This window comes from Clostridium aminobutyricum, assembly GCF_017255415.1.
GTDB classification, from domain to species: Bacteria; Bacillota; Clostridia; order Peptostreptococcales; family Anaerovoracaceae; genus Aminipila; species Aminipila aminobutyrica.
The window spans coordinates 57,672-102,368 of record NZ_JAFJZZ010000008.1 but is presented as its reverse complement, the minus strand read 5'-3'; the positions used below and the strand labels follow the sequence as shown (position 1 = coordinate 102,368).

Here is a 44,697-nt window from a genome sequence, read left to right as displayed (position 1 = left end):
AGCTTGGGGCAAAAAGGCAACGCCATCGGCTCCGACTCGCTTCGCTCCCTGCTGTCCGTTTTGCCTTGCCAAGCAAGCTTGGGGCAAAAAGGCAACGCCGTATCAATAATTGCATTCATTATATCATTAAACTTTATGATAGAAAAGATTCCTTCCTTTTATCTTTCAGCATACACTTGTGAGCCAAACTTCTTTCATGATATACTGAAAGCACTTGATTAACGTGAAAGGGATGTGTGTTATGAATAAAAAATTACGTGCTAATCTGATGCTCCTTCTGACCGCCTTCATATGGGGCTCTGCGTTCGTCGCCCAAAGCAAAGGCATGGACTATGTAGGACCTTATACCTTTAATTGTGTGCGAAATATCATCGCCAGTGCTTTTCTGATTCCTGTTATTTTCTTATTTGATTATCTGCGTGCTAAGAATACCTCTCCCGAAGCAACAGATATAAAAACAGCGGAAGAGAAAAAAGTTGAAAGAAAAACGCTTATCATAGGGGGAGTTCTTTGCGGAACTGTTCTTTTTGTAGCAAGTTCCTTGCAGCAAATCGGCATTATGTATACCACAGCAGGTAAAGCTGGTTTCATCACCGCTCTTTACATAGTAATCGTACCGATATTGGGACTGTTCTTAGGGAAAAAAGTTCGTCCTATCATTTGGGGTTGTGTCGCAGTCGCAGCAATAGGATTATATTTATTATGCCTCAAAGGTGATTTTAACATAGGCAAAGGAGATTTTCTCGTGTTGCTTTGCGCCTTTGTGTTCTCTCTTCATATCTTGGTTATCGATCACTTCTCACCTAAAACGGATGGGATCAGATTATCGTGTATCCAATTTTTCGTGTGTTTCCTCTTTTCTGCAGTGATGATGTTCCTATCAGAAACACCGGAGATTTCTTCTATTCTTCAATCCGCGATGCCAATCTTGTATACAGGAATTCTATCTTCCGGAGTCGCATACACTCTGCAGATTGTTGCACAAAAAGATACCGACCCAACCGTCGCATCTTTACTGCTTAGTCTTGAGTCGGTATTTGCCGTTCTTGCAGGAATGATCGTTCTCCACGAAATGTTGTCAGGAAGAGAAACCATGGGCTGTTTGCTTATGTTTGCAGCAATCATTGCAGCTCAATTACCCTCCAAATCGAAACCCGCATTAACTGATTAAACCAGACTTCCGCATCCGGGTTAAATAGTCAAAATATGTTAATATAATCCCCAAGGCTGATGGTTTTCGAAAAAACGCTTCCCGTACCTTCATCGCAGTTACATTTTTTCAGATATCGAACCTGGGTCTCTTCCAGGATACCCGCGGCTATTGTTTTTACGCCCATCGCCTTGCCTATTTCCACCATTGCACAGACCATTTTTTCAGGCATGGGTTGTCTCATACAGCTTTTATCGAGTTTTATGCCGTCAACCTTCATTCCTTGAAGCATGTTTACCGCTAAATAGCCGCCGCCGAAATTTCCCATGATGCAAGTACATCCCATGGAATGTATGCAATCTACCAGTTCTTCGATATTGCTGATTTTTTCATAAAAGATTTGCTCTGTAATTTCAAATTCAATAAACTTTCCCGGTATGTCATATCGATTTTTAATCCGCTTAAACTTATCGATAGAATTGGTATAGTTGAAGTTACTCTTATGCAGTTTTATACAAACAGGCATGACGCTCCTGCCCTGATCCAAGTTCATCTTTATTCTCTTGCAAATTTCTTCAAAAATATACGTATCTAAACAAAGAACCAGACCCCTTCTTTCGAAAATATCCATAAACAAACCCGGCTTTAAAATTCCTTTGTCGGGATGCTTCCAAACGACGTACGCATCTCCCCCGCATAAAGCACGGTTTTCTAAATTGTATCTGGGTTCAATGTAAATCTTGAATTCTCCTCCTCTAAAAGCCTTATACATTGTATTTTCCAGCTCTTTTTCAAAGGATATTTTTTCGACCAGCTCCAAGCCGTAAAATGCCCACGCAGCATATTCTGAGAAACGCTTCTTTTCGCTCATTAAGGCCATATTTGCCCGTTCTTTAGCTACCTCCAGATCCATTGTTGCGTCCCGGATGATACAAACTCCAAATTCAACTTTGATATTCGTCCCGATGAGGCATTTGCTGATTTCGGCCAATCGATCCTCGGTTCTTGCTTCCGTCACATATTTTAATAATATCATCATATGGTCCGCATACGTTCTGCACACCAGCTCATCTTCATCAATATATTTGCATATGCCAAGAAACAAGCGCCGAATCACTTCATCCCCCTTCATATATCCGTATTTTTTATTGTAAATATTAAAATTCACTATATTTGTAAGAACAAGGCAGTATGTGCACTCCATTGCCTTTATCGCATTGGTGGCCATTTCATCAAAGTAATTCGCGTTCATGCCTTGAGTGACATTGTCCCGGTATGCTAACTCCTCCAAATTTATCCTTGCTTTTTTTGTATGCTTCATCACATAAATCGTTATCAAGGTCGGCAATAATAAGATAAGAATCCATAAGAAAAGCGATTGGAATATAAAATGAACATTTTTTGCATTTAGAAATTTTTCCGATGACCAAGAGAACAAGTACAGTCCATCTACTCGTAAAGGTGTGTATGCCGCATAGATTCGTTCTCCTCCGTTTGTGAATTTATAAATCCCTGATTTGCCAACTTGCATATTTCCTTTAATGGTATTTATTTTCTCTCCCAGATCATCCCCCTCAACCGGTTTAGACAGACAACTTAGAATATTGGACTCTATTTTGTCAGAAATCACCTTCTTGTTATCCCATAAGATGTTTCCCTCTAAGTCCGACATGACGATTTCTTCATCATAATAATGTCCCCGCATTGATAGCACATTACAAATAGTAGGTAAATCATATAAAGCCATAATGCCGATATATTTTTTACCGCTTAATCTCAATTTGTCAGAGTAAATGCAATAGTTCAAATATCTTGATGTACTTTCCCCTTGGCCGCTCAGCAACACAAATTTTTGTTCTTCGCTGTTTTGTATGAGCTCCTTTACATTTAGACTATGATATAGAGACTTATCGGATGCCACAAGATTTAAGTTTTCATCTATCAGGGCCGCTGCTGTGTAACCATACTTTGCCTTACTTTTCTGCAAATAGTCAAGAGCTTCTTTTTCTGTTACCGTATCTCCGAAATTTATAATGACATCCTCTAATGCCGTAACATCTTTTGCAGAATAATCCAACTGCTGCTCTACCGTTTGACTGGCTATTCTGCAAGTCTCCAGCATGTCAGATTCTGTTTTTTCCTTTTCGTCACTGTAGATATTGTATATGTACCCTGCATAAAATACAGTAAGTACCACCAACATGGCAACTACCGCACCACGAATTTTATTGACAGAGCTTCGCTGCTTTTTTGATAGCTCCTCAAATTTAATATCAAAAGGCTTTGCTGCAGGCTGATATTCAAGTTCTAAAGAGTGTTCCTTTATGTAGGCTAATTGTTCCAGCCTCTTATGGGAAATATCCTCCAAATTGATCTGGATAATGTTGCTGGAAGTGTTTTCAACTACCTTCATCTTGCACTCTAGAATTTTATAATCTTTTCCAACAAATTTTACGCAAAACTCAAAACTCTCCGGTGCCTTTCCTTTTACAAGCATATTTTGAAAATAGCTAATTGAGAAATGCTCTTTGAGTTGTTCAACATCTACTTTTCGAACGCCATATTCTACGAAATATTGAAAATACTGACTTGCTTCATAGGTCCTGCCTTGTTTTCCATCCTTAATTAAAATTACAGACATACTGTCTAAATCTACTTCAAAAGTCAAATAGAGCCTGCTTACCGGTTTCACTTTCATATCATTCCCCATTTCAAAAAACCTGCCGTATTTGCTGAATTTAAATGTCATTTTCGGTCGGATTTTGTAAAATTATGTAGTTTTATGTTAAATTCTTCCATTAATAGTGCATTTTCAATATAGCACTTTATCCAAGGGAAGTCAATGCTTGAGTTCACGGTATTTATTTTTATTCTTTGACTGCAGCTTGAAGAACCGTATTTGCTACTTTCCCGGCTGCCTTACTTCCGCTTCCCCCTCCTTCCACTAGAACCACAAATGCCAATGGATGTTCTGCCTCTTGAAGAAATCCTACAAACCATGCATTATCTTCTTTTGAACCATCTGATTGAGCGGTGCCTGATTTCGCTCCTATGTCAAGGTTTGGAAAGTTACTTTGCCCATAATTGTTGATGACATTGCTGCGCATCATTTCTGCCAGCGTATCTGCTGTTTGAGTATCTAACATGTTTCTCGTATGGTGTTCAATATAAATGCTGGTTCGCACTCCTTTTAAGAAAGAGGTGTGTGAAATAATCTGAGGATTCGCCGCACTGCCGCCATTGGCTATCGCACCTGCATAAACCATCATAGCACAAGGATTCACCAAATCTTTTCCCTGTCCGATGCCGGACCAAGCCAGTTCCCAATCGTCTCCCGTGTTGAAATCAAAAGTAGATACAGCGGTACGAATCCCATTGACGGAATAATTGGTTGTCAAACCGACTTTCTGTGCATACTGTTCCAAGATATCACCGCCTAACTGGACGGAAAGTTGACCGAACGTGCAATTGCAGGAAACATTCAGCGCTTGTTCCAATGTCAAATCACCATGAGCCGAAGGGCAGGTAATCATCTTCCCGTTTATTTCATAACTTCCGCTGCAATGAAACGTTTGCTGCTGTACATTTGGAATCTCATCCAACGCAGCAGCGACTGTCACCAATTTAAAAGTCGAGCCTGGAATAAAGGTCGCAGACAGTAACCGATTCATATAAACGCCCTCATATTTTGAATCCCCTTCTTCTATTTTAGGAGGGTTCTGAGGGTCGTAGCTTGGAGAACTGACCATGCACAAAATTTGACCCGTTTTATAGTTATATACGCCGACGGTGCCCTTGTAGCCAGCCAAGGCTTTATAGGCAGCTTGGCAAACATCTGCATCTAAGGTTAAATATAAATCCCGTCCGCCAGGTAAAATCGGTTTTGCTCCCGTCACTAAATTATATCCCGTCAATTTATCTGCAAATCTTGTTAATGCGCCGGTTCCGATTAAGCCTTGGGGAACTCCTACCGCATGCAGTGTTGCTTTTCGGATATTGGCATTCTTATTATAAACCCATTTTCCATCTTCAACCCCCACCAGCAAATTCCCGTTTCGATCCAAAATTCTTCCGCTTTTCAATACTCCGTCCGTATACAAGTGCCTGTTTCCTGCAAAAGAGACCCAATTTCCTCCGTTTAACATAAACTTTCCGACAAACAGAAGCGTTCCTAAGGATAGGATCCCGGCCAAACAGATACAAACGATTGCCCTTGCTGTTATTTTCTTCATCGCTCTTCCTCCAATTCCTCAAACTTTTTTAAGAAATCTTCGATTTCGTCTTGCTTAGAGGTTTCTTCTGACTTATTAAATCTTCTCAAAAAGTCCTCTATTTGTTTATTTTTTACCTCTTGTTCATCATCGTTTACAGCGTACTCCACCTGTCCTGCGATAGGAATTTCCTGCGTATCCCGTGCACACATCGCTTCGTACTCTTCATTTTTCTTTTGCCTATACTTTATTTTCCGTTTATCAAGCGCGTGCATTTTTCTCACCGCAAAACTGGCTCCTTGTCTGGTGTCCGCTGCTTTCAAGAAAGAAAGCAGGCCCCAAGAGGCAATCATACTGGAACCGCCGCAGGAAACAAATGGGAAAGTCACTCCGGTCAGCGGCAATATATCGACAGAGCCAAATACATTCAGCATCGTTTGGAATACCAGTAAAGAAGTAGCCGCGCATGCAGCAATCGTATAATAAGAAGACCGTCCGTTTTGAGCCACTCTTACGGCGAAAATAGATAGAACAACAATAATAGCGACTGCCAACAAGGCAATAATCAATCCCCATTCTTCACAAAGCATCCCAAAAACCAAGTCGGTATCCGCAGCAGCAACATGATGCAGCCAGCCATTACCGGAGCCTACGCCAATCAGGCCTCCGCTGGCGGAGGCGGACATCGTGCGAACCTGTTGATAGCCTGTCGTGCTGGCATTCTCCCAAGCATGTCCCCATACAGCAAATCTGGCTGCAATATAGGGCTTAAAACTGATCATCAATCCGCCGAAGCCGGCTGCGCCTCCGCAAATTAAAGAAAGGGTGGCAAAATCCCCCGAACGTAAAAAAGCGATGACTAAAAAGACCACGAAAAAGATCGTAGCCGTACCCAAGTCACTCATAAACGCCAACGCAGCAAGGCAGAATCCAGAAAGAAGCATGAAGCCCCATAGATTTCTTTTTACAAAGAGTCGGTCTAATGTAGCGGCACCTGCAAAGATAAAACAAACTTTCGCTAACTCAGAAGGTTGAACGGATATTCCTGCAATGGAAATCCAGTTCTGAGCTCCGTTAATCACCGAACCGAATACGACATTAATCAGCAAGAGTCCTACCGTTAAGCCGGCCATGATATGCCGAGTTCGAACGACTCTGCGTAAATCACGCAAATACCATCCCATCACTAAAAACACAAGCCATCCCAATGTGATTGCAACCGTTTGCTTCACCAACGTATCCGGAGCGGCGGAAGCCGTCACCGCAAGGTTGAGCGTGCAAGCAAAAAAGGCTAATATCTCCGGTTCAAAGCCTGTCGCCCCTGCGACCCAGCTCATTAAGGTATAGCCCCACATCAGTCCGCACAAAGCAGCATAGCAAAGCATGATCGTTTCAGAATAGTCCGGTCTTGTTATAATCAGCTGAATAGCCGTTAATACCTGAAAGAGCGTAAGTGCTGCGAAAGAAGTCCAAGGAGGCATAGGCCTGCTCTGATTCAGTCGGTTTTCTTGCTGCTGTTCTTTTTCCTCTTCCGATATTTCTTCAAAGGTTAGCTGAACCCCGCCAAATTCGAGCGTATCTCCCTCATTCATCACCTCAAAATCATCCACTACTTCTTTATTGCATAAAATTTTGCTTTTCTCAGATAAGCTATGTATTCTCCAGCTTCCGTCTTCCTGCCGTATTAACGCACATTGCGTACGCGATACGGTCGGAAAATTAATTCGTACGTCACAATGCCTTGCCCTTCCGACTGTGCATTCCCAATTCGTAATAGGGAACTTTCCTAATTGTTCCGAAACAAGGCTTCCCCAAACTTCTTCCGGATTTTTTACACGAAGCATATCGCGCAATACAGATAGCAGTATGATTAACGCCAATACAGGCATGACCCACCGCACAATCGCCGAATATACCTGCCCAACGCCGGTAGGATTATCCTTCAGCCACTGAAATGCGTATTGGAACATTTCTGCGGCACGTTGCAGCAATTGAGAACATATATCAAAAAATTGAGGCATGATATCTGAAACATTTTGAAAAAAATCGGTCATACCAAATTCCTTTCCTATTTTTTCTTTATAAATAGTAACAGATAAACAATACCTCACTTACGGTCAAATGTAAATAGAAGCCACCTTTTTTAAAGGATTCTGACTACTAAGTTAAATAGAAAGCAGACAAGTATTCCGGTAATAGTCGGGAGAATAAAAGCCATTGCCGTCCATCGTATACTTTTTGTCTCTTTCATTATAGTCAGCAGCGTCGTTGCACAAGGCCAATGCATCAGTGAAAACATCATGACACTGATTGCCGTTATCCACGTCCAACCGTGTTGAAGCAACAGTTCTTTTAATGCCTCTGTGTTATCCAGTTCAATTAACATACCGCTGCTGGCATAGATCATAATCATAATGGGAACGACAATCTCATTTGCCGGCATCCCTAAAATAAATGCCAATAATATGACACCATCCATCCCTAAATAACTTGCAAAAGGGTCTAAAAAATTCGAGCAAATGAGTAGAAGCGATTGTCCTTCATAAGTAGCATTCGCTAAAAACCATATAAGCAGCCCTGCCGGAGCTGCTACCGTTACTGCTCTTCTCAGCACAAAGATGGTTCTGTCAAAAATAGACCGAACGATTACTTGACCGAATTGCGGTTTTCGGTAAGGAGGCAGTTCTAAAGTAAAAGAAGAAGGTACCCCTACAAGCAGCGTTTTGGATAATATATAGGAAGTTAGGAAAGTCATGACAATTCCCATCAATATGACAACCGTTAAAAGGGAGGCTGCCATCAAACTCCTAAAAAGTCCGCCCAACAGAGAGGACCCCATGATTTCTCCTGAGCCCCCGATGTTTACAATAAAAAACATGGTCAGCAATGCAATAAGCGTGGGGAACCTCCCATTACAAGGCATAAAGTTATTAGTCAACATGGCGATCAATCGTTCTCTAGGCGAATCAATGATGCGGCACCCCATTGTCCCCACTGCATTACAGCCGAAACCCATGCACATGGTTAAGGCCTGTTTCCCGCAAGCACTGCATTTTTTAAAATATTTATCTAAATTAAAGGCTACTCTAGGCAAATAGCCCAAATCTTCTAAAAGCGTAAATAACGGGAAGAATATGGCCATAGGAGGAAGCATAACCGATACAACCCACGCTACGACACGATAAACGCCTAGTATAGCCATTTCATAAACAGCTTTCGGAATAGCTGTTCCTTGGCAAAACTCCAGCATCCGATTTTCCAGATAAAACAAGCCGGAATTAAGCCATTGAGAAGGATAGTTGGCTCCCGTAATCGTAATCCAGAAAACTGCTAATAAAGTGGCTAGCATAATAGGGAATCCGGTAATCTTGTTGGTTAAAAGAGAATCGATCCTGCGGTCACGATCTGAATAACCGCTCCCAAAGATTTCGGCACCATCAATCACTTTGCCCACTTGATCCCAGATGTGTTCCGCTTGTATAGGTACCTCTGCTTTTTTTACTGTCTTGACGCAAGGATCATGATCTTGGACAGGATCACCAATCTTTTCCTTTTTATGCTCCGTCACTACCGCTTCAATAGCTTCCAAAAGCTCTTGGACGCCTTCTCTTTTCGCGGCAGCAGTACCAATCACAGGAACCCCTAGCATTTCTTGAAGCTTTGTCAAATCTACGTGAATGTTTTTTCTTTTTGCCTCGTCAAGCAAATTAACACACACGATGACCTTAGAAGTCACCGCTAACGTTTGTATGACTAAGTTGAGATTTCGTTCCATGCAAGTTGCATCGCATACGATGACCACCGCATCATATGCACCTTCATAAATGAAGTCTCTAGCTACTTCCTCTTCAGCCGATTTAGCATGCAGGGAATAACTGCCCGGCAGATCTACCAATATGTATTCTCTCCCTTTAAAGCAATATTTGCCCTGTGCTGTTTCGACGGTTTTACCCGGCCAGTTCCCCGTATGCTGATGCATTCCTGTTAAAAAATTGAAGATTGTGCTTTTCCCTACGTTGGGGTTTCCGGTCAAGGCGATTACCTTATCCTCCTCGTGTTGCCTCTTTATTTCAAGTTCCACCAGTCAGCCTCCTACATTTTGTTAATATATACTTTTGCGGCATCTTCTGTTCGAAGCGCCATCACTGCTCCGCGGACCAAATACGCGGCCAACTCTCCTCCCGGACTCAACTGAACACATTCTACAGTTGTCCCCTCAATAAGACCTATATCTTGAAGTCTGCGATTCATTCCTTCGGAAGAATCCAAACCATTTACACAACCGAACTGCCCTTTCTTTAAATCACATAAGGCATTTGCTTTTTTTGTTGCATGAAGATTTTCTTTCATTGCTGCACCTCCTATTTCATTTTTATTTTTTACCATTCTTTCTGTTTCATTGGCTAGAATCTATAGTAAAAGCCGCTATTGCTAGCGGCTCTTTCCACATTCCTGATGTAATATGTTATGCAATGACATTAATTTTCGTTCCGTATCTTCCGGTGCTCTTCTTCTGTATGGCAGAAATCATTCCTCCTATTTTTCTTCCTATTTATACAATAATCGCCCATTAACGATACACTTTGAATAGATTTTTTAGATAGAGTCGATTCATCCGGGAGGTCAAAGCGGCAACCGGAATCTTAATGGGACATACTTTTTCGCAGGAGAGAGATTTAGAGCAGTGTCCCTGTCCATTTTTCACATTTTCCTTTATAAATTCCCGTACGTTGCTGCTGTTGCTTTGCTGGGTAGCGACCCGATAGGCGCCGTTCATCGTGGAAGCGCCTACAAATGCATTTTCAATCGAATAGTTCGGACAAACTTCCAAACAGCACCCGCATAGAATACAAGAAGCCGATTCATATTGATGTTCCAGCTCTTTTTGATTTAGGAGTGCATCCGCGCTCAGCCAAACTTTCATTTTTTTCAAATCGTCAAACATCTGAGTACGATCTATACGCAAATCCCGAATAACAGGGAACTTACTGAGGGGCGCCAATTCCAACACGTTGTTTTTATTACCGCACACATCCCCCAGAAAAGTAGAGCAGGCCATTCGAGGCACCCCATTGATAACCATCGCACAGGCTCCGCACAATTTCTGTTTACAGCTGCATTCCCAATCAATCGGTTCCGCTGGTTTCCCGTTCGTATCCTCAAGCGGCTGTCGTGCATTCAATTCCTCTAAAATTCCAGTAACAGGCAAGTCCGCACTTCCTTCAAAAGTGAATTCTTGAATATAGGAATTGGCAGAAGGGCCTTTTTTGCGTCTTATTCTTATCTTGACATCCATCCTACATAGCCCCCTCTCCTATCCTTTTAAAAGAGATCTCTATCGTTCCGTCCTCGAAATAGGCAGCAACTGTTGTTCGCTTATACTGTTCATCATCCCGCTGTGGATAATCCTTTCTCAACTGAGCCCCTCTGCTTTCCTTTCTTTCAAGGGCACTAAGCAGCAACGACTTCCCCAAAACCAACATATTTTCCGCTGCTATTGCTTCACTTGGCTGCAGTTTCCCTAATGCCATGTTCTTTGCTTTCTCTGCCAGCCTATTGATCTCTTTGATTCCTTCCCGCAATTCTCCTTCATTTCTCTCAATACCCATCGCTTTGTTCATAATGTCTCTCATTTCTAGGAGAATCTGATTCGGCACAATCGTTCCCGTCCTAAACTGTTCAACGCGTTGTTGGATTTTCGCCACTTCTCTTTCGGCACATTTGCTCTTATACTGAATCCATTCAGCATTCGTCGTATAGTCCTCTTTTTCAGGGGTGCCTGATACGGCATTTTTCGCTGCAACCATTCCGCCATAGATTGCTCCAAGGGTTGAATTTCCACCTAAGCGGTTCGCTCCATGATACTGACAGGCACATTCTCCCGCTGCATAAAGGCCTTCCACTGAAGACTCATGATTTTTATCCACATAAATTCCACCCATAAAATAATGAATACCCGGATACACCGGAATGTACTCCTTCGTTGGATCGATTTTCAGATAGGTTTTGCATAAGTCACTGATTTCCCTCAATTTCAGCTCAATCTCTTGTTTTGATAAAAAAGAGATATCCAAATAAACTAGATTTTTTCCGTCTATTCCAAGGTTTAAATCATGACAAACCCGATAAATGCCTTTGGACACGACATCTCGAGGCATCAAATTGCCTCCTTCCGGATACCATTCCTCCATAAAATACCAAGGCTTTCCATCCTTATACGTAAACAGACGTCCGCCTTCTCCTCTGGCTGCTTCCGAAATCAGCATGCGCTTGCCCTTTGTCTCCACTGTTGTCGGATGATATTGTATCATTTCACCGTTTCCGAGCTTCACCCCTTGCCGAAAAACAGCTGCCGTAGCACTCCCCTCTGACAGCACGGAGCCCGTCGTATTGCCAAAGACACCATTCATACCTCCTGTAGCGAGGATGAGGGCATCGCCCGTAATAGCGAAAATCTGTCCGGTGATGGTGTTTTCAAAAATGCCGCCAAGACACTTCCCCTGCTCTATGACAGCAGAAAGAAACCGGCTGTTTTCTTTCACCGTAATGGCTCCTCTTGCTTCAAGCTTTCTTACGTGCTGCGCCAGCCCGCACATTAGCTGCTTCCCAATAGCGGACTTGGAAAAAGCGGTTCTCCTCTTTTTCTGTCCGCCAAAATACCGAAGGTTCACATTCCCGCTCTCATCTCTTGAGAATACCACACCCAGTCGGCTTAACTTCTTTATAAGCTCCGGTGCAGCCTTGGTCATCGCTTCGACCGCCTCCGGATCCGCTAATTCACAGCCTGCTTTTAACGTATCCGTTAAGTGTTGCTGCGGTGAATCATCCTGGCCTTTTGTATTTAACGCCGCATTGATTCCTCCCGCAGCCATTACGGATTGTGCCCTCTCAGGAGGTGCCTGTGAAATAAGCATCACTTTAGCACCCAGGTCAGAGGCTTCCATAGCAGCAGACAAACCGGCTAATCCGTTTCCTACAATTATTACTTCTTTCATCACTACGCCTCCTATCCTAAAAAATATCTCCACAGACCGTTCAAAGAGATGCCCACTACAATGAAAAATATCATATAGGATAGATTTTTATAGTTTTTATATTCCGATTCGTTATTAATCATACCCAGCGTAATCGCCGATTTTGGGAAACTCAATAGAAGGTGAGCCCCTGCAACCAATACCAGTAAAACCTGCGTAACAAAGGTACTCTTATCCGGTTCCTTTAATAGATAAGCTCCGTCTTCGTTTATGTAACCATAAGCCGACATATGTAGATAGATTAAAGCGATCATTAAGATGCCTAAAATCCGCTGTATATAAGAACCGGCATTTTGCTTGACATAAGAAAATTGCTTTTTCTTCCCATCTCCCAAGGTAATTAAAAATAAGCTTAAAATGGCATGAAGAATGACACATAATAAGAGTGCATACCCCCAATACGCTCTCGTATGAGAATACGGGAAATATCCTGCTAAAAAAAGGCCCATGCTAATCCCATGAATGCAAAATAACAGGATGGAGGCAAGACCTAAAAATGAATTGATAGTTCTGATCATTGATTTCAACATCCTCCAAAAATCTAGCTTATCTGGTAGGAACAACCTCCATCCAATAGCCATCTGGATCTGCTACAAAATAAATGCCCATCTTTGGATTTTCGAAGCAAATAATCCCCATCTCTTCATGCTTCTTATGAGCCGCCTCAAAATCATCCACTCTAAAACCAATGTGAATTTCGTTATCGCCAAGATCATAGGGTTCTTTTCTGTCTCTCACCCAAGTCAGTTCAATCATGTAAGGGTTTTCATCCGTTCCCATGAAAACTAAAATAAAACTCCCGTCTTCCGCTTCAATCCGCCTCACTTCTTTTAGTCCAAAAGCCTCTTGATAAAACTTTTTGGATTTATCTAAATCTAAAACACTGATACATGTATGATATAAATTAAATTTCATCGGTTCTCCTCCATTTAACATTCAATATTTTTTTACCAATAGGGTTATTATACCATGATTAAAATAGAATTCGCCACAAATAATAGAACTATGGAAGCGAAAAAACATGTAAATTTAGAAAAATTTTTTGTAGAAAATCCTTGGTCCTCCTTCGTTATATTTTGCATTGGTGCAATAGGATACGGAACCATCGAAATACTGTTTCGAGGTTATACACACTGGTCGATGATTCTGACCGGTGGCGCATGCCTTCTTACACTTCATATTTTAGATATACGGTATGACCATGCTCCTCTGGTTTTGAAAGCGATAGGAGGGGCACTTATTATTACAGCTTATGAGTTTGCTGTAGGTATTATCGTGAATCTTCTTTTCCACTTCAACGTATGGGATTATTCGGCTCAACCGTTAGATGTATTAGGGCAAATTTGCGCACTTTTTACTTTTTTATGGTTTCTTCTTTGCTTGGCTCTTTTAGCCTCCGTACGCGTATTGAATAAGATCATATAGCAGGCTCTTTATACCGTTTTTTCCAATACATCAAACACTTCCTCCCGTTTCCTTGCGCATTATTAATATAGCCAAATTCCATTAAATATTGTATACTTATTTACAAGTATTAATAAAGATAGAGCACAAGGAGAACTTTCAATGAATCGTCATTATAAAATGCTGCAAAATGGCAGTGACATAAGAGGTATTGCGTTAACCGGAATAAAAGGCGAGCTTCCCAATCTAGGGCAAGAAGACGCCGAATATTTAAGTGCCGGTTTTTTGCTTTGGTTATCAAAAAAAACAGGCAAAGCTCCTAAGGATTTAACGATCTCCATAGGCTTTGATCCTCGTCTTTCTGCTAAATATCTTTTGCATGGCCTACTGAACGGAATGGTTCCGTATGGCTGTACAATACGAAACTGCGGTTTGGCTTCTACACCGGCTATGTTTATGTCTACCGTATTTCCGGAATTCCGCTGTGACGGAGCAATCATGATTACTGCCAGCCATCTTCCTTTTAATCGAAACGGATTTAAATTTTTCGATGGAGATGGCGGATTAAATAAAAAAGATATCAGTCAAATCATTGCCTATGCCGAATCGGATGAAGAATTGAAGGCTTTGGGTGATAGAGTCGGAGAGGAAAACTTCTCAATGGTTTTGGGACGAAAAACGTACCATTCTGTTCCGACTGATTTGATGAACGTTTACTGTGACTTTCTAAAGGATAAAATTAAAGTTGGTGTCAACCATCCTACTCTTTACAATCGCCCTTTAGAAGGGCTTAAAATTGTAGTCGATGCAGGCAATGGCGGAGGCGGATTTTATGCAACGAAGGTATTGGCTCCTTTAGGGGCGAATATCTCCAACAGCCAATTCCTTGAGCCGGACGGTACGTTTCCGAATCATGCACCGAATCCGGAAGATAAGGATGCCATGCATTCGCTCTGCATGCAGGTTCTAACGACACAATCCGATTTAGGCCTGATATTTGATACAGATGTGGATCGATCCTCTGCTGTAGATAAAAGAGGTCGTGAAATCAGCAGAAATGGTATTGTGGCAATGGCCGCCGCATTAGTAGCAGAAGATTTTCCGGGCACCACTGTTGTAACCGACAGCATCACAAGTGACCAACTCACGGTATTCCTAGAGGAGAAACTAGGGCTTGTTCACAACCGTTTTCAACGAGGTTATAAAAATGTTATCAACGAAGCGATTCGTTTAAATAACGAGGGCATCGATTGCCAACTGGCAATTGAGACTTCAGGTCATGCTGCACTAAAAGAAAACTACTTCCTTGACGATGGAGCCTATCTGGCCACTAAAATTGTCATCAAGGCAGCGAAGCTTCGTTTAGAAGACAAAACCTTAGACAGTATGATTGCAGATTTGGAAGAACCTTTAGAAGCTGTAGAGATTCGTCTGCCGATCGTAGCTGAAGCCTTTTCCGATTATGGAAACCGCGTTCTTGCTGACTTCGAATCTTGGGTTACGGCTGAATCGACTCATCAAGGGATGCGTCTTGTTACTCCGAACTATGAAGGAATACGAATTCAGTTCGATGCAAGCAATGGAGATGGGTGGTGCTTGCTTAGAAAGTCTCTGCATGACCCGATCATGCCGCTAAACATCGAATCCAATTCAAAAGGAGGCTGTAAACTTATAGCGGCAAAATTGAAAGGTTTCCTTGCGAATTATGATCAGTTAAACTTGGCTGCCCTTCTCAAAATGATTGATTAAATAAAACGAATCGTCTTAGTGGCTCATCGTTCACTGAAATTTTGGTGAATTGACTGAGCCACTTTTTTCATGCAAAAACTAGAATTTAGGGTTGATTTTTTGGGCTCTGCATTGTATATTATATTTGTTAGCACTCTGTTGTATTGAGTGCCAAAACGTAACTAAGCTCTAGCGAGCATTAAAATATCACACGAAAGGAAAGAGGGAAAAAGCAAATGGCAAAGAAACAGTTTAAAGCCGAATCAAAGAGATTATTAGACTTAATGATTAATTCAATTTACACTCATAAGGAGATCTTTCTCAGAGAGATTATTTCGAACGCCAGTGATGCCATTGACAAGTTATATTACTTAACACTTACCGAAAATACCGGCATTTCCAGAGAAGATTTCTTTATCCGCATTACATTGGATAAGGATGCGAACACCATCATCATCTCCGACAACGGTATTGGGATGAATAAGGACGAGATGGAGAACAATCTTGGGACCATTGCGAAAAGCGGTTCTCTGCAATTTAAAAATGAAAATGCAGACAAAATGGATGCGAAGGATGCCATTGATATCATCGGTCAATTTGGTGTCGGCTTCTACTCCGCATTTATGGTAAGCTCTAAAATCCAAGTAATCAGTAAGCGTTACGGAGAAGAAACGGCAAACCTTTGGGAATCCACCGGTGCAGACGGCTATTCTATTGCTCCATGCGAGAAAGATAGTGTAGGAACGGAGATCATCCTCTATCTAAAGGACGATACAGAAGATGAAAAATACAGCGATTATCTGAAAGAATATAAAATTAAAGGACTCATCAAAAAGTATTCTGATTATATCCGCTATCCAATTAAAATGAATGTAGAAAAGCACCGTATGAAAGAGGCTACTGAAGAGCAGAAAGCGGATGAAAACTTTACCCCTGAATATGAAAGCTATCGGGAAGATGAAGTTCTAAATAGCATGGTTCCTATTTGGAAGAAGAGCAAGGGCGACATCACAAACGAAGATTACAATCAATTTTATAAGGAAAAGTTCTTTGATTTTGAAGACCCTGCCCGTGTCATTCACACCAACGTAGAAGGGGTATCCACCTACAACTCTTTACTGTATATTCCGGCTCGTGCACCATTTAACTATTACACGAGAGAGTATGAAAAAGGCTTGCAGCTTTATTCCAGCGGAGTCCTTATCATGGATAAGTGTGCCGACCTTCTTCCCGATCACTTCAGCTTCGTAAAGGGATTGGTGGATTCCCAGGATCTTTCCTTGAACATCTCCAGAGAAATGTTGCAGCACGACAGACAGCTAAAGGCGATTGCTGTTCGATTGGAGAAAAAGATTAAATCCGAATTACTGGAAATGCTGAACACCGATCGCGAAAAGTATGAAAAATTCTTCGAGAACTTCGGATTACAGTTGAAATTTGGCGCATACAACGGGTATGGTCAGAACAAAGATGCCGTACAGGAGCTTCTCCTGTTCTATTCTTCGTCCGAAAAGAAGCTGGTAACGCTTTCCGAATATGTTTCCAGAATGAAGGAAGATCAAAAATATATCTACTATGCATGCGGAGAAAGCATCGATAAGCTTGATAAAATGCCTCAGACAGAGCTTCTTAAGGATAAAGGATATGAAATCCTATACTGCACGGATGAGGTGGATGAGTTCGCCATTAAGATGCTAGGCACAATTGAGGAAAAACAATTTAAATCCGTATCCAGTGAAGATTTAGGAATTGAAGAGTCCTCCGAAGAAAAAGAAGCTGCCGAAAAACAAAAAGAAGAGAACAAAGAGTTATTGGAGGCCATGAAGGAAGCTTTAGGCGATAAAGTATCTGAAGTTCGAGTTTCTCAGCGGCTAAAGAGCCACCCTGTTTGCCTTGCCAGCGCAGGTGATCTTTCCATAGAAATGGAAAAGGTACTTAACGCCATGCCAAATGCCAGTGAAAAGATTTCTGCGGAAAAAGTGCTTGAAATCAATGCAAACCATAACGTTTTCCAAGCCTTAAAAGAGGCTTTCGCCGGCGACAAAGAGAAGGTAAAAGTTTACGCAGAATTGCTTTATAATCAGGCCCTTTTAATTGAAGGGCTGTCCATTGAAGATCCGATTGAGTTCTCCAATGCAATTTGCAGCCTGATGTAAAGCATAAAATTGCTTTAACCTAAAGAAATAGATGGAGTTCTCTCCATCTATTTTAATTTCTATGTATTTTATTATTCAACAAACAAGCTATTTAGACCCTCCGCAAGCTCGACCAGATTGTGAATCGTCGCTGACAACTCTTCCATCGCTGCAGATTGCTCTTGTGTGATACCTAATGTTTTATCTGAGTTGTGAATAGTGGTCTCAATTTTCTGCAAAATTTGATTGTTTAGAACATCTATTTGCAATGCAGTTTGTTTGGAATTTTCAGCTAAACTACGAATTTCCTCCGCAACTACCGAGAACACTCTTCCGTCATTGCCTAAACGTGCTGCTTCAATAGAAGCATTTAATCCGATCAGTTTCGTCTTATCCGCAACCTTTGCAATTTCTTTTAAGACGCTGGAAATCTCTTTTGTCACGTTACTTACTTCTGCGATCTCATCACCCAAGTCAGATTGACTCGCGGAGATATTAGCTGCCGATTCTGCAAGCATACCTATGGTGCCTGAAATTTGAATGAAGCTATCTGCTAAAGCCTTTGACAACAGTTCCATTTCGATTCTCTTGTATCCGTTTTCTGCAAGTGTCCCAACCACTACAAACAGCACTTCTGCTGCTGCCGCAATGTTATCTCTAGCTACTATGTCAATTCCTTGAGCTGCATCCCATAAATCTTCGTCTGGAAGATTAAGCTCTTTAGCAACTTTCTTTATATTGCTTTCAATGGGTTTGTTGGATAGGATCTGTCCTCCTAGTACCGTCCCTATATGCTCGCCCTTAATGATAATAGGAGCGGCAAAATCTATCAGTCCTGCATGGCAAGATCCAATATAAGGGCGTCCTAATTTGATGGCTTCTTCCCCCATTTGGTTATGACAGACTGCACAACGGTTATCACCCAATGTGCTGGAGTGAATAAAATCTTTACAAAAACTACGATAATGGCTTGGGCTAGTAACTTCCTCCCCTTTTCGATTAACGGAAACAGCGGCACAATTCATACCGATAGCAAAATTATCTAAGAATTTTTGCAGTACATCTACATCAATAATATCTTCAATCTCCAAACTTTTTAAATCAATGTGTCCGTCCATTATGTTTATCATATCTATTCTCCTCTCGAATGATACTGTGCTAACACCAAAGCTATATTAAAATGAGTAGATACCTTTAATCCCAAATTTTTGTAAATTTTATCTGAATCCAAACAACACCAGCCTTCTTATTTATAAATTAAAATCCGTTTCATTTTTCCATTATACTGCAAAGTTTGTTTTATTTCTATTAAAATTTCAGTAGATCGCTAAAATACGCTATGGAGTTTCCAGCAAATTGATTTTTGTCCAAATAAAAAACCCACAAGCAATCGCTCATGGGTGTTTTTAATCTGTTTTGATTGGTCAGAAAGATTATCTCTTGGAGAACTGTGAGGCTTTTCTTGCCTTCTTTAAACCGTACTTCTTTCTTTCCTTCATTCTTGGATCTCTTGTTAAGAATCCGATAGCCTTAAGAGCAGCTCTGAAAGCTTCTTTATCAGCTACGCAAAGAGCTCTTGAAATACCGTGTCTTAAAGCACCAGCCTGACCTGTAGATCCACCACCCTGTACAGTAGCGATTACGTCAAACTTGCCTTCACAACCAGCAACCGTAAAAGGTCTTCTAACTTCTCTCTTTAAGATTTCCATTCCAAAATAATCGTCCAGCGGCTTCTTGTTAACGATGATATCACCTTTTCCAGGGATTAACCGAACTCTAGCAACTGAAGACTTTCTTCTACCTGTTCCTTGATATTGAATCTTTGCCATTGTCTATTCCTCCCCTTCCTAAAATTCCCAAACTTCAGGTTTTTGAGCTGCATGATCATGTTGTGAACCTGCATAAACCTTAAGCTTCTTGTACATCAATCTGCCAAGTTTACCATCTGGCATCATGCCTTTGACAGCATGTCTAATGATTTCTTCTGGTCTTCTTGCCTGTAACTTTTCAAAAGTTATCTCTCTCAAGCCACCTGGATATCCAGTATGTCTCTTGTAGATCTTTTCTTTTCTCTTTTTACCGGTTACTTCTACCTTCTCAGCGTTGATAACGATAACATAGTCACCAGTGTCAACGTGCGGCGTGTAGATCGGCTTTTTCTTTCCTCTAAGAATTGAAGCAACTTCGGATGCTAATCTACCAAGAGTCTTACCCTCAGCATCGATTACATACCACTTATGTTCCACTTCTTGAGGCTTCGCAATAAATGATTTCATTTCTTACCTCCCCACCTACTAAAATTGGAATTCATCCAATCACTTTCGGATATCTCGATTATAACGTTGCGGGCCACGGCCGGTCATTTCCAGCCTGCACCCTTATGTGAAAAACTCCTATGATAAGAGTCTCTGACAATCAAAATAGGCACTTTTACACACAGTGCACGATTAGTTTACACTTTTTGCCGATACAAGTCAAGAAATTTCTATTAAAGTTTCGCTTAGAATTCTTGAAAGTTCAGGCTTTATAGAGAATTTATAAATTGTTCCAATGCATCCAGTGCCTTTTTCAAGTCTTCATCACTATAGCAGTAGGAAATTCGTACGTAATCATCGGCATCGAAGCAACTGCCCGGTGTCAGTGCCACCTTTTGCTCCAATACCAGTCGTTGACAAAAAGTCAGCGAATCCATCCCATATTTTTTTATAGACGGGAATATATAGAAAGCTCCTTGAGGCCGATTTACATCCATTCCCATAGCAACCAGCCTGCCATATACATATTCCATTCTCTTTAAATAAGTAGCTGTCATCTCGGAAATATCATAGTCCAGTGCCTCTATGCAAGCAAGCTGACTAAAGTGCGAAATTCCGGATACGGTATATTGATGCACTTTAAAAATTTCCTCCGCTACAGGCATGTCCGCCATAATATAGCCAACTCTCCATCCCGTCATCGAATACGGTTTTGAGAAACTCTGTGCGATGATGATTTTTTCCCGAATATCCTGATATTTTGAAAAACTGCTGTAATTCTCCGTATAAAGAATTCGGTTGTAAACGTCATCACAAAGAATAAATAAGTCTTTATCCTTCACCACCTGGTAAATCATATCCAAGGTTTCATCCGAAAATGCTGCCCCTGTTGGATTATTGGGTGAATTTAATACCAAGCATTTTGTCTTAGGAGATAAAGCGGCCTCCAATTGCTCTTTGGTCATTTGAAAATTCGTTTCGGCGGTGTCAATCGTCACGCATTTTCCGCCGTGCATTTCGATCAACGCTCTGTAAAGCCCAAATGCAGGAATAGGCACAATCACTTCATCTCCCGGATTCATCACGGCTACTAGAATAGACGCAATCGCTTCGGTTGCCCCATCTGTTACAATGATTTCCTGCGGAGAATACTTCAAGCCACAATGTGCTTCTTCAAAGTCTGATATCTTTTCTCTCAAGCTGGCAATTCCGGCTCCCGGCGGATAATGGGTCATGTCCAAGTCTAACCCTTTCTTCGCGGCTTCCTTAATCACCTCAGGTGTATCGAAATCCGGTTCTCCCAAAGTCAGATACATACAGCCTTCGGTTTGTGATGCCCATTCACCAAACTTTCTGATACCGCTTTTTTCAATGCGCAACACTTGCTGGTTCATTAAGTTCTTCATCTTGTCTCCAAATCTTACAGTTTTGTGATTTCTAAAATTTCATTAAACTTTCCCACAACATAGCCATAATTTTTTCTTTCATGCGGAAGTCTGCAATTGCTGCAATCCTTTATGCCGTTTTTACTATAAACGAAATTACCGCCGCACTTATCTTTTAGCGCATAAAGCGGGCAATAACAAAATAAGCAGTTAAAGTTATCAGGGTCTTCCGTTTTGTGACATGGGAAAAACTCACATGATTTATGATTAAAAAATGCGTAGTTTTTCCCTTCCCAGTAAGGAGCCTGTTCCGGCACGCCACCATCTTTTGTTTGATCTTTCATAGCTTCCCTCCAAGTTTCTTATCCGTCCTTTTAAATGCCTATAACATCCTGCATGCTATATAACCCATTTGGCTTGCCCTCTAAAAACAGGGCCGCATCTACGGCGCCAATGGCATAGCAGCCGAAGTTGTATGCGTTATGCGTGATTTCCAATCGCTCACCCATGCATCCGAAGACGACATTATGGTAGCTGGAGATATCTCCTGAACGAACGGAGTGATGTGTGATTTCGTCTAAACTTTTGCCGGATGCTTCCGCCATTTCTATCGCAAAATCCTTAGATGTGCCGCTTGGGGCATCTACCTTTTTTGCATCGTGCATGTCGATGATATCTATTTTGGCTTTATCCCCTAGTGCCTCTGCCGCTAAAGCGAGCAGTTTTTTCATCACATTCGTCACATAAGAGGTATTCGCTGCCTTTAGTAAAGGAGCCTGACCGCTGCCTTCTAAAAATTGCTGCTCCTGCTCTTTCGTAAAGCCGGTTGTACCGCAAACCAGAGCCTTTTTATGCTTGATACAAGCCGCTAGGACCTCCATTGATAACGTTACTGTAGAAAAGTCAATGACCACATCGCAATCGTCAATAATCTCTTCTATATTATCATACACCAATACGCCTATCGGCATGCCCAATCCTGTCACTACACCTGCATCCTGTCCAATATAGCTGCGCTCTTTAGGTCCTACCACACCTACCAGTTCCACCTTTTCATTTTCATGTGCTGCCTTTACAATCAAGCTGCCCATTTTGCCTTTTGGCCCTGTAACAATCACTTTCATCATCGTACCCTCTCATCTTATTCTTTCATCAATAATTTCTCCGATAACGTTATCATACGCTCACTATCCAGTGTGTTGATGACTTCAACCTGGCCGATCGAATCACTTTTCCGCAGCAGTTTACTTCTTTCCAGCGTTCTTTGAAGCTGTTTTGCCGTACCCATTCCACCATCATAAATTTCAATCGGATATCCGATTACCTTCGTTATGGTATCTTTAATAAAGGGGTAATGAGTACAGCCCAGTACGATCGCACCCGTTTGAGTTCTTATGTCTTCGGTCAGCATAGAATATAAAAATTCTTCCAATTCCGAACCATCAAGAATGCCTTGTTCCACAAATTCCATGAGTCCGCCGCAGGGAACCGGAATAATCTGAGCAACTTCTTGATATTGTTGCATTAATTTGTTAAATTTTCTTTCTTTTAAGGTCATTGGCGTAGCCATTACAAGGACTTTGCCCCCTTTATTATTCAATGCAGCGGGCTTTAAAGCCGGTTCTACACCGATAATCGGAACTTGCTTATATTTATTTCTCAAATAATCTGCTGCAGCACTGGTAGCTGTATTACAAGCAATTACAATGGCTTTGGATCCGCGTTCAAGCAGGAACTCCACGTTTTTTTCGGTCAATGCCCTTACTTCTTCTGTAGTCCGCGTACCGTAAGGAGCGTTTACCGAATCTCCAAAAAAGATATAGTTTTCATTCGGCATTATTTTTAACGCCTCATTCAGCACGCTGATGCCGCCAACGCCTGAATCTAAAAAGGCTATTGGGTTATCGTTTTTGTCCATTCTCTCTACCTAAATTCTTTAACATTCTGCATAATTATCAGTGTTACGTAATATTATTTATGTAAATATTAAGTATTAGCCTACTGAAAAAACCCTAAGAAATCAAAGCTTGCTGTAATCTTAAACAGTTTTTCCAAATTCATCTCTTTTACTTACCTATATAAAATTTTCATTGCTTTTTATTTTACCACTTTTTCAAGTTATCGTAAATGTTAACTCCTATTATTATGGCAAATTTACACATTTCATTCCACTTATTCTATTTTTTTGAACTAGATGGGTTGAAAAAGAATAATTGTAGGACTAGTATATATAATAAGTATTGATTAAGTAATTGAAAATCGAGGTGATAATTTATGCTGAGCATAGAGAAAAACATACTTAAAAAGTCCTTTGAGCAAATTGACAAAGTACCATTTAAGGTAGATCTAATGGGGAAAGACAGTTTCATAATCGGAGACGGTTCTCCGCAGTTTACAGTCCATATCAACAAAGATATCAATAAAGCTGACCTGCTGAAAAGCACCTCCTTGGCGCTGGGGGAAGCCTATATGGAAAAAGCTATCGAGATAGAAGGGGATCTCTATACTGCCCTGGACTGTGTTATGAGTCGATTTGATAAGTTTAAGGTGGATCATAAAGCCATGAGCAAGCTTATTCATACTTCCACCTCTGCTTCCAACCAGAAAAAAGAAGTCACATCCCATTATGACATCGGAAATGATTTCTACAAGCTTTGGCTTGACGAAACACTTAGTTATTCTTGTGCCTATTTTGAAAAGGATGAGGATACGCTTTATCAAGCCCAAGTAAACAAGGTAGATTATACCCTTAAAAAGCTAAATCTAAAGGAAGGTATGAGTCTTTTGGATATTGGCTGCGGATGGGGGTTCCTCTTAATCGAGGCCGCAAAAAAATATAACATTCACGGCTTAGGCATTACTTTAAGTACCGAACAAGCCGCTGAATTTAAAAAAAGAATTAAAGAAGAGGGCCTAGAAGATTATCTGGATGTTAAAATCATGGATTATAGAGATCTGAAAAAATCCGACCTGACCTTCGATCGAGTTGTCAGTGTCGGCATGTTAGAACATGTGGGCAGATCGAATTATGAATTGTTTATGGATTGCGCCAGCAAGGTTTTGAAACCCGAAGGGTTATTCCTTCTCCACTATATCAGTGGAAAAAAAGAAAATGCGGGCGATCCGTGGATTAAGAAATATATATTCCCAGGCGGCACGATTCCTAGTCTCAGAGAAATTATCAGCATCTCTTTTGACCACGATTTTTATACCATCGGGGCTGAAAGTCTGCGAAGGCATTATGTAAAAACGTTACTGCATTGGTACAATAACTTTGAAGCCAATCTGGACACGATTAAAACAAGATTTGATGAAAAATTTATTCGTATGTGGGAACTGTACCTGTGCTCCTGCGCAGCATCCTTTAATAACGGGATGATTGATCTGCATCAAATCCTATTTTCAAAGGGTGTAAACAATTCTCTACCATTAACCAGAGATTATTTATACCAACATTAGGAAATTTTCTCCTATTCTCCTCACAATACACACAAAACGTTTGCAATTGAAAAATATAATGAGTTTATTCACAGACAAGGTTATACAGCGCAAACTTTTGTCGATCGTTTATTTCAAGAGGAGGAAAGGTTAATGAAAAAATTAGTAAGTTGTATTTTAGTAGGTTCGTTAGTAACGGCCATGGTATTATCAGGATGTGGTTCCTCGCAAGCGGAAACGGATTCCAATGGCTCAAACACAAAAAAAGCAGTCGACGGAATTCAATATGGCCAAATTTTATCCATTAGTGATTCGGAGATCGTTTTGGCATTAGGTACAATGGATCAGAAAACACCTTCCGGTGATCGTTCCGGTCAAACTCCGCCTGAAGACTCATCTGGGAGTGCTGTCCTAGCTCCAAACGACGGTCAGGCACCTCAAGGAAGAGATTCACAGGGCAACACACCTCCGCAAGGCAATCCTCCGTCAGGGGATAATGGAGGCAATTCTCCGTCAGGCGGTAGTGAAGGCAATCCTCCATCGGGGAATAATGCCCCGGCAAACGGCACATCCGGCTCTGGTATTCATGCGGGCGGCCCCGGCAAATCCATGATTGCGCTAACCGGAGACAAATTAACGATAACGGTTTCTGATAGTACCTCTATCACTTACATGAAAGCGCAAGGAGACACCAGTGATACATCTGCTACACGTTCAGATCTGAAAGAAGGTGACGTCATAGCGGTTACCCTTGATGAAGACGGAAAGACTGCTATGGAAATCACCATTATGTCCATGAAAGCTTCGGGCGAAACTCCAAAAACTACTAATGCTGCTGCATCGACAGAAGAATAGCATGCATTCGATCGCGTTTTAGCCGTAGCTTTTGGTGATATTCCGTCAATATAGCAAGCGATATTTCCTATATAATATACTAACATAATGAAAACCGAGGTCACCCCTCTTATTAGGGTACCTCGGTTATTCTTTTGATTTAGCTTATTCTAAATTGCTCCGCAACCGAATTCAATTGATGTGCCTGTCTGGACAATTCGCCGCTTGCCGCAGAACTTTCCTCTGCCGTTGCTGCATTAGTCTGAACAACGGAGCTGATTTGGTCCACGCCATTTAAGGTCTGCTTTAAGGCCGTAGCCTGCTCCACATAGGCTGCCGAGATTTCGTTGATTCGTTCTACGGTCTGAGATACCCCTTGGATCACTTGTCCGAGCATCTCTCCCATAAGATTGGCACTGTCTGTTCCGTTTTTAACGGATTTAATGGTTTCTTCAATCAATAGTGTCGTCTCCTTCGCCGCGTCCGCAGATTTGCTTGCAAGATTTCTCACTTCATCGGCGACTACCGCAAAGCCTTTTCCTGCGTTTCCCGCTCTTGCCGCTTCAACGGCAGCATTGAGCGCAAGAATATTGGTCTGAAAAGCGATATCCTCAATCACCTTAATGATTTTACTTATTTCTGATGATTTTTCGTTGATATCTGAAATGGCATCCATCATTTCGCTCATCTGTTTATTGCTCTCATCCGCAGTAACTCCGACGGTTCGGGCCTGTTCCGCTGCAACCATTGCATTGTTTGCATTCCGCGAAACATGCTCCGACAAATCATTAATGGTAGCCGTTAATTCTTCTGTAGCGCTGGCTTGATTTGCTGCCCCTTGCGCGAGCGTCTGCGCCGCATTCGAAATCTCATTGGAACCACCCGCCACTTGGTTAGAGGTTTCAATAATCTGTCCAATCGTTCCGGTAAAGACTTCTGAAACCTGTAAGAGCGACGTCTTTATCTTCGCAAACTCACCATCGTAGTTCTGCTTTAATTCTATGTTCAACTGTCCCGCTGCAAACATATCCAGCGCACCCGAAACTTCATCTATGTAATGAATATATTGATTTAGCCGTACCACCAAGCTTTTCATCGAATCAGCCAGCTGTCCCACTTCATCCGTTGAGTTCATTTCAATTTTCATCTCCAGATTCCCTTTTGCCAGTTCATCTGTAATTTTCGTTAGTTTTTTTAGCGGAGCGATGATACTTTTTGTCACAAAATAGATCGCCGCGAACAAAAGAACGATCGATCCCATATAAATGATAACTATCGCCTGTCTGCTATGATTTGCTACCTTCATAAAGTCCTCTTCAGGTACAATCAGAGCAACCTTCCACTCTGCATCATCCGTGGATTTCACCACACCGAAGCTTTTCTCCCCATTGTCACTAAACGCTACAACAGACCCATCCGGTTTGTTGATCTGATCCACCATTTCTTTGCCAAGCCCGATCTCACTGGCTGGCGCTAACAGTTTATCAGGATCCTTGTGGGCCAGAACATATCCTTCCGAAGAGATTAACACTTTATAGGCATTTGGATAGGTGCTGTCTGCACTTAGAACCAACGTACATAGGGTGGTGATCTCGACGTCTATTCCGGCAATACCGATCACGCTTGAGCCTGACAGATCATACACCGGGGCAGAAATCGTGATCACCATTTCTCCGGTATCCACATCCTGATACGGTTCGGTTATAATATATCCTTTAGCTATATTGGTCTGATCCTTAAACCAATAGCTTTTCTCACTTAAATTAAATCCGGGATCCGCGACCCAATCTCCTCCGTCAAACGCCAAGTCCGAGTTTATTGCCGCAATATAGGCGGAAAGAATATTTTCCGGATCGCTGTCCATGGTCTGCTTTAAAGTCTTGTAAACGCCGGCGTATTTATCATTTGCCTTAAAATTTTGACTGGTAACGCCGTCTGAAAGAATACCGCTGACCCCGCTGTCCACCGCCATCTGCTGTGCAATCGTCAGATACTTTTCAAAATATTGATCCATATCTCCCGCTACCGCTTCTGTCGATAAAGCGGATATGTATTCTTCATTATCCATGACGGTGCCGGTTACATTGTGGATCGTTACAATAGCCGATAGAATCATCGCCAAGATGGCGACACCCCCAATAAAAATCATAATTTTCGCTCGAATACTTTTTAGATTGAATAAATTGCGGTTATGTGTCTTCCCCTTTATGGGTTCGTCAAATGTGTTTTTCATAGTTCTGTATTCCTTTCTAAACTACATTTTACAAAATTGTCATAAAAAAATAAAAAATCAGTCAATTCTATTGTAATACTTTTTGAGCCAAATAAATTGATTTTTTAAAAATTTGTTTATAATTTACAAAATTTATTAAGGAAAATTACCCTTTACCTTTCGGAGGTTAAAACGGCTTAAAAAACTATGACTTTTTCAACTGTTAGGCACCTGAAAGCAAGAAAGGCAGAACCCATTCTCTTCGAAACAGGCTCTGCCTTTATGACACCTACATTCTATTATATTCTAAAACAGGCAATGAACGGACCATGCTTTGCAGCGTCCCTGCATCGGTTTCATAGTGTACCAGATGATTCATATCCCATCGATAATTGTTCAATTCTTCTTTTAATGCTTGATAGTAAGGACTGTCAGGGGTAACCATCATATAAAGGAATGTACGAACGGATAATTTCACAAAAACACCGATCATACGATTTTCTTCATAAAATTTTCTTACATAGGTCCCTCCCAGTTCTATCTGATACTTGCCTCCGGAGTTTAAACGCACAACCGCTGTCTCAACCTCTTTCAAATCCCCTTTTTCTGTTACCTGCCTCAGAACAACCGGGTACTCTGAATCGAGTTCACGATCAAAAAAATTCTTTGCCAAGGTAGGTTCCATATTGAATGAAATCAAACGGTTCCGTTTTCGTTCATGAGGAATCGGTATTTCTGCAATTAACACATTGCTTTCACCAGCAGAGTACCATGCATCCTCTTCATCTTCTGTTATAGTATTTCTTCCGGCTTTTCCCGATATGACCCAATCCCCAGAAATCTTCCCTTTATCAATAGATTGAGTAGGCGGATAAGGCTGCACTTGCATAATTTTTTCGAACATATTTTTGGTGTTTTGTTCTGCCTTCCGAACAACTTCCGGATCATCCAGCTCCTTAATACAATGTTGTGAGCTTTCAATCCATTCATTCCATTTTTGTTCAATAATCAGGATCTCAGCCTCATCAAGCGGCTGCACCACAAAAGCTTCCGTATTTCTCCTCAAGCCTTTTGCTGTAAGATTGCCCGAACCCAGTACGAGAACCCCTCCTTGTTCGTATTTGAACCAACTAAATTTCGGATGAAAGGTGGAGCCCGAGGTATGATGCACAAAAGCTCTGACCGTCAGATTCGGATAGAAGCTGCAAAATTGCTCTGCTTTTTTTAAAGATTTGGTGTTTGTAATCTCATCCGTTCCCATTAATAAGAAATAATGTCCTTCGTTCATAAATTCTTCAAACGCACTGTTTTTCATTAGCAGCTGAATTCCGTCTGCAGACACAAAAGCATAGGTTCCTGCTCCATAAAGAGCATACCGGCAAGCATCTAATAACGCTTCATTTAATAAAAATGAACTCTCAATTCTCGGATCTTGTATATAAAACATGAACTCCCCCTTATATCTGTTGATTTTATAACATTATGCTGGGGTTGATTTAAAATACATTTAAAATTAATTCAAGGTGTGGATAAGTGATTTTTCGCATAATAAAAACCCCTTCGTATATCTTTTTACATTTAAGGGGTTATTGTTAAAGGTTCTTATGATTCAATTGGGGAACCGCAGTAATCACACTCGTGGACGCCCCCTGCGATTACCTTATTGATTCCGCCGCAGTTTTTGCAGCTTATAGCAGCATACGCTACCTTTTGCTCTGGCTTATTTTCTTCTACAAAGTAATCCTCTTTATCCGAATCCGGAAAAAGAACAATTCTATTTTTTATTTCATCTATGTATGCAGTCCCAAAGTATTTCTTTTTAATTAATTCTTGCAGATCTTTTTTTACGGCGTCAGATGAGGTTCCCATGCTGGCGGCAAGCTTATCAATGGAACCATAAGGCTCCTTCACTAGTCTTGCAACATAACTCTCCACCTTATTATTCAGTTCTTTTTTCTGTCTGCTAGAAATAATCATCTTTATACTTAGTGCAGTGAGGATATAAAATGTCAATACTAAACCTGCCCCGTCCTCCACATTATCAAAGGAAGCAGTGAGGGCTGTGACACCAAATACAAGTGTCAGAAGTGCCCCGACTATTAATTGCAACGTTGCACCTGATTTGCGCGTAGTAACAATTTTTCTATTATTTTTTTCCATTAGCAGTCCTCCTTCGTATACGTTTTGTTTATTACCGACAACAAATTATTGTGAAATTGGAGAGCCACAATATTCACACTCGTGGACTTTTCCCACTATTACGTTATTGATACCGCCGCAGTTTTTGCAGCTCACGGTAGTATATTTATTTTCCGTATTTTTTTCCGTATCTTCTTCGGAGTAGTCTTCCATGTCTTCCTCCGCCTCTTCCTCGGAGTAGTCTTCCACGTCTTCTTCGTCATTCTCCTCGTACGTTTCATTATCATCACTATTCCAAGGGAAAACAATCCTATTTGCTTGTTCATCCATGTATGCATCATTAAAATATTTCTTCGCTATTAGTCGTTGAAGGTCTTTTTTTACTACTTCCTGTGATACGCCCATACTAGCTGCATAACGTCGTATTGAACCTGTTTGATCCAGCGAAATTATAGTTGCATAGGAAGAATACTTTTTATGCAGACGTCTTTTTCTGTTCCCAATAAAAACCATCACGATACCAAGTATAGTAAATATAGAACAAACTAGTTTTGTACCATCACTCGTTGCGCTGTCAAATGAGTTCGCCATTCCAAAACTGAATATGAAAAAACCTCCATATACCAACAAAACAAAGGCTGCTGCTTTTCGCCCAGTAAACTTTTTTTTAAAATGATCCATTATTATACCTCTATATTGTTTTCTATTATTTCATTTAAGATGTCAATTAATAGATGATCCACAAAACTCGCATTCTTGAGTCCTACCTATTTTAACTCTATTAATGCCACCACAGTTAGGACAGTTTAATACCCTAAATTCTTCGTCAGGATTATCATCGCTTTCTGATTCTTCGTCGTCTTCATATTCTTCCTCTATAAAATTAGGAAAAATAAGTGTATTTTTTTCTTTATTTATATACGCGCCTTTTAGATTTTCTGAAAAGAATCGTTTTTCCATCATCATTTGGAGATTTTCTTTTATCACTTCAGGGGAATCTCCCAGTTCGTTAGCAAGGTCGTCCATAGAGTAAATCGATTTTTCTGGTAATTTATTCATATAGTTCTTGAAAACTTTAATTAGTTCTGCTCGTTTATATCCTGCCTTAGAAAGCCTTATCCCAAGATAAATTATTATACTTAATAATATATATGCGTCAATGGTGGCATCTTCTCCATTAACGATAAACGAAACTAAAATGGACCCAAAAAAAAGTATAATCAATCCGCCCAATATAAGTTGAATTCGTCCTATAATAGCATTTGTCTTGAGTGGCTCCTGTGAATAATACATACTAAATATCTCCTATTATTGTACTAAAATTCTCTATTGCGCATTTTCTGCATCCGCAACCAGCTTTTCTCCGCATTCCAGACAGAATTTAGGGTTGCCTTCGATGATACTATCGCATTTAGGGCATTTCTTAGTTAAGGATTCTCCGCATTCCGGACAAAATTTCACCTTGCTCGGAAGTATCGCTCCACATTTCGGACATTGTGCTCCCACATCATAGCCGCATTTGCTGCAAGAGGTTGCCCCTTCTTCTAAATCTGCACCACAGCTCGGGCAAGGGTTATATTTATTCCCACAGTTCGGGCAGAACTTAATCTTCGGATTTAATTCGCAGCCGCATTCATTGCAGAAAGTTACCTCTTTTTGATTACCCTCTATTTTCTCCGTATCACAGCCGCATGCTCCGCAAAACCTCTGCGCAGCTGCCATAACAGTATGGCAATTAGGGCATTCTTTTGCTTTCACGGCATTTGTGTTTATTACACCGGCTATCGTTCCGAATGAATTGCTGACAGCTTCACCAAGTCCGGCTCCTATACCAAGCCCAATTCCTGCACCCATAAGAGGGGAGACCGCAGCTCCGGGATTTTTAGCGGCGCCCTCAAGCGTATCAAATGATCGCTCTTGCTGGTAATTGTAGCCCAGTATATTCATTTCTGCTTTCTTGGCTAATGCTTCTTTAAGCTTTATAACGGCCGAATCGTCCTCCGGAACACTTAAGTCATTTATATAAAAATTAACCAATTTGATCCCATATTCCGACATCGTTGGCTCAATGCGCTCTTTCATAAAATTTGAAAGTTCATCTATGTAAGCATTGATTTCAAGCATACTGATTTGTTTATTCACAATATATTGCGAAACAGCATCTTTTACTTTCGTGATATAGAGCCCTCTAAAAAATTTCACCATATCGGCTTTATTAAAAGAAGATAATGTGCCAACCAGTTTAAGCAAGAACTGTTTTGAGTCCTTTATCTGTAAGCCGAATACGCCATTTGCCCGAATAGGTATAAAAATACCGTATTTTGCATCTTGTATTTGTATAGGTGTAGCAGTTCCCCATTTAATATCCAAGGAGAATGCTTTATTGACATACCAAACTTCAGCCGCAAAAGGGGATCTCCCACCAAAAGGTAAATTAACAATATTATTTAGGATAGGAATATTTGGTGTATCCAGTGTATAACGTCCGCTGCCAAATACATCTAAGGCCATTCCATCTTTAAACAGGATTGCTTCTTGGGATTCATTTACAACTAATTGCGACCACGTTCCGAGTTCCTCACTTGGATATTTCCACGCAAACACATCCGGAGTGCCATTATATTTTACTACGTCTATTATAGCCATCTTAAACCTCCCCTGATTATTCGATATAGTCTAGTTTTCTAACAATACTTGCTATCATTTTAAACGTTCATCTTGATCTTAAATGCTTTCTCTCAAACTTGTTTGATTATATCATTTTAGGTATTAAATTCCAATATAGTTTCATGAAGAAATTGTTAATAAATCCTATATCCCTCAAACCGCTCATGGAATAAAAAGCTTCTCAGGACATCATCCAGAATAATGGCTAAGGCTGAAAGGATAAACCATAGGCCAGCAAATGGCAGTGAAATCTGTCCTAGCAGATTAAAAGGCATGTCGGAATAATCCCAGATTTGCCAGCCGAGCCAGATATTCACGATACACCCTGTTATAAATTCCAATGTTAAGATGATCAAAGTTCCAATGCCGGCCTGCTTCCACAATGGTGTTTTCCAAGACAAATGTTCATTGATTGAACCTATCAGCACAAAAGACAAACCTCCCACTATGCCCATTGTCCAATGAGAGTATCCCCGCCAAAAAAGTTCAAGCAGATAATACAGACCACTCCCCATTATAAACAAAATTATATTTTTATAGATCACAGCCTCACTCCCTTTTATAGTTCCGGCTTTTAAACCGCTCTTTTCACCTATATATATAAGAGTCATATACTATATATGAAATGAATTCTTTCAAAATCAGTTTAAATACATTTAAAGAGGTGAAATAATGCATTATTATAATACAATTTATGAAAAAAAAGCGAAGGCAAAGCCTTATATACTTCCCAGTGTAGGTTTTTTCCGTTTTTTACATGCAGTTCCGGACGCTCCTAACGTAGATATCTATTCTTATGCTAGGCTAATTTCAAAAAATATTCCTTTCGGCGAATATATCGGTTACTTTCCTCTGACTGCTGAACCTCATCAATTTTCGATTTATCCTACTGGAACAGATGATCGCCCGGCTCTGACGCAAACGGTCACGCTAACAACGGACGAGATTCTTACCCTTGCAGCAATCGGAAGGTTAAACAATATAGAATTTCTGGAGATTCCGGAATCAAATCAGGCAACAGATAACACTACAGCGATGGTTCGCTTTGCCCATTTAGCTCCCAATGCTCCTTCCGTAGACATCACTATGTCAGACGGAACGATATTATTTGGGAATGTTCCATTTAGACAAGTAACGCCATCCATTCCTGTTGATCCATCCACTGGCACACTTCAAGTGCGATTGATGGGTACTCCTGCCGTGGTTCTTTCTGTTCCTAACCTTACCCTTGAACCAAATAAATCTTACACCCTTTACGTCTTAGGGCTTGTAGGAGAAGCCCCTGGGCTTGAAGCGATCATTGTGGAAGAGCCACCTTTACAAAGCCTAATCTCTCTAGAAGGAATGGAAGGGAATAATGGCAATATTAATCTACCTAACAATGGAAACGGCACCTTGCCTAACAACGGGAACGGTACCCTTCCTAACAACGGGAATGGCACCTTGCCTAACAATGGGAACGGCACCTTGCCTAACAATGGGAACGGCACCTTGCCTAACAACGGGAACAGCACCCTTCCTAACAACGGGAACGGCACCTTGCCTAACAATGGGAACGGCACCTTGCCTAACAACGGGAATGGCACCCTTCCTAACAACGGGGGAGGAAATGGAGGAATATCTTCCAATAGAAAAAGTGTCGCTTTACCCTTATTCAGCTCACTATATATAAAATAAAACCTCTACATCCTGAGATATGCCCTTTTTGTACAGATAGTTAATTATCTGCCATAGAGGGCATATTCTTTTTGTAGAGGTTTTTAATCATTATTATTCAATGCCTTAGTAATCGTGTCGCTCAGAAAGAGTTTATTTCTTCTAGAAGTTTACATCTTCACCGTAATAACAAGCCTTTAATAATTTTTCCATCTCTTCCTGAACAGGAATTCTAGGGTTTGAACCCGTACAAGCATCTCCGATTGCAAGTTCAGCAATTGCCGGAAGTTTTTCTAAGAATTCAGCTTCGTCAATGATGCCTCCTTCATATTCCTTAATACAGGAAGGAATTTCTACAGAGACATTCAGTGCTTTGATGTCCGCTACCAAAGCATCTACTAATTCAGCATCTGTTGAACCTTCTAGTCCAACAAACGTTGCAATTTCTGCATATCGCTTAGCAGCTTCCTCATTTTTTGCATTAAACTGAATCACTCTAGGAAGATACATCGCATTGGCACATCCGTGTACGATATGTCCGCCGCTGTATGCTGCTCCTGTTTTGTGAGCCATAGAGTGAACAATACCTAGTAAGGCATTGGAAAATGCCATACCTGCCAGACACTGAGCATTGTGCATTCTTGCTCTTGCTTCTGTATCTCCAGCGAAGGACTTCTTTAAGAACTCACGAACCATCTTAATCGCATGCAATGCAAGAGGGTCTGTGTAATCGCAGTGAAGAGTGGAAACATACGCTTCAATGGCATGAGTCATGGCGTCCATACCAGTATGAGCCGCTAATTTAGGAGGCATAGTCTCTGCCAATTCAGGGTCTACGATCGCGACATCCGGTGTAATATTGAAGTCTGCCAAAGGATACTTGATACCCTTTGCATAATCAGTAATTACACTGAACGCAGTCACTTCTGTTGCAGTACCGGACGTAGAAGGAATCGCACAGAATCTTGCCTTTGTTCGTAATGCAGGGAAGTTGAAAGGAATGATGAGCTGGTTAAAAGTAGTCTCAGGGTACTCATAGAATGCCCACATTGCTTTTGCCGCATCAATCGGGGAACCTCCGCCCATGGCAATAATCCAGTCCGGTTCAAACTTTTTCATAGCCTCCGCACCCTTCATGACAGTTTCCACACTCGGATCCGGTTCTACATTTTCAAAAATCTCTATTTCCATTCCGGCTTCCTTCAGGTATGCTATCGCTTTATCTAAAAAGCCAAAACGCTTCATTGATCCCCCACCAACGACTAAAATGGCTTTCTTACCTTGTAAATTTTTCAGTTCTGCTAAAGAACCCTTTCCGTGATACAAGTCTCTTGGTAATGTAAATCTCGACATCTTTTTTCCCTCCTTAGTGTTAATATTTTAACAAATGCGTTAAAAAAAACATAGCTTCTATATCCAGCTATTTTGTATACATTATACCCCTCATTTAGCGCTTATGCAACTTATTATTTGCAAATTTTTGTGAGAATCAAAAAAGTATTCCCTGAATTTATCAAAAAAATCTCATTTTATTATAATAACACGTGAAAAAAGTCGAATTTTGTTTTCTATTTAACAAACAATTACCCATTGCTGATCCTTTTTCCTTTGGCCGAAACCATTTTAGCCTAACTATCGTCTATTGAAAAAGGATCGTATGTACCATCGATTTTAATTCATTCTTTAAGATATGTACCGTTCCTTACTTTTCTTCACCCTTATATTCTCCGATGCAATTCTTACAGATTTTCTTCTCATTAAAATTAACTAGCTCGTCCATACTACCGCAAATGCAGCAGGCAGGATTATATTTCTTTAATAAGATAAAATCTTCATCGACAAAAATCTCAATTGGATCTTTCAAATCAATATCCAGTGTTCTTCGAAGCTCCATTGGAATGACAATCCTTCCAAGGTCATCAATTTTTCTAACTATTCCAGTTGCTTTCATATTCATTCTCCTTATTCTTTATTTATAACATTAAACTATTTTACCAATTATGCTCACTCTTTCGTACCGGTAATTATTGGTAAGTGCGGAGAATAGAACTCAATGAGGATAAAATATAAAAATAAATGAAGCACAAAGTTGTGTCCCTGCTCTGCAGCGGATCAATTATATTACCTTCACACCCAGTATCTTCGCAATTTCCATCGTCTGAATAATACTTACCTTCGCTCCTCTCAGCTCTCTATATGTATCGGAGACCATCATTCCGTTAATCGTACAATTGGACAAATCAATCCCCTTTAATGGGGTTTTAAAGAAATCCACCTGTGTGAAATCCACCTTGCTAAAGGCTATCTTCTTTAATTTCACTTCCGACATAAAAGCTTCTCTAAAATCGCATTCTGTTATAGTACAGTGCTCCCATAAAGTGTTTACGCAATTTGCATAGCGAAAAGAACTTTTCTCTAACTGGACTTCTTTAAAAACAGCCTCGTTAAAATCACTCCCATCGGCCTTGCAATCTCGAACTTCAACATCTTTCCAATAGCTGTTTCTAAATTTGCAATTTGAAAAATCACATGCCTCAAAAGTCACGCTGTGGAAGTTCGCACGTGAAAAGTTACACCCTTCAAATTTGCATTGAATAAAATGTACCGATTGAAAGTCAACGCTCGCAATGTCCTCATCTTTGATCGTTTCATTTTCAACAGACATGTCTTCTATCATAATATCCTTTATCTTAGCCTCTGCTATTTTATCTAGTAACATATAACACCCCTAAACTGCACAACAGTATGAAAAAAGACGGCAAACCATCAAAGCAAAATGAGCTATGACTATTTTAAAAGCGAATGTTCCTCAATAATCCACAAGCATAATCATAATCTTTCTTATGTACATACACATAATTAGTAACTGAATATTGCATATTTTCACCGAATCTGCCCATGCGTCCCCTTGTGGCTCCACCGTTGTTCACCACTTTATAGGTGTATTTGATTTTATTGTTTGCCAGTATCTGTCTCACCTCATAGAACTGCTCCATGGACCAGCCGACCAAAACCTCTTTACGGTTCCAAATCATGATCATTATGGTTCCTCTTTATAAATATTCCAAACTGAATTCTAATACCTTCTTGTTGTATCATATCATAAATCTCAGCAAATTTCATAATAATCCTATTCCCGGATCTACTTCCTATGCTTTGGGCGCCAACTCCTCCAATTTTGCCCCACACATTGGGCAATAATTTGTCTCTAATCGGATCCTTCTTAAGGTTGATTTTCCGTTCGGTCTGTAAATACACGGTATTTCAGCGGGGTATTGATCACTATAACTTACGTAGACTTTATCTACACTTTTGAATTGTCCATCTAAGCAATGACAAGTAAATGTCTTCATATTTAACCTCTTTAACCTCCATTCCATTCACATTACCTATTATGTTATTTTTTCTCTGATTTATTTGCAATTTATTCATTTTCTCCGTTTACTTTCTTAACAGTTCAGGATGGTCAAAGATATTGCCTCCCACTCTGATTTTATCCTTCCAAAAATAAATATCCTGCCGCATCCAGTCATTCCAACAGTTTACACCATCGTCAATCCAATCAATATAAAATCCTTGATTCACACACTCATAAGAGGAAGGCCAACCGCGTTGCTTATAGGGCCCATACTTTATAATACCCTTTATGCGATTATCGATGGTCTCTATCAAGTCGTTTTCGAATATTAGATTATTCACCATATCTTTTACACCTATATCCTCACTGACGGTTTCAGGAATGACTTTTATCCATTTATCGGAATAATCCTCCGCACTTTCTAAGTAGCATTCTCCCGTATTTTTAAGCGATTTAGGATAATATATTCCAATGCCTTCAACCCAATCTCCATTATCTGCTCTCTTTCCTTTAAATAAAAGATTTCTCATGGCATACATCCTTTTTTATTTCATAACAGTATTACTCAGAAGTAGTTCCGTCGTAACTTATTTTAACCTTTAATTAAATTTAAATGCCTAAAGCTGGGAAATTGTTGAAACAAATTGAAAAATCTATTAAAAGAAAGGGATTATGGGGCAGGTATATATATGAAAGAGGCAAGGATTCACCTTGCCTCTCTTTTATTCAGAAATCATATATTTTTTAATAGGAAACAAGCCTGTTCATAATTTGTATCACGAACATAAATATAAAACGTCAAATCATATTCAAGATTTTCGTCAAATATACTCTTGTTTCCTTTTTCAGGATTAAGGATCCTATGAATATCATGATGAACTGCTTTATAAGTGTATTCGACATTATTCTCCGCAAGGATCTCGCGGGCTCTATACAACTTATCCCAGGAACTGCAAGTAAAAACTTGTCTTTGGTTCCAAATCATTATCATTTGTTTTTGACCTCTTCATTGATGTATATTAAACTAACGATATGATTTTAGCATATTTACAATAAAATGCAATTATTCTGTTGAACTATTGAAAAATAGTTGTTCGAAGGTCTCAGCAAAAGTCATTGCAGCCCACAATTCACCCTTTTTAAGAAAAAACGGCAGCTTTTTGTATTCAAAAATCCGCCGTTTATTTTTTACTATATTCTTGTTCTATGTTAACGTACTGTTGACGTTTAACGCTTCCACTAATTCGATGTCTTTATAGCGTTCCATAAAATAGTTCAGTGTAAATTGGTTCGCAAAAAGGACCAGCGGACGTTCAAAGTGGTCAAATACTAGCATGCATCTGGAATCCAGACACTTTTTTACATGATTGAGTTCCGTCGTCTTTAGCCAACGAACTACGTTAAAATCCAGAGGTTCCATCAGTAGGTCTGAATTGTATTCATTCTTTAAGCGATACTCAAACACTTCAAACTGCAACGCCCCTACCGCACCGATAATCACTTCGTTGTATTCATTGTGGTACACTTGGATAGCACCTTCCTGCGCCAGTTGCTGCACCCCTTTTTGAAAGTTCTTCGCTTTTAACGTATTCTTCGGTGTCACTCTCGCAAACAATTCCGGCGGGAAGGTCGGAAGCGGTTCAAAGAAGAATGATTCTTTTTTCGTCGTCAGCGTGTCCCCGATTTGATAGGTTCCCGTATCATAGATACCAATCACGTCTCCCGCGAAAGCATTGTCGATGGTTTCTCTTTCATTCGCCATCAACTGGGTGGACTGACTTAATTTGATCGGTTTCCCGGTTCGTGTAAGAGTAACCGTCATACCGCGCTGAAAAATACCGGAGCATATTCGAAGAAATGCAATTCGGTCGCGATGTGCCGGGTTCATATTCGCCTGTATTTTGAAAATAAATCCGCTAAACTCCTCTTCCGTCGGCTCAATCTCCCCTTCTGTGGTTTTTCTCGGGCCCGGAGGAGGAGACATCGCTAGGAAGTGATTTAAGAACTGTGTTACACCAAAATCTGCTAAAGCCGAACCGAAAAATACCGGGGATAATTTTCCGTGCTGGATCGCTTCTAAATTAAACTCATTCCCGGCACCTTCAATCAGCTCAATTTCAGCACGAAGGTTCTTTAAGTTGTTCCCGGTTAAGTGTTCTTCCAATTCGGGGCCGAATACGCCTTCTTTCCCGAGCTCAATGGTTTTGCCTACCTTGTAAAGATGAACTACATTTTCCAATCGATCGTAAATTCCCTGAAAGTTTAGTCCGCATCCGATCGGCCAAGTCACCGCTACGGAAGGCAGTCCCAATACTTCTTCTAATTCTTCCATGGATTCAAGCGGATCCATCGCTTCACGGTCCATCTTATTGATAAACGTAAAAATCGGAATCCCACGCATGCTGCAAACTTTAAACAGTTTCTTTGTCTGCGCTTCGATACCTTTCGCTCCATCGATCACCATGACGGCACTATCTACGGAAGTTAAGATTCGATACGTATCTTCACCGAAATCATTATGTCCCGGTGTATCCATGATAGAGATTACTTTGCCTTTATATTCGAACTGCATGACAGACGAGGTGACGGATATACCACGCTGTTTTTCAATTTCCATCCAGTCAGAAGTAGCCGCTTTTGAATTGTGTCGCCCTTTTACGGTTCCGGCTTCACGGATGGCTCCGCCATGTAAAAGCAGTTTTTCTGTTAATGTCGTTTTACCGGCATCCGGGTGAGAAATAATCCCAAAGATGCGACGCTTCTGAATTTCTTCAATCAGTTGTTGGTTTGCCATGAAATAGCATCCTTTCTATTGTTCTATATTAAACTAGATTTAATCGTACAAAATTGTGATACTCCTTAGAATATGCACAAAAACACAAATATCATAACATATTTGAAGGAAAAATAACAGATTAAATTAGGCATTCGTTCTTTTAAAAGTAAATTCCGCCATTTAGCCTCACAGCGTGAGTGTATAAAAATAAATTTGAATTTTAACTTATTCAGATTTATTTTATATACATCGGACATATGTCCTTATCAACATGAATATATCATAGTAAATATAGTTTACTTGGGATTACTGCTTGCTGGTTGGTCGCTTTCCTCTTGGGAGGTGATGTTATGGTTACATATGAAGAACTTTTCAACTATTCACTTGTAATTATTGGCGTTGTTTCCGCTTGCATTGCAGTAATGCACAAAAAATAGCTCAGCCATCTAAACTATCCATTTAGATGGCTGTCTATAAACTATCGTTCTTGGACTAACCACCGTCGCAAAAAGTGGTAATCCCTAAGACTATATTACATAGGTCAAAAATATATACCTCAATTATCGGATATAAAAGAAAAAGAAGGCAGATGCTGCCCTCTTTGTGTATTGTATGCTATTAAAATTTTCTTTAAAGTCTAGAGAAAATTACGATTTCATATCCGTCTTTCGAACTGTCTGTATCATAGAGCTGTATCATATCGTTCTCTTTAAGATTTCCTGTAAATAGTTTGTATTCATCATCCGTTACCCTATAGAACGTTGCATTCTCAGATATCGCATAGGTCTTGCCTCCCATCGTAACCGACGTTCTGCTATTTGCCTTTTCAGCTTTCGCCGCTTCAACATTTGCACTTATTTTTTCAGCTCCTACGATAACACCATTGGAAGCAAAATCAAGTTCATATACAGCTGAACCGCTGAAACCGGTGCTGTTCAATTTAGGTGCACTCCAACTCTTTACAATATTTTCATCAGACGTTGCGGTGTCCATTTTCTTGCCATCGTTAAATCCGATAATTTGTTGTACCTTTTTCCCTGCAGCATTCGTCATATTACTGCATTCATTGATTACAGAATATCCCGTAGACGCCACCTTTAAATCTTGCGTTGAACTGTTATTTGTTGTGGTAGTCTTCGTGCTATTGTCCTTGCTTTCATCCGTTGTTGTTTTGTCAGAAATAGCTGGACTTGTTGTAGTAGGCTGATTTGTTTTGGAACTATCATCCGTCGCCTTTGTACTTGTTACAATTTGAACTGTTTTACTTGCGTTATCATACTCAATACTTAACGACAACAATTCACTTACTTTTCGAACCGGAAGATAGGTTGTCCCCTTGTAATTAATACTGAACGGAACTACACTTCCATCTGATAATTGATAGCTTTCCCCCTGCGTCACAGCGTTCTTACCATCTACAGTAATATTAACCGTATTGAACTGTGCCTGTATATCATCCGCCAATGCCATGGTAGGAACGACTAGCAAACAAGCAAAAATAAAACCGATGATAAACCCCTTAAACTGTTTCTTCATTTTAGATTCTCCTCACTTTCCCAATAAAAAATATTTATTAATTTTATTGTAGTCTCCTTTAGAATCATATTCAACCTATTTTTATAAAATTTTCCATTAATGGTTCCGGTTTACTGTATTTCTCCGCTGCTTATCACCGGCTGACTAGATGAAACCCGCTCATTCTTTTTAGTATACGACAGAATGACAACGGTACATATAATGCATGCTGTTCCTAACCACTGGCTCACTCCTAAAGGCACATGCAGACATAGTACCGATAATGCGGCGGCGGATAAAGGTTCCACCGAGGATAAGATACTTGCTTCTGTCGGCTGTATGTATTTTAGGCTTTCCAAATAACAATAAAAAGCGATAATGGTTCCAAACAAGACTACAATCACAACGGCAAACATGGAATTAACCGACCATTGGCCTGTAAAGACCCAAGGAGGGTGAACAAAGGCAAAGACGATGCCCCCTATAGTCATTCCCCATCCAACCAAAAGTGTGGAGCTCCATTTCGCGAGAAGCGCACGAGGCTGCAGCGTATAAAATGCCGCTGCAAAAGCAGAACTAATGCCCCAGAATAAGGCTAATTTAGAAATAGACAGGCTATGAAGATTTCCGCCTGTTATGATAAAAAACGTGCCGAACAGCGCTAAAAGAATAGCCGATATTTCTCTGACATTCGGTATTTTCTTCGTGCGAATGACAAAATAGCAAGTGACGATCACCGGTGACAGATATTGAAGAATGGTAGCAGTAGCTGCATTCCCATGTAAAACTGCGGCAAAATAGGTGTACTGGACACCTATCATTCCTACTATTCCGAAGAGGAGAAGGTTTAGGAGGGACTGCTTGTCCTTCCAGACTTTCCATATATCTTGCTTTTCTTTTAGCAGAACATATAATAGTAAAACGATCCCGGATACCAGCAGGCGAGTTTCAACAAGCCATTCCTGGCTAAATCCTTTTTGCTGAAACAAATATTGCGCGGCAGTACCTGATATGCCCCACAGCATACTCCCTATGATTACCAGTAAGATGCCCTTTTTTCTCGATTCAAAAACCACTTTAATCCGCTTCCTTTACAATTACTCTTATTCAAAACAAGCTACCATTGTTGCAATTCTATTAATTGATTTACATCTATTTATGATAATTCTATTATCTTTTTCAGTATTTGGCAATTGATATATTTTCAATAATCAAATCTACTATATAATAGTGAGTAAAAAAGAAGGCAGGTCTCCCTTTTTTATTTTTACATAATACAATTTACAGTAAACATTAAAAACTGTTGTGTTTTCCCCATATAATAGTATAATTTTATCAGTACAAAAAGGAGAGCATCGAGCAATGGAAACAAGGATAAATTATACGGATATAGTGGAGCATAAAAATACCTATATAAAGAACAATGATTTAAAATTACTTAACAATAAGCTGAATTTCTTCGAGATTCGTTTTAACTTGAAAGAAATAAAGGTGATAAATGGCGTGTGTCAAGAATTGATAGCATCAACGGAAAAGGAATCTATCAGATGGTATGCATTGCAGACTCTGCTGAGTACGTCAGGAGATATCATTTCAGAAAATACTGAAGAGAATTCTTACAAAATACCTCTTCATCTATTTGAGCTGGAAGAATATATGAAGGTATTCGGCAAATATAATAGTCCATCATTATCACCGGATGATCATTTCGTATTGCTTCGTATAGGAAGCATTTTTGAAATATCTCAGCATATGTACAGGGATATTATAAAAAAGTATGTAAATTATAAGGACGATGCTAAATTGACTTTATATTTGAGAGACTGGGCTCAGTTCGAAAACCGATCATAATAATAGAGTCCCATAAGGGACTCTCGTTAGACAATATACATGATTTTACTTTCAGGTAACTTCTGTTGGATTTCTGCTCTAAAAAATTCTTCCCCTGTATTCCTTATTGGATTCTTGTAACAATATCGCCCACGTCCTCTCCCTGTCATTAATTCCTTATCATATAAATCCAGTGCATTGGGAAAAGCATCTTGGTTAATCATTCTATGAATATAACTGTATGTCATAAAGATGATTTCAATCAATAAATCTTTTTTAACCTTTTCAGATAACGTGTCGGATAGGATGGTAAAAAGTTCTCGATACAACGTCTCCCAGTTTTCTATCAAAACAATCGGGGCAACCAATATCCCAACTTGATATCCGGCTTCTTTTAAACGATTTAATGCTTGTATTCTTTTTGTCAAAGAAGCTGTACCGAATTCAACCTTATTAATAATATCTTGCGGGTTCACACTCATTCTTATGATGGTTCTGCCTTTATGCTTCAATGGTAATAATGGTTCTACCATATCGAATTTAGTAGGCAGTGTGATATACCCTTTTTCATTTTCGCCAAACTGTTCAATCGTCCATTCCAGATTACCGGTAATCGTGTTTTCAAGTATCAAGTCACTGTTGCTTCCGATCTCAAATGTCAAATCTGTCTCACTCTTCTTCGCCGTTTTAATCAGCTTTGCAAGCATTTGCTCCCGATTTACGAATAGACGAAGATAGGAACATTTATTGTAATTACAGACCAAATAGCAGTAAAGGCACATGGCACTGCAGCCTGAAGACGTATAGGGCACTAAAAAGTCAGAGGTCTTTGAATTGGGAACATATTTATGAGTTTTCCTGATGCCAATCACCAGATTTTGCTTCATTCTGGCGAATTCGCAGTTTGGATTATTCCTGAGTTCAGGAATATTGTTGTGATTGTCAATTTTGATCCATTCCGCTGATTTGA

At 40.3% G+C, this 44,697-nt stretch carries 42 protein-coding genes (1 of these 42 cut by a window edge); 9 read left to right on the top strand and 33 right to left on the bottom strand.

The window, feature by feature from the left end; all coding sequences use genetic code 11:
* Together JYB65_RS13440 and JYB65_RS13435 are read left to right on the top strand one after the other, a co-directional pair.
* Positions 1-222 (top strand): hypothetical protein (locus JYB65_RS13440; protein WP_206583201.1); only part of this gene is annotated, 222 nt, incomplete at its 5' end.
* A gap of 19 nt (positions 223-241) precedes the next feature.
* Positions 242-1,171, top strand: a complete 930-nt coding sequence (locus JYB65_RS13435) for a DMT family transporter (RefSeq protein WP_206583200.1) — start codon at positions 242-244, stop codon at positions 1,169-1,171.
* A 28-nt stretch (positions 1,172-1,199) separates the two neighbouring features.
* Here the strand turns inward: JYB65_RS13435 and JYB65_RS13430 are convergent, their stop codons facing one another.
* The 9 genes from JYB65_RS13430 to JYB65_RS13390 all read right to left on the bottom strand — a co-directional run bounded on the left by JYB65_RS13430 (position 1,200) and on the right by JYB65_RS13390 (position 13,310).
* On the bottom strand, positions 1,200-3,848 hold the full coding sequence (locus JYB65_RS13430; protein ID WP_206583199.1) for an EAL domain-containing protein: 2,649 nt from the start codon (positions 3,846-3,848) through the stop codon (positions 1,200-1,202).
* A 169-nt stretch (positions 3,849-4,017) separates the two neighbouring features.
* The gene (locus JYB65_RS13425; protein WP_206583198.1) at positions 4,018-5,382 is read right to left on the bottom strand and encodes a penicillin-binding transpeptidase domain-containing protein; all 1,365 of its coding nucleotides are present in this window, start codon (positions 5,380-5,382) and stop codon (positions 4,018-4,020) included.
* Positions 5,379-7,415, bottom strand: coding sequence for an FtsW/RodA/SpoVE family cell cycle protein (locus JYB65_RS13420; RefSeq protein ID WP_206583197.1), 2,037 nt, complete (start codon positions 7,413-7,415; stop codon positions 5,379-5,381). The genes JYB65_RS13425 and JYB65_RS13420 overlap by 4 nt, the downstream gene beginning before the upstream one ends.
* A gap of 89 nt (positions 7,416-7,504) precedes the next feature.
* Positions 7,505-9,442, bottom strand: a complete 1,938-nt coding sequence (gene feoB, locus JYB65_RS13415; RefSeq protein WP_342366672.1) for a ferrous iron transporter B — start codon at positions 9,440-9,442, stop codon at positions 7,505-7,507.
* An 11-nt stretch (positions 9,443-9,453) separates the two neighbouring features.
* Positions 9,454-9,711 carry a FeoA family protein gene (locus tag JYB65_RS13410; protein WP_206583196.1) on the bottom strand — a complete coding sequence of 86 codons (258 nt, stop codon included), beginning with the start codon at positions 9,709-9,711 and terminating at the stop codon, positions 9,454-9,456.
* Between the two features lie 220 nt (positions 9,712-9,931).
* On the bottom strand, positions 9,932-10,657 hold the full coding sequence (locus JYB65_RS13405) for a succinate dehydrogenase/fumarate reductase iron-sulfur subunit (protein WP_206583195.1): 726 nt from the start codon (positions 10,655-10,657) through the stop codon (positions 9,932-9,934).
* Position 10,658: 1 nt separating this feature from the next.
* The gene (locus JYB65_RS13400; protein WP_209010525.1) at positions 10,659-12,356 is read right to left on the bottom strand and encodes an FAD-dependent oxidoreductase; all 1,698 of its coding nucleotides are present in this window, start codon (positions 12,354-12,356) and stop codon (positions 10,659-10,661) included.
* Between the two features lie 11 nt (positions 12,357-12,367).
* Positions 12,368-12,913: a hypothetical protein gene (locus JYB65_RS13395; protein ID WP_206583193.1), complete on the bottom strand. Its 546-nt coding sequence runs from the start codon at positions 12,911-12,913 to the stop codon at positions 12,368-12,370.
* 28 nt (positions 12,914-12,941) lie between these two features.
* The gene (locus tag JYB65_RS13390) at positions 12,942-13,310 is read right to left on the bottom strand and encodes a VOC family protein (RefSeq protein ID WP_206583192.1); all 369 of its coding nucleotides are present in this window, start codon (positions 13,308-13,310) and stop codon (positions 12,942-12,944) included.
* A 54-nt stretch (positions 13,311-13,364) separates the two neighbouring features.
* On the opposite strand from JYB65_RS13390, the gene JYB65_RS13385 reads away from it, so the two are divergent.
* The 3 genes from JYB65_RS13385 (at position 13,365) to htpG (ending at position 17,683) form a co-directional block, all read left to right on the top strand.
* Positions 13,365-13,820 (top strand): putative ABC transporter permease, encoded by a 456-nt coding sequence (locus JYB65_RS13385; RefSeq protein ID WP_245156684.1) that lies wholly within the window; start codon positions 13,365-13,367, stop codon positions 13,818-13,820.
* Positions 13,821-13,961: 141 nt separating this feature from the next.
* Positions 13,962-15,548 (top strand): phosphohexomutase domain-containing protein, encoded by a 1,587-nt coding sequence (locus JYB65_RS13380; protein WP_206583191.1) that lies wholly within the window; start codon positions 13,962-13,964, stop codon positions 15,546-15,548.
* Between the two features lie 215 nt (positions 15,549-15,763).
* Positions 15,764-17,683, top strand: coding sequence for a molecular chaperone HtpG (gene htpG, locus JYB65_RS13375; RefSeq protein ID WP_206583190.1), 1,920 nt, complete (start codon positions 15,764-15,766; stop codon positions 17,681-17,683).
* A gap of 71 nt (positions 17,684-17,754) precedes the next feature.
* On the opposite strand, the gene JYB65_RS13370 is transcribed toward htpG, so the two are convergent.
* The 7 genes from JYB65_RS13370 to murI form a co-directional block, all read right to left on the bottom strand.
* The gene (locus JYB65_RS13370) at positions 17,755-18,792 is read right to left on the bottom strand and encodes a PocR ligand-binding domain-containing protein (RefSeq protein WP_206583189.1); all 1,038 of its coding nucleotides are present in this window, start codon (positions 18,790-18,792) and stop codon (positions 17,755-17,757) included.
* A 303-nt stretch (positions 18,793-19,095) separates the two neighbouring features.
* Positions 19,096-19,491, bottom strand: a complete 396-nt coding sequence (rpsI, locus tag JYB65_RS13365; RefSeq protein ID WP_206583188.1) for a 30S ribosomal protein S9 — start codon at positions 19,489-19,491, stop codon at positions 19,096-19,098.
* A gap of 18 nt (positions 19,492-19,509) precedes the next feature.
* A complete protein-coding gene (rplM, locus tag JYB65_RS13360) occupies positions 19,510-19,938 on the bottom strand; it encodes a 50S ribosomal protein L13 (RefSeq protein WP_206583187.1) in 429 nt (142 codons plus the stop codon).
* A 248-nt stretch (positions 19,939-20,186) separates the two neighbouring features.
* Positions 20,187-21,323: a pyridoxal phosphate-dependent aminotransferase gene (locus JYB65_RS13355; RefSeq protein ID WP_206583186.1), complete on the bottom strand. Its 1,137-nt coding sequence runs from the start codon at positions 21,321-21,323 to the stop codon at positions 20,187-20,189.
* Between the two features lie 14 nt (positions 21,324-21,337).
* Positions 21,338-21,646 (bottom strand): cysteine-rich small domain-containing protein, encoded by a 309-nt coding sequence (locus tag JYB65_RS13350; RefSeq protein WP_206583185.1) that lies wholly within the window; start codon positions 21,644-21,646, stop codon positions 21,338-21,340.
* A 30-nt stretch (positions 21,647-21,676) separates the two neighbouring features.
* Positions 21,677-22,429: a 4-hydroxy-tetrahydrodipicolinate reductase gene (gene dapB, locus JYB65_RS13345; RefSeq protein ID WP_342366671.1), complete on the bottom strand. Its 753-nt coding sequence runs from the start codon at positions 22,427-22,429 to the stop codon at positions 21,677-21,679.
* Between the two features lie 14 nt (positions 22,430-22,443).
* Positions 22,444-23,220, bottom strand: a complete 777-nt coding sequence (murI, locus tag JYB65_RS13340; RefSeq protein WP_206583184.1) for a glutamate racemase — start codon at positions 23,218-23,220, stop codon at positions 22,444-22,446.
* 356 nt (positions 23,221-23,576) lie between these two features.
* Between murI and JYB65_RS13335 the strand changes: the two genes are divergently transcribed.
* Positions 23,577-24,761, top strand: coding sequence for a class I SAM-dependent methyltransferase (locus tag JYB65_RS13335; protein WP_206583183.1), 1,185 nt, complete (start codon positions 23,577-23,579; stop codon positions 24,759-24,761).
* A gap of 132 nt (positions 24,762-24,893) precedes the next feature.
* Positions 24,894-25,595 (top strand): resistance to Congo red protein, encoded by a 702-nt coding sequence (locus tag JYB65_RS13330; protein WP_206583182.1) that lies wholly within the window; start codon positions 24,894-24,896, stop codon positions 25,593-25,595.
* Positions 25,596-25,734: 139 nt separating this feature from the next.
* On the opposite strand, the gene JYB65_RS13325 is transcribed toward JYB65_RS13330, so the two are convergent.
* The 7 genes from JYB65_RS13325 to JYB65_RS13295 form a co-directional block, all read right to left on the bottom strand.
* Complete coding sequence (locus JYB65_RS13325) at positions 25,735-27,807, bottom strand: methyl-accepting chemotaxis protein (RefSeq protein WP_206583181.1); 2,073 nt, start codon at positions 27,805-27,807, stop codon at positions 25,735-25,737.
* A 268-nt stretch (positions 27,808-28,075) separates the two neighbouring features.
* Positions 28,076-29,233 (bottom strand): phospholipase D family protein, encoded by a 1,158-nt coding sequence (locus JYB65_RS13320; RefSeq protein WP_206583180.1) that lies wholly within the window; start codon positions 29,231-29,233, stop codon positions 28,076-28,078.
* 155 nt (positions 29,234-29,388) lie between these two features.
* Positions 29,389-29,946, bottom strand: a complete 558-nt coding sequence (locus JYB65_RS13315) for a hypothetical protein (protein WP_206583179.1) — start codon at positions 29,944-29,946, stop codon at positions 29,389-29,391.
* A gap of 45 nt (positions 29,947-29,991) precedes the next feature.
* A complete protein-coding gene (locus JYB65_RS13310) occupies positions 29,992-30,606 on the bottom strand; it encodes a hypothetical protein (protein ID WP_206583178.1) in 615 nt (204 codons plus the stop codon).
* 42 nt (positions 30,607-30,648) lie between these two features.
* A complete protein-coding gene (locus JYB65_RS13305) occupies positions 30,649-31,218 on the bottom strand; it encodes a hypothetical protein (protein ID WP_206583177.1) in 570 nt (189 codons plus the stop codon).
* Positions 31,219-31,251: 33 nt separating this feature from the next.
* Positions 31,252-32,571, bottom strand: a complete 1,320-nt coding sequence (locus tag JYB65_RS13300) for an SPFH domain-containing protein (RefSeq protein WP_206583176.1) — start codon at positions 32,569-32,571, stop codon at positions 31,252-31,254.
* A 155-nt stretch (positions 32,572-32,726) separates the two neighbouring features.
* A complete protein-coding gene (locus JYB65_RS13295) occupies positions 32,727-33,020 on the bottom strand; it encodes a putative ABC transporter permease (RefSeq protein ID WP_342366670.1) in 294 nt (97 codons plus the stop codon).
* A gap of 244 nt (positions 33,021-33,264) precedes the next feature.
* Between JYB65_RS13295 and JYB65_RS13290 the strand changes: the two genes are divergently transcribed.
* Complete coding sequence (locus JYB65_RS13290; RefSeq protein ID WP_206583174.1) at positions 33,265-34,269, top strand: DUF4397 domain-containing protein; 1,005 nt, start codon at positions 33,265-33,267, stop codon at positions 34,267-34,269.
* A gap of 141 nt (positions 34,270-34,410) precedes the next feature.
* On the opposite strand, the gene JYB65_RS13285 is transcribed toward JYB65_RS13290, so the two are convergent.
* From JYB65_RS13285 to JYB65_RS13245, 9 genes are all read right to left on the bottom strand, one after another.
* Positions 34,411-35,601, bottom strand: a complete 1,191-nt coding sequence (locus tag JYB65_RS13285; protein ID WP_206583173.1) for an iron-containing alcohol dehydrogenase — start codon at positions 35,599-35,601, stop codon at positions 34,411-34,413.
* 349 nt (positions 35,602-35,950) lie between these two features.
* Positions 35,951-36,199 carry an AbrB/MazE/SpoVT family DNA-binding domain-containing protein gene (locus tag JYB65_RS13280; RefSeq protein WP_206583172.1) on the bottom strand — a complete coding sequence of 83 codons (249 nt, stop codon included), beginning with the start codon at positions 36,197-36,199 and terminating at the stop codon, positions 35,951-35,953.
* A 165-nt stretch (positions 36,200-36,364) separates the two neighbouring features.
* Positions 36,365-36,967 carry a pentapeptide repeat-containing protein gene (locus tag JYB65_RS13275; protein WP_206583171.1) on the bottom strand — a complete coding sequence of 201 codons (603 nt, stop codon included), beginning with the start codon at positions 36,965-36,967 and terminating at the stop codon, positions 36,365-36,367.
* 73 nt (positions 36,968-37,040) lie between these two features.
* Positions 37,041-37,289, bottom strand: a complete 249-nt coding sequence (locus JYB65_RS13270) for a hypothetical protein (protein ID WP_206583170.1) — start codon at positions 37,287-37,289, stop codon at positions 37,041-37,043.
* A 108-nt stretch (positions 37,290-37,397) separates the two neighbouring features.
* Positions 37,398-37,601, bottom strand: a complete 204-nt coding sequence (locus tag JYB65_RS13265; protein WP_206583169.1) for a hypothetical protein — start codon at positions 37,599-37,601, stop codon at positions 37,398-37,400.
* A gap of 88 nt (positions 37,602-37,689) precedes the next feature.
* On the bottom strand, positions 37,690-38,136 hold the full coding sequence (locus JYB65_RS13260) for a YopX family protein (protein ID WP_206583168.1): 447 nt from the start codon (positions 38,134-38,136) through the stop codon (positions 37,690-37,692).
* Positions 38,137-38,810: 674 nt separating this feature from the next.
* Entirely contained in the window at positions 38,811-40,400 is a 1,590-nt protein-coding gene (locus tag JYB65_RS13255; protein ID WP_206583167.1) for a peptide chain release factor 3, read from the bottom strand.
* Positions 40,401-41,012: 612 nt separating this feature from the next.
* Positions 41,013-41,918: a stalk domain-containing protein gene (locus JYB65_RS13250; RefSeq protein WP_206583166.1), complete on the bottom strand. Its 906-nt coding sequence runs from the start codon at positions 41,916-41,918 to the stop codon at positions 41,013-41,015.
* A gap of 110 nt (positions 41,919-42,028) precedes the next feature.
* Positions 42,029-42,973, bottom strand: coding sequence for an EamA family transporter (locus JYB65_RS13245; RefSeq protein ID WP_206583165.1), 945 nt, complete (start codon positions 42,971-42,973; stop codon positions 42,029-42,031).
* Between the two features lie 286 nt (positions 42,974-43,259).
* On the opposite strand from JYB65_RS13245, the gene JYB65_RS13240 reads away from it, so the two are divergent.
* Positions 43,260-43,748: a hypothetical protein gene (locus JYB65_RS13240; protein WP_206583164.1), complete on the top strand. Its 489-nt coding sequence runs from the start codon at positions 43,260-43,262 to the stop codon at positions 43,746-43,748.
* Positions 43,749-43,774: 26 nt separating this feature from the next.
* On the opposite strand, the gene JYB65_RS13235 is transcribed toward JYB65_RS13240, so the two are convergent.
* Positions 43,775-44,697: the 3' portion of an SPL family radical SAM protein gene (locus JYB65_RS13235; RefSeq protein ID WP_206583163.1), read on the bottom strand. The gene runs 73 nt beyond the window's last position; only the last 923 of its 996 coding nucleotides appear in the window; its start codon lies off the right edge, out of view — the gene reads right to left on this strand; its stop codon occupies positions 43,775-43,777.

Excerpts from the sequence above, each read along its gene's own strand:
- JYB65_RS13435 (WP_206583200.1), top strand. The coding sequence starts at position 242 with ATGAATAAAAAATTACGTGCTAATCTGATGCTCCTTCTGACCGCCTTC.
- JYB65_RS13430 (WP_206583199.1), bottom strand. The coding sequence starts at position 3,848 with ATGAAAGTGAAACCGGTAAGCAGGCTCTATTTGACTTTTGAAGTAGAT.
- JYB65_RS13425 (WP_206583198.1), bottom strand. The coding sequence starts at position 5,382 with ATGAAGAAAATAACAGCAAGGGCAATCGTTTGTATCTGTTTGGCCGGG.
- JYB65_RS13420 (WP_206583197.1), bottom strand. The coding sequence starts at position 7,415 with ATGACCGATTTTTTTCAAAATGTTTCAGATATCATGCCTCAATTTTTT.
- JYB65_RS13410 (WP_206583196.1), bottom strand. The coding sequence starts at position 9,711 with ATGAAAGAAAATCTTCATGCAACAAAAAAAGCAAATGCCTTATGTGAT.
- JYB65_RS13405 (WP_206583195.1), bottom strand. The coding sequence starts at position 10,657 with ATGGATGTCAAGATAAGAATAAGACGCAAAAAAGGCCCTTCTGCCAAT.
- JYB65_RS13400 (WP_209010525.1), bottom strand. The coding sequence starts at position 12,356 with ATGAAAGAAGTAATAATTGTAGGAAACGGATTAGCCGGTTTGTCTGCT.
- JYB65_RS13395 (WP_206583193.1), bottom strand. The coding sequence starts at position 12,913 with ATGATCAGAACTATCAATTCATTTTTAGGTCTTGCCTCCATCCTGTTA.
- JYB65_RS13390 (WP_206583192.1), bottom strand. The coding sequence starts at position 13,310 with ATGAAATTTAATTTATATCATACATGTATCAGTGTTTTAGATTTAGAT.
- JYB65_RS13385 (WP_245156684.1), top strand. The coding sequence starts at position 13,365 with ATGATTAAAATAGAATTCGCCACAAATAATAGAACTATGGAAGCGAAA.
- JYB65_RS13380 (WP_206583191.1), top strand. The coding sequence starts at position 13,962 with ATGAATCGTCATTATAAAATGCTGCAAAATGGCAGTGACATAAGAGGT.
- htpG (WP_206583190.1), top strand. The coding sequence starts at position 15,764 with ATGGCAAAGAAACAGTTTAAAGCCGAATCAAAGAGATTATTAGACTTA.
- JYB65_RS13370 (WP_206583189.1), bottom strand. The coding sequence starts at position 18,792 with ATGATAAACATAATGGACGGACACATTGATTTAAAAAGTTTGGAGATT.
- rpsI (WP_206583188.1), bottom strand. The coding sequence starts at position 19,491 with ATGGCAAAGATTCAATATCAAGGAACAGGTAGAAGAAAGTCTTCAGTT.
- rplM (WP_206583187.1), bottom strand. The coding sequence starts at position 19,938 with ATGAAATCATTTATTGCGAAGCCTCAAGAAGTGGAACATAAGTGGTAT.
- JYB65_RS13355 (WP_206583186.1), bottom strand. The coding sequence starts at position 21,323 with ATGAAGAACTTAATGAACCAGCAAGTGTTGCGCATTGAAAAAAGCGGT.
- JYB65_RS13350 (WP_206583185.1), bottom strand. The coding sequence starts at position 21,646 with ATGAAAGATCAAACAAAAGATGGTGGCGTGCCGGAACAGGCTCCTTAC.
- dapB (WP_342366671.1), bottom strand. The coding sequence starts at position 22,429 with ATGATGAAAGTGATTGTTACAGGGCCAAAAGGCAAAATGGGCAGCTTG.
- murI (WP_206583184.1), bottom strand. The coding sequence starts at position 23,220 with ATGGACAAAAACGATAACCCAATAGCCTTTTTAGATTCAGGCGTTGGC.
- JYB65_RS13335 (WP_206583183.1), top strand. The coding sequence starts at position 23,577 with ATGCTGAGCATAGAGAAAAACATACTTAAAAAGTCCTTTGAGCAAATT.
- JYB65_RS13330 (WP_206583182.1), top strand. The coding sequence starts at position 24,894 with ATGAAAAAATTAGTAAGTTGTATTTTAGTAGGTTCGTTAGTAACGGCC.
- JYB65_RS13325 (WP_206583181.1), bottom strand. The coding sequence starts at position 27,807 with ATGAAAAACACATTTGACGAACCCATAAAGGGGAAGACACATAACCGC.
- JYB65_RS13320 (WP_206583180.1), bottom strand. The coding sequence starts at position 29,233 with ATGTTTTATATACAAGATCCGAGAATTGAGAGTTCATTTTTATTAAAT.
- JYB65_RS13315 (WP_206583179.1), bottom strand. The coding sequence starts at position 29,946 with ATGGAAAAAAATAATAGAAAAATTGTTACTACGCGCAAATCAGGTGCA.
- JYB65_RS13310 (WP_206583178.1), bottom strand. The coding sequence starts at position 30,606 with ATGGATCATTTTAAAAAAAAGTTTACTGGGCGAAAAGCAGCAGCCTTT.
- JYB65_RS13305 (WP_206583177.1), bottom strand. The coding sequence starts at position 31,218 with ATGTATTATTCACAGGAGCCACTCAAGACAAATGCTATTATAGGACGA.
- JYB65_RS13300 (WP_206583176.1), bottom strand. The coding sequence starts at position 32,571 with ATGGCTATAATAGACGTAGTAAAATATAATGGCACTCCGGATGTGTTT.
- JYB65_RS13290 (WP_206583174.1), top strand. The coding sequence starts at position 33,265 with ATGCATTATTATAATACAATTTATGAAAAAAAAGCGAAGGCAAAGCCT.
- JYB65_RS13285 (WP_206583173.1), bottom strand. The coding sequence starts at position 35,601 with ATGTCGAGATTTACATTACCAAGAGACTTGTATCACGGAAAGGGTTCT.
- JYB65_RS13280 (WP_206583172.1), bottom strand. The coding sequence starts at position 36,199 with ATGAAAGCAACTGGAATAGTTAGAAAAATTGATGACCTTGGAAGGATT.
- JYB65_RS13275 (WP_206583171.1), bottom strand. The coding sequence starts at position 36,967 with ATGTTACTAGATAAAATAGCAGAGGCTAAGATAAAGGATATTATGATA.
- JYB65_RS13270 (WP_206583170.1), bottom strand. The coding sequence starts at position 37,289 with ATGATCATGATTTGGAACCGTAAAGAGGTTTTGGTCGGCTGGTCCATG.
- JYB65_RS13265 (WP_206583169.1), bottom strand. The coding sequence starts at position 37,601 with ATGAAGACATTTACTTGTCATTGCTTAGATGGACAATTCAAAAGTGTA.
- JYB65_RS13260 (WP_206583168.1), bottom strand. The coding sequence starts at position 38,136 with ATGAGAAATCTTTTATTTAAAGGAAAGAGAGCAGATAATGGAGATTGG.
- JYB65_RS13255 (WP_206583167.1), bottom strand. The coding sequence starts at position 40,400 with ATGGCAAACCAACAACTGATTGAAGAAATTCAGAAGCGTCGCATCTTT.
- JYB65_RS13250 (WP_206583166.1), bottom strand. The coding sequence starts at position 41,918 with ATGAAGAAACAGTTTAAGGGGTTTATCATCGGTTTTATTTTTGCTTGT.
- JYB65_RS13240 (WP_206583164.1), top strand. The coding sequence starts at position 43,260 with ATGGAAACAAGGATAAATTATACGGATATAGTGGAGCATAAAAATACC.